General features: G+C 66.4%; 50 protein-coding genes. 30 read left to right on the top strand and 20 right to left on the bottom strand.

Translation table 11 applies throughout. The features are described from left to right. The first annotated feature begins 1 nt into the window (after nucleotide 1). On the top strand, nucleotides 2-1,192 hold the full coding sequence (locus EAO80_RS08725) for a redox-regulated ATPase YchF (RefSeq protein ID WP_122089536.1): 1,191 nt from the start codon (nucleotides 2-4) through the stop codon (nucleotides 1,190-1,192). Nucleotides 1,193-1,399: 207 nt separating this feature from the next. Here EAO80_RS08725 and EAO80_RS08720 read toward each other — a convergent pair whose 3' ends face one another. Then, complete coding sequence (locus EAO80_RS08720; protein ID WP_122089535.1) at nucleotides 1,400-2,926, bottom strand: HVO_0234 family beta-propeller protein; 1,527 nt, start codon at nucleotides 2,924-2,926, stop codon at nucleotides 1,400-1,402. Between the two features lie 88 nt (nucleotides 2,927-3,014). On the opposite strand from EAO80_RS08720, the gene EAO80_RS08715 reads away from it, so the two are divergent. After that, nucleotides 3,015-3,509: a CBS domain-containing protein gene (locus EAO80_RS08715; RefSeq protein ID WP_122089534.1), complete on the top strand. Its 495-nt coding sequence runs from the start codon at nucleotides 3,015-3,017 to the stop codon at nucleotides 3,507-3,509. Nucleotides 3,510-3,564: 55 nt separating this feature from the next. Further along, a complete protein-coding gene (locus EAO80_RS08710; RefSeq protein ID WP_122089533.1) occupies nucleotides 3,565-4,203 on the top strand; it encodes a hypothetical protein in 639 nt (212 codons plus the stop codon). A gap of 6 nt (nucleotides 4,204-4,209) precedes the next feature. Here the strand turns inward: EAO80_RS08710 and EAO80_RS08705 are convergent, their stop codons facing one another. Then, nucleotides 4,210-4,908 carry an SDR family NAD(P)-dependent oxidoreductase gene (locus EAO80_RS08705; RefSeq protein ID WP_122089532.1) on the bottom strand — a complete coding sequence of 233 codons (699 nt, stop codon included), beginning with the start codon at nucleotides 4,906-4,908 and terminating at the stop codon, nucleotides 4,210-4,212. Between the two features lie 96 nt (nucleotides 4,909-5,004). Here EAO80_RS08705 and EAO80_RS08700 point away from each other — a divergent pair, with 96 nt between their 5' ends. Further along, nucleotides 5,005-5,724 (top strand): hypothetical protein, encoded by a 720-nt coding sequence (locus tag EAO80_RS08700; RefSeq protein ID WP_122089531.1) that lies wholly within the window; start codon nucleotides 5,005-5,007, stop codon nucleotides 5,722-5,724. Between the two features lie 281 nt (nucleotides 5,725-6,005). Here EAO80_RS08700 and EAO80_RS08695 read toward each other — a convergent pair whose 3' ends face one another. The 3 genes from EAO80_RS08695 to hpt all read right to left on the bottom strand — a co-directional run bounded on the left by EAO80_RS08695 (nucleotide 6,006) and on the right by hpt (nucleotide 7,969). Next, nucleotides 6,006-6,857 carry an NAD+ synthase gene (locus EAO80_RS08695; RefSeq protein WP_122089530.1) on the bottom strand — a complete coding sequence of 284 codons (852 nt, stop codon included), beginning with the start codon at nucleotides 6,855-6,857 and terminating at the stop codon, nucleotides 6,006-6,008. A gap of 195 nt (nucleotides 6,858-7,052) precedes the next feature. Further along, nucleotides 7,053-7,241, bottom strand: a complete 189-nt coding sequence (locus tag EAO80_RS08690; protein ID WP_122089529.1) for a hypothetical protein — start codon at nucleotides 7,239-7,241, stop codon at nucleotides 7,053-7,055. A gap of 182 nt (nucleotides 7,242-7,423) precedes the next feature. Then, a complete protein-coding gene (hpt, locus tag EAO80_RS08685) occupies nucleotides 7,424-7,969 on the bottom strand; it encodes a hypoxanthine/guanine phosphoribosyltransferase (protein ID WP_122089528.1) in 546 nt (181 codons plus the stop codon). Nucleotides 7,970-8,111: 142 nt separating this feature from the next. Here hpt and EAO80_RS08680 point away from each other — a divergent pair, with 142 nt between their 5' ends. After that, complete coding sequence (locus EAO80_RS08680) at nucleotides 8,112-8,504, top strand: pyridoxamine 5'-phosphate oxidase family protein (RefSeq protein ID WP_122089527.1); 393 nt, start codon at nucleotides 8,112-8,114, stop codon at nucleotides 8,502-8,504. Here the strand turns inward: EAO80_RS08680 and EAO80_RS08675 are convergent. From EAO80_RS08675 to EAO80_RS08660, 4 genes are all read right to left on the bottom strand, one after another. Further along, a complete protein-coding gene (locus tag EAO80_RS08675; protein ID WP_162993932.1) occupies nucleotides 8,495-8,743 on the bottom strand; it encodes a hypothetical protein in 249 nt (82 codons plus the stop codon). The genes EAO80_RS08680 and EAO80_RS08675 overlap by 10 nt on opposite strands. Nucleotides 8,744-8,841: 98 nt before the next feature. Further along, nucleotides 8,842-9,750, bottom strand: a complete 909-nt coding sequence (gene pdxS, locus EAO80_RS08670) for a pyridoxal 5'-phosphate synthase lyase subunit PdxS (protein WP_122089525.1) — start codon at nucleotides 9,748-9,750, stop codon at nucleotides 8,842-8,844. Between the two features lie 61 nt (nucleotides 9,751-9,811). Further along, a complete protein-coding gene (locus tag EAO80_RS08665; RefSeq protein WP_122089537.1) occupies nucleotides 9,812-9,994 on the bottom strand; it encodes a hypothetical protein in 183 nt (60 codons plus the stop codon). Between the two features lie 52 nt (nucleotides 9,995-10,046). Beyond that, complete coding sequence (locus tag EAO80_RS08660) at nucleotides 10,047-11,120, bottom strand: pyridoxal-phosphate-dependent aminotransferase family protein (protein ID WP_122089524.1); 1,074 nt, start codon at nucleotides 11,118-11,120, stop codon at nucleotides 10,047-10,049. A gap of 86 nt (nucleotides 11,121-11,206) precedes the next feature. Here EAO80_RS08660 and EAO80_RS08655 point away from each other — a divergent pair, with 86 nt between their 5' ends. Continuing rightward, nucleotides 11,207-11,872: a DUF1405 domain-containing protein gene (locus EAO80_RS08655; protein WP_122089523.1), complete on the top strand. Its 666-nt coding sequence runs from the start codon at nucleotides 11,207-11,209 to the stop codon at nucleotides 11,870-11,872. Nucleotides 11,873-11,883: 11 nt separating this feature from the next. Here the strand turns inward: EAO80_RS08655 and EAO80_RS08650 are convergent, their stop codons facing one another. Next, complete coding sequence (locus EAO80_RS08650) at nucleotides 11,884-12,774, bottom strand: HFX_2341 family transcriptional regulator (protein ID WP_122089522.1); 891 nt, start codon at nucleotides 12,772-12,774, stop codon at nucleotides 11,884-11,886. 93 nt (nucleotides 12,775-12,867) lie between these two features. Between EAO80_RS08650 and EAO80_RS08645 the strand changes: the two genes are divergently transcribed. After that, nucleotides 12,868-13,122, top strand: a complete 255-nt coding sequence (locus tag EAO80_RS08645; RefSeq protein WP_122089521.1) for a hypothetical protein — start codon at nucleotides 12,868-12,870, stop codon at nucleotides 13,120-13,122. A 153-nt stretch (nucleotides 13,123-13,275) separates the two neighbouring features. Continuing rightward, nucleotides 13,276-14,616, top strand: coding sequence for a DNA primase DnaG (gene dnaG, locus EAO80_RS08640; RefSeq protein WP_122089520.1), 1,341 nt, complete (start codon nucleotides 13,276-13,278; stop codon nucleotides 14,614-14,616). A 7-nt stretch (nucleotides 14,617-14,623) separates the two neighbouring features. On the opposite strand, the gene EAO80_RS08635 is transcribed toward dnaG, so the two are convergent. Then, the gene (locus tag EAO80_RS08635; protein WP_122089519.1) at nucleotides 14,624-15,931 is read right to left on the bottom strand and encodes a DUF92 domain-containing protein; all 1,308 of its coding nucleotides are present in this window, start codon (nucleotides 15,929-15,931) and stop codon (nucleotides 14,624-14,626) included. Between the two features lie 128 nt (nucleotides 15,932-16,059). On the opposite strand from EAO80_RS08635, the gene EAO80_RS08630 reads away from it, so the two are divergent. Beyond that, nucleotides 16,060-16,668, top strand: coding sequence for an undecaprenyl diphosphate synthase family protein (locus tag EAO80_RS08630; protein ID WP_122089518.1), 609 nt, complete (start codon nucleotides 16,060-16,062; stop codon nucleotides 16,666-16,668). A gap of 202 nt (nucleotides 16,669-16,870) precedes the next feature. Here the strand turns inward: EAO80_RS08630 and uppS are convergent, their stop codons facing one another. Continuing rightward, complete coding sequence (gene uppS / locus EAO80_RS08625) at nucleotides 16,871-17,764, bottom strand: polyprenyl diphosphate synthase (RefSeq protein ID WP_122089517.1); 894 nt, start codon at nucleotides 17,762-17,764, stop codon at nucleotides 16,871-16,873. Nucleotides 17,765-17,856: 92 nt separating this feature from the next. Between uppS and EAO80_RS08620 the strand changes: the two genes are divergently transcribed. The 8 genes from EAO80_RS08620 to EAO80_RS08585 all read left to right on the top strand — a co-directional run bounded on the left by EAO80_RS08620 (nucleotide 17,857) and on the right by EAO80_RS08585 (nucleotide 23,095). Then, complete coding sequence (locus tag EAO80_RS08620) at nucleotides 17,857-18,051, top strand: cold-shock protein (protein WP_008414810.1); 195 nt, start codon at nucleotides 17,857-17,859, stop codon at nucleotides 18,049-18,051. 139 nt (nucleotides 18,052-18,190) lie between these two features. Continuing rightward, the gene (locus EAO80_RS08615) at nucleotides 18,191-18,592 is read left to right on the top strand and encodes a DUF5778 family protein (RefSeq protein ID WP_122089516.1); all 402 of its coding nucleotides are present in this window, start codon (nucleotides 18,191-18,193) and stop codon (nucleotides 18,590-18,592) included. Nucleotides 18,593-18,642: 50 nt separating this feature from the next. Further along, complete coding sequence (ahbB, locus tag EAO80_RS08610) at nucleotides 18,643-19,707, top strand: siroheme decarboxylase subunit beta (RefSeq protein WP_122089515.1); 1,065 nt, start codon at nucleotides 18,643-18,645, stop codon at nucleotides 19,705-19,707. Further along, on the top strand, nucleotides 19,704-20,348 hold the full coding sequence (locus tag EAO80_RS08605) for a precorrin-2 dehydrogenase/sirohydrochlorin ferrochelatase family protein (protein WP_122089514.1): 645 nt from the start codon (nucleotides 19,704-19,706) through the stop codon (nucleotides 20,346-20,348). The genes ahbB and EAO80_RS08605 overlap by 4 nt, the downstream gene beginning before the upstream one ends. After that, nucleotides 20,345-21,673 (top strand): glutamyl-tRNA reductase, encoded by a 1,329-nt coding sequence (gene hemA / locus EAO80_RS08600; RefSeq protein WP_122089513.1) that lies wholly within the window; start codon nucleotides 20,345-20,347, stop codon nucleotides 21,671-21,673. The genes EAO80_RS08605 and hemA overlap by 4 nt, the downstream gene beginning before the upstream one ends. Before the next feature lie 63 nt (nucleotides 21,674-21,736). Next, complete coding sequence (locus EAO80_RS08595) at nucleotides 21,737-22,012, top strand: 4a-hydroxytetrahydrobiopterin dehydratase (RefSeq protein ID WP_122089512.1); 276 nt, start codon at nucleotides 21,737-21,739, stop codon at nucleotides 22,010-22,012. A gap of 2 nt (nucleotides 22,013-22,014) precedes the next feature. Further along, nucleotides 22,015-22,386 carry an LWR-salt protein gene (gene lwrS / locus EAO80_RS08590; protein WP_122089511.1) on the top strand — a complete coding sequence of 124 codons (372 nt, stop codon included), beginning with the start codon at nucleotides 22,015-22,017 and terminating at the stop codon, nucleotides 22,384-22,386. A gap of 58 nt (nucleotides 22,387-22,444) precedes the next feature. Next, nucleotides 22,445-23,095, top strand: coding sequence for an HAD family hydrolase (locus tag EAO80_RS08585; protein WP_122089510.1), 651 nt, complete (start codon nucleotides 22,445-22,447; stop codon nucleotides 23,093-23,095). Here the strand turns inward: EAO80_RS08585 and EAO80_RS08580 are convergent. From EAO80_RS08580 to EAO80_RS08570, 3 genes are read right to left on the bottom strand one after another with little or no spacing between them, the layout of a single operon-like run. Further along, the gene (locus tag EAO80_RS08580) at nucleotides 23,075-25,033 is read right to left on the bottom strand and encodes a molybdopterin biosynthesis protein (protein ID WP_122089509.1); all 1,959 of its coding nucleotides are present in this window, start codon (nucleotides 25,031-25,033) and stop codon (nucleotides 23,075-23,077) included. The two genes, EAO80_RS08585 and EAO80_RS08580, sit on opposite strands and share 21 nt — an antisense overlap. Then, a complete protein-coding gene (locus tag EAO80_RS08575) occupies nucleotides 25,030-25,224 on the bottom strand; it encodes a hypothetical protein (protein ID WP_122089508.1) in 195 nt (64 codons plus the stop codon). Before EAO80_RS08575 ends, EAO80_RS08580 begins: the two co-directional genes overlap by 4 nt. Further along, nucleotides 25,221-26,438 carry a molybdopterin molybdotransferase MoeA gene (locus tag EAO80_RS08570; RefSeq protein ID WP_122089507.1) on the bottom strand — a complete coding sequence of 406 codons (1,218 nt, stop codon included), beginning with the start codon at nucleotides 26,436-26,438 and terminating at the stop codon, nucleotides 25,221-25,223. Before EAO80_RS08570 ends, EAO80_RS08575 begins: the two co-directional genes overlap by 4 nt. Before the next feature lie 76 nt (nucleotides 26,439-26,514). Between EAO80_RS08570 and EAO80_RS08565 the strand changes: the two genes are divergently transcribed. The 9 genes from EAO80_RS08565 (at nucleotide 26,515) to EAO80_RS08525 (ending at nucleotide 34,460) form a co-directional block, all read left to right on the top strand. After that, on the top strand, nucleotides 26,515-27,285 hold the full coding sequence (locus EAO80_RS08565; protein ID WP_122089506.1) for a GIDE domain-containing protein: 771 nt from the start codon (nucleotides 26,515-26,517) through the stop codon (nucleotides 27,283-27,285). Between the two features lie 38 nt (nucleotides 27,286-27,323). Continuing rightward, the gene (locus EAO80_RS08560) at nucleotides 27,324-27,680 is read left to right on the top strand and encodes an Hsp20 family protein (protein WP_122089505.1); all 357 of its coding nucleotides are present in this window, start codon (nucleotides 27,324-27,326) and stop codon (nucleotides 27,678-27,680) included. 6 nt (nucleotides 27,681-27,686) lie between these two features. Next, nucleotides 27,687-29,351 (top strand): ABC1 kinase family protein, encoded by a 1,665-nt coding sequence (locus EAO80_RS08555; protein ID WP_122089504.1) that lies wholly within the window; start codon nucleotides 27,687-27,689, stop codon nucleotides 29,349-29,351. 28 nt (nucleotides 29,352-29,379) lie between these two features. Further along, nucleotides 29,380-29,778, top strand: coding sequence for a GNAT family N-acetyltransferase (locus tag EAO80_RS08550; protein WP_122089503.1), 399 nt, complete (start codon nucleotides 29,380-29,382; stop codon nucleotides 29,776-29,778). A gap of 24 nt (nucleotides 29,779-29,802) precedes the next feature. Continuing rightward, complete coding sequence (locus EAO80_RS08545; RefSeq protein ID WP_122089502.1) at nucleotides 29,803-30,873, top strand: aminotransferase class I/II-fold pyridoxal phosphate-dependent enzyme; 1,071 nt, start codon at nucleotides 29,803-29,805, stop codon at nucleotides 30,871-30,873. A gap of 44 nt (nucleotides 30,874-30,917) precedes the next feature. Further along, nucleotides 30,918-31,295, top strand: coding sequence for a translation initiation factor IF-5A (locus tag EAO80_RS08540; protein ID WP_122089501.1), 378 nt, complete (start codon nucleotides 30,918-30,920; stop codon nucleotides 31,293-31,295). Beyond that, nucleotides 31,295-32,131 (top strand): agmatinase, encoded by an 837-nt coding sequence (gene speB / locus EAO80_RS08535; protein ID WP_122089500.1) that lies wholly within the window; start codon nucleotides 31,295-31,297, stop codon nucleotides 32,129-32,131. The genes EAO80_RS08540 and speB overlap by 1 nt, the downstream gene beginning before the upstream one ends. Nucleotides 32,132-32,360: 229 nt before the next feature. Beyond that, entirely contained in the window at nucleotides 32,361-33,122 is a 762-nt protein-coding gene (locus EAO80_RS08530) for a Nif3-like dinuclear metal center hexameric protein (protein WP_122089499.1), read from the top strand. Nucleotides 33,123-33,455: 333 nt separating this feature from the next. Next, the gene (locus EAO80_RS08525) at nucleotides 33,456-34,460 is read left to right on the top strand and encodes a deoxyhypusine synthase (RefSeq protein ID WP_122089498.1); all 1,005 of its coding nucleotides are present in this window, start codon (nucleotides 33,456-33,458) and stop codon (nucleotides 34,458-34,460) included. Nucleotides 34,461-34,625: 165 nt separating this feature from the next. On the opposite strand, the gene EAO80_RS08520 is transcribed toward EAO80_RS08525, so the two are convergent. Continuing rightward, a complete protein-coding gene (locus tag EAO80_RS08520) occupies nucleotides 34,626-35,276 on the bottom strand; it encodes a helix-turn-helix domain-containing protein (protein WP_122089497.1) in 651 nt (216 codons plus the stop codon). A gap of 94 nt (nucleotides 35,277-35,370) precedes the next feature. Beyond that, the gene (locus EAO80_RS08515) at nucleotides 35,371-36,573 is read right to left on the bottom strand and encodes a putative manganese transporter (RefSeq protein WP_122089496.1); all 1,203 of its coding nucleotides are present in this window, start codon (nucleotides 36,571-36,573) and stop codon (nucleotides 35,371-35,373) included. A 176-nt stretch (nucleotides 36,574-36,749) separates the two neighbouring features. Here EAO80_RS08515 and EAO80_RS08510 point away from each other — a divergent pair, with 176 nt between their 5' ends. Continuing rightward, nucleotides 36,750-37,724, top strand: a complete 975-nt coding sequence (locus EAO80_RS08510) for a Gfo/Idh/MocA family protein (RefSeq protein ID WP_122089495.1) — start codon at nucleotides 36,750-36,752, stop codon at nucleotides 37,722-37,724. A gap of 6 nt (nucleotides 37,725-37,730) precedes the next feature. On the opposite strand, the gene EAO80_RS08505 is transcribed toward EAO80_RS08510, so the two are convergent. Together EAO80_RS08505 and EAO80_RS08500 are read right to left on the bottom strand one after the other, a co-directional pair. Then, nucleotides 37,731-38,606 (bottom strand): homoserine kinase, encoded by an 876-nt coding sequence (locus tag EAO80_RS08505; protein WP_122089494.1) that lies wholly within the window; start codon nucleotides 38,604-38,606, stop codon nucleotides 37,731-37,733. A gap of 49 nt (nucleotides 38,607-38,655) precedes the next feature. After that, a complete protein-coding gene (locus tag EAO80_RS08500; RefSeq protein WP_122089493.1) occupies nucleotides 38,656-39,246 on the bottom strand; it encodes a DUF6149 family protein in 591 nt (196 codons plus the stop codon). Between the two features lie 93 nt (nucleotides 39,247-39,339). Here EAO80_RS08500 and EAO80_RS08495 point away from each other — a divergent pair, with 93 nt between their 5' ends. Beyond that, nucleotides 39,340-40,575: an NAD(P)/FAD-dependent oxidoreductase gene (locus EAO80_RS08495; RefSeq protein WP_122089492.1), complete on the top strand. Its 1,236-nt coding sequence runs from the start codon at nucleotides 39,340-39,342 to the stop codon at nucleotides 40,573-40,575. 68 nt (nucleotides 40,576-40,643) lie between these two features. Here the strand turns inward: EAO80_RS08495 and EAO80_RS08490 are convergent, their stop codons facing one another. After that, nucleotides 40,644-40,817, bottom strand: coding sequence for a hypothetical protein (locus tag EAO80_RS08490; RefSeq protein ID WP_162993931.1), 174 nt, complete (start codon nucleotides 40,815-40,817; stop codon nucleotides 40,644-40,646). Between the two features lie 170 nt (nucleotides 40,818-40,987). Between EAO80_RS08490 and EAO80_RS08485 the strand changes: the two genes are divergently transcribed. Then, nucleotides 40,988-41,836 (top strand): aldo/keto reductase, encoded by an 849-nt coding sequence (locus EAO80_RS08485; RefSeq protein WP_122089490.1) that lies wholly within the window; start codon nucleotides 40,988-40,990, stop codon nucleotides 41,834-41,836. Between the two features lie 51 nt (nucleotides 41,837-41,887). Then, on the top strand, nucleotides 41,888-42,108 hold a 221-nt coding region (locus EAO80_RS08480; protein WP_449404319.1), incomplete at its 3' end, for a DUF7124 domain-containing protein.

Below are 42,108 nucleotides of genomic sequence, written 5' to 3'. Positions count from 1 at the left end.
AATGAGCTACCGGATCGGTCTCGTCGGCAAGCCCTCGGTTGGCAAGTCGACCTTCTTCAACGCCGCGACGATGAACGACGTTCCCGAGGGCGCGTACCCCTTTACCACCATCGACCCCAGCGTGGGCGAGGCGTACGTCCGCGTCGAGTGTGCCGCCCCCGAGTTCGACCACGCGTGTACCCCCGAGACGGGCTTCTGCCGCGAGGGAACCCGGTTCGTCCCCACGAAACTCGTCGACGTCGCGGGGCTGATCCCCGGTGCACACGAGGGCAACGGGCTCGGAAACCAGTTCCTGACCGATCTCAACGAGACGGACGTGCTCGTTCACGTCGTCGATTTCTCGGGAACGACTGACGCCGAGGGCGAGCTCACCGAGGGCCACGACCCCCGCGACGACATCGACTTCCTGGAGACCGAACTCGACATGTGGTACCTCGAGATCCTCGAGAAGGGCATCGAGAAGTTCTCGAACCGGTACACGGGCGAGGAGGCAGACATCGAGGTCGAGCTCGCCGAACAGATGAGCGCCTTCGGGATCACCAAGGACGAGATCAAACGTCTGATCCTCCGACTCGACCTCGGCTTCGAGCCCGCCGAGTGGGATTCCGACGAGCGTGCGGCGCTTGCCCGTGAGATCCGTACGGAAACGAAGCCGATGGTGATCGCCGCGAACAAGATGGATACTCCCGAAGCGCAGGCGAACTACGAGGCGATCACGAGCGATCCCGACTACGAGCACCTGACGATCGTTCCCGCGAGCGCCCACGCCGAGAAGGCGCTCAAGCGCGCCGACGAGCAGGGCGCGATCGACTACCGGCCCGGCGACGGCGACTTCGAGATCGTATCGGAGCTCTCGGACGACCAGGAGGCGGGGCTCACCCGGATCGGGGAGTTCGTCCGCGAGTTCGACGGGACGGGCGTCCAGCGAGCTCTGGAGACCGCTCTGTTCGAGGAACTGGACGCGATCGCCGTCTTCCCCGGTTCGGCGAACGGCGAACCCGAGGACGGGAAGTTCATGCGGGACTGTTTCGTCCTGCCCGAGGGGTCGACCACCGAGGACTTCGCGTATTTCCTGCACTCGGACATCGGCGAGGGGCTACTCCACGGGATCGACTGCCGGTCCAACCGCCAGGTCGGCGCGGGCCACGAACTCGACCACCGCGACGTCATCGAGATCGTTTCGACGAACTGAGTCGACCCAACGACTATGCGATCCGGTATCGTACGACAGGATATATCGTACGACAGGATATCGCGAGTTCACGATCCGACTCGTGGTGTCTGAACTGCGGCTTTAGCGCCGTCTCGGGGGTGGGAAGTGGGCTAGAGTGGAGGTACCGAAACTCGGGCGGCTCACGCAGTGTCCCGAGTGCAACAGCACGAACGTCACCAGCGGCCGCTAACGAGCGCGTTCGAGCAGCGTCCCGTCCTCGCCGACGGCCACCGAGCGTTTGCCACTGGCGACCGCAAACAGGTCGGCGTCGGTCGGCGAGTCGACCGCCTCCCAGTCGCCGTCTCGGTTCTCGAAGACCGCGCCGCCGGCGCCGACCGCGAGCCACTCCGCGCCGCCGGCGCCGACCGCGAGCCCCGAAAGCGGGTCCTCGTCGACGCGGACCGGCGTCCAGACGCTCCCGTCGAATCGCTGGACCGTACCGTCGTCGCCCGCGACGACGACGGCGTCCGCCGTCGCTGCGAGCGCGCCGAACCCGCTCGTGTTCTCGATTCCGACCCGTTCGAACTCGCTTCCCTCGATCCGATAGACGCCCGCATTGGTATCACAGCAGTAGCCGAGCGACTCGTCGAGGAAGGTGATCGTGCTCATCGAGGAGCCGCTGCCCGGCTTGACCGGGTCGTCCCACGCGACCTCGCTCCCCTCGTACTCGCCCACCAGGACCTGCCCCGAGCCGTTGACCAGCGCGAGTCGTTCCTCGCCGGCCGTTCCGGCGACCGCGAGATCCGCCCAGTTGTCGGTGATCCCCTCGGGCGCCGAGTGGTCGGTATGACGACCCGCCGCGGGGTCGTAGCGCCCGAGGACGCCGCCGTCGCCGGCGACCCAGACCGCCTCGCCTTCGTCCGTGGCGTCGACCCCGCGGAGGATCGTTGATTCTGCGGCCGGACCGCTTTCGAGGGCGAGTTCCCACTCCTCTCCCGGAGCACGCGCGAGCAAAACGCCGCCCTCCCCGGCCGCGTAGGCGCTCTCGCCGACCGCCGTGGTGTCCAACAGCGCTTCCTCGGTCGGCCCGTCGGCCTCGACCCACTCGGCCGGTTCGGACCCGTCTTCCCGGTCCTCGCCGTCGAGACCGAGGGCGTCGTCGGCCGCGCTCCCGTCGTCCGCGTCGCTCACCCCGCTCGTATCGGGGTTCGACGGCGCCGAGTTCGATTCGGATTCGTGTGCGGTTCCGGCCGCGGGGGCGGGTTCGCTTCGCTCGCCACGAACGTCCGCGGGCTCCGATCCGCCCGATCCCGCGATGTCGTCACCGTCGCCCGAGTTGGTGGCGGCCCCGGATGCCGTTTCGGGAGCCCCCTCGTTCCGACGGCCCGATCCCGTGTCGGTGGTCGAACCCGTGGTCGCCGGTTCCTCCCGATCCGGCCGCCGGTCGCCGTCGCTCACGCTCGCCGCGGGGTCGTCGTCGTCGATTTCGCCATCCACTGGCTCGCTCGTGGCCGGTCGATCCGAGGCATCCGTCGGTTGCGTCTCGCCGTCCCCGTCGACCGGTTTCGGGGCCTCCCCGTTGCGGGTCAGGTAGAGGTAGACCGGGGGGATGACGTAGACGGCGATCGCCAGCACCACGAACCCTCTGTGGACGAACGTCAATAGCCCGAAGGCGGTCAGGGCAGTCGCGGTGATGGTGTGGAGACCGGTGTGGGCGTACTCGCGGTAGAACGTGAGAAATCCGTTCTCGCCACTCTCAGTGGCCGTGCTCATTGGCGGCGGTAGTCGCGGAACGCCGATGAGGCTTTCCGTTGCACTGCCCGACCACAAGACATAGCTCCCCGCCGAACCACCGTCCCACATGGACCTCGTTGCCCGCGATGTCATGACGACCGACGTCGAGACCGCCCACCCCGACGACGAGGTCGGTGACGTCCTCGAACGCCTCGCGAAGGCCCACTTCAACGGCTTTCCGATCGTCGAGGACGACCGAGTAGTGGGGATCGTCACGCAGGGTGACCTCGTGCGCCTGTTTCGCAAGAAGGACCGGTTGGTGTGGATCCCCATCGGCGTGCCGCCCTTCAGCGAGACGCTGCCCTATGCGGTGGACTTCTCGCTTGACGAGTTCGACCTCGGAATCGACTTCGTGAAGAACGCCCGCAAGGACGTCAGCGAGATCATGGTCCGCGACGTCGTGACGGTCGAGGCCGACGCCGGGATCGAGGGGGTGCTCTCGATCCTCGCGGGCGAAGAGCGCGATATCAACCGCGTGCCCGTGCTCGAAAACGGGGCGCTCGTAGGGATCATCACCCGCGAGGACCTCCTTCGTGCGCTGGAGACCGAACTGGGTCACTGAGAGCGTAAGGTTCTCGATGCTGGGTAGCCAATCCGACGGTAGTTAGGAGGGGACTATGTTCGAACTCGGAGGGGTAACAGTCACGCTCGGGACGCTCGTGGCCGTCCTCGCGCTTCTCGTGGGGACCGTCTGGATAGCGTGGCGTCGGTCCTCCGCCATCGTCGCCGCCGGGTTGCTGGTGGGTGGCGTCCACGCCGTCGCGGCGTTCACCGACTACCTCGACCCGGCGACGGTCACGAGCGCCCGAGAAACCCTACTCGAACGGGGCGTTGCAGGGTTTTTCGCCCTCGCGGCCGGCTTCGATACGGTCTTCGCAGCGATCGCCAGCGCGATCTCGTGGGTACTCGACGCCCTCGACGCGACGGGGATGCCCGGCGTCGAGGTCTCGGTGCTCTCGTTCGTTAGTACGCTCCTCGGGCTCGCCGTCGTGAGCGCGCTCGTCTGTGGTGCGCTCGTCTGGATCGGCCGCTGGGCCGACGGGGCGCCGCTCGGCGGGGTCCTCGCTTCCCTCGGCGTCGTCTTCGGCGCGGTCGGAACCCTCTGGACGTGGCTACCGCTCGACCTCGGCGATCTGAGCGCGCTGTACACGCTTTTAGTGGTCGGCGCCGTCGCCGCGGGCTACGTCCTCGGCGTCAGCGCGCTCGGGGTGTCGCCCCGCCCACCGACGCCCGAGCGCCTCCGTCCGGAGCGCTGAGGCCGGTTACCAGTCGATCCGCTCGCGGTCCCGCCAGAACCGGCCGGCCGGACTTCCGGACTCGAAGGTCGCGAGCCAGACCGGCGTGTCCGCTCCCTCTTCGGGGCTTCTGGGTGCCGCCGCCGAGCCGAGGTCCGTCCGGATCCAGCCGGGACAGGCGGCGTTCGCGAGCAGTCCCTCGTCGCCGTATTCGCCGTGGAGGTAGACCGTCAGCCCGTTCAACCCCGCTTTCGACACCCGGTAGGGTGGGTGGCCGCCGCTCATCCCCTCCCCGAGCGCCCCCATTCCCGACGAGACGTTGACGACGCGCCCGCCCGGCCGCTTCAGGAGATGGGGGAGTGCAAACCGGGTGAGGACGACCGGGCCACGCAGGTTCACCCCGAAGGTCGCGTCGATCCCTTCGACCTCGGCCTCGTGCAGCGGGGCCTCGGAGCCTGCAACGCCGGCGTTGTTCACGAGGACGTCGAGACGGCTGGCCTCCTCGTCGATGCGGTCGATCGCCGCCCGCATCGTCCCGTCGTCGGTAACGTCGAGTTCGATCGCCCGCTGGCCCTCGGCGTCCACGTCGTCGATGTTCCGAGCCCCGGCGTACACCGTGGCACCGAGGGATCCGAGCCCGATCGCGATCGACCGGCCGATACCGCGGGTCGCACCGGTCACCAGTGCCACCTGCCCGTCGAGCGAGGCGTGTCTGTCGATGTCCATACGAGTCCTACACCGCGTGAGGGGATAGCTTCGGGCGGTCCAGCCGATTCCGACCGCAGGCACGCCCGTTATGCGTCGTGGGGCCGTAGCTCGGCTATGACGCAGCCGCCGGATCTCGACGCCGATATCGAGGAGATCACCGCTCGACGCGACGAGCTCGTCGGGGCGGTGCGCGACCACGCGGGCCGGATCGCCTACCAGCTCGCCCGACTCCAGGGCGGGGACTACGGCCAGCGGTCCTTTTCGACGGATCGCGGCGAATGGACCCTCAAGTACGAGGCCGGCGACCTCCAGTACCTCCGCTACAGCCCGACATCGGGTTCCGACACCTACGTCGTCTCGACGAAACAGCCCCCCGAACCCGCGGCGCTGGCCGAGGCCCTCGCGGACTACGAGGGGTTCGTCGCCTCGTACAACGAGTACGTCCGCTCGCTCGACGGCGTTCTCGACGGGGTTTCGACCGATTTTCCGGGGATCGAGACGACCGACGAGGTCGTCGCCCAGCGCGACCGCGTCCTCGAGCGGGTTCGAGAGACCTGTGACCTGATCGCGGGCGAACTCCACCGCTACGAGGGCGGCGACTACGGCAGCTTCGCCACCCGCGTCTCGGGCACGCGCTGGGAGCTGAAGTGGGAGGGTGCAACCGCCTCGTATCTCCGCGTCGGCGGCTCGGGCGGCGTCTATCTCCTCTCGCAGTACGAACCGCCCTCGGCCGCCGACATCCGCGAGTACGCGCCCGCGTTCCAGGGGTTCGTCGAGGCGTACAACGATCACGTCGACGACCTCGAAAGCGATCTCCGTCGGGTGACGCCGTGAGTGGCCTTCCCTAATATTAATAATAGGTATCCTAATATATCTGAACAGCTTATAGGGTAGCGTTATATAGTGAGCGCGGGACGATAACGCATGGTATGATAAAGCAACGCGCGGCAGTTACCTGACGCACCGATCCGAACGCCGAACGACATGTGTACTCCTCGAGCCGGCCATCGGACCGGACTCCTTCCGGCCGGTGGCCGCCCTCCCACCGATTCGAAACGCGATCAGCCGTCCGTTTTACCCTCTACCACTGAGTCACATCGAAGCCACAGGACTCGTCAGCGGGTCCGCTCGTCCAGCCCGGGCGTCGGCGGGACCGCACGCTTGTGTGCCGAGGTCACGAACCGCCGTTTGCACTCCTCGACGGTATCGACGTCGATGTCCAGTTCGTCGGCGATCCGTTGTGGGGGTTCCTCCCTGTCGACGAGCCGCAGTAGAACGGCATCGAGCAGGTCGTAGGGTGCGCCGAGGTCCTCGGCGTCGGTCTGTCCGGCCCAGAACCCCGCCGTTGGCTCCTTGCTGATGATCCGCTTTGGCACGCCCACGTGCGGGGCGAGGGCGCGTATTTCCGTTTTGTAGAGATCTCCCACGGGATAGAGGTCCGCGCCGCCGTCGCCGTACTTCGTGAAGTAGCCGAGCAGCAGCTCCGAGCGGTTCGACGTCCCGAGCACGAGCGACGAGCGCGTGTTGGCCGCGTAGTACGCACAGATCATTCGGAAGCGCGCGACGACGTTTCCGAGTATCTCCTCGTCCGCCGACCCGATCGCCGGTGCGACCTGCTCCTCGAAGAGTTCGAGCAGCCCGTGAAGTTGGATCTCCCGGTGTTCGATGCCCAATCCATCAGCGATCGTGCGCGCGTCGGTCGCCCCGAGATACTCGGTCTTGTGACAGGGCAGTCCCAGTGCCAACACCCGGTCGGTATCGAGCGCGTCGGCCGCGATCGCCGCCGTCAGCGTCGAGTCGATACCGCCGCTCATCGGGATTACGACCCCTTCGGCGTCCGCCTCCGCGACTCGCCGGCGGACGAACGAGACGATTTCGTCCCGGGCCCCTTCGAGCGCCGCCGGGTCCGTTAGAAAGGGTTCCTCGTCGTCTCCGGACGAATACCGTACGTTCGTTATTTCTTGCATAATATTTCTATCGGTATAATCGCTCATATCAGTAATGGTAGAATTATCCGAGGCGTATAAGACTATTCCTTAAACAGATGAAGGTCTAACGGGGTGGCCGTGACGAGTTCCGAACTACCTCCTTCTACGTACCCGGACACGGGCCGAATCCGAGGAACAGTGGCGACGGCGTGATTGGGGCGCGACGCCGGACGATCACTCGCGCGCCGCGCTGAAGGCGGGCGAGACCGAGAGGTTCTCGTCGTCCATCAGACAGCCGAGTCGACGCCGACAGCCGGTGTCGAAGGTGGCCGGTGCCCCGGCGGTCGATTCGGCGGTGCGATCGGGAACGGTCGTTGCGGGCGATTCGGTCGCGGTTCGTCGGGACTGTGGGGTGCTACTCATTGGGTGTCGGGTTCCGTGGTTCGAAAGCGATGCTGGCGGGGCGAAAATCAGTCGTGGACACGTACTACCGACATCTGTGTCTCTCTCCAGTGCCCGAATCATAATGAATGTTCGGGTATGATAGGTGGTTAGCGACTCCAGCGGGGCGAAGATCGTGCGGGTGAACGACGAACGTCGCGAGCTTAGTGGACGGTGACCTCGCCGTCCTCGACGGTGATGTCGAGCAGGCTGGTCGCCTCGAACTCGGTGTCGTCGAGTGCGGAGGGACCGACCTTCCGCATCACGACGACGATATCGACGATCTCGGCGCCGATATCCGACAGCGAGCCACAGATCGATGCCAGGGTGCCGCCGGTCGAGAGCATGTCGTCGAGGACGAGCACGCGGTCGCCGGCCTCGATATCGTTGATGTACATTTCGGATTCGGAGTAGCCCGTCCGCTGGTGGAGCGGGACTTCCCCTTCCAGCCCGTAGGCGCGCTTTCGGATGACGACGAGGGGGATGTCCGTCTGCAGCGAGAGGGCGGTCGCCAGGTGAATCCCCATCGCCTCGGGCGTGACGATCTTATCGACGTCCAACTCCGCGGTGCGCATGAGTTCGACGACGACCTCGCGCAACAGGGCCGGATCGAGCATCGGCACGCCGTTGCTGATCGGGTGGACGAGGTACTCGTAACCGTCCTTGTCGATGATCGGCGCGTCGTCGAGCGAGGCGATGAGTTTCTCCATGGGGTGGGTTCGGGTAATCGGGCTAAAAGCGGATCGCTCCGAACGTGCGACTTCGACACCGGCTGGCCTCTCCTCACGCGCCCTGTCCGTCATCGGCCCGCGTTCCATCAAGGCCTATGTCGATCACGCCCCTTCCCGAACCATGAGCCGCGGACTGCCGCGCGAGGCCGAGGAGCTGATCGAGGGCGAGCCGCTGATGGCCCATTTCGCCACCAGCCACGAGGACCGGCCCCACGTCGCGCCGGTCTGGTACCGCTACGAGTCGGGCACCCTCTCGGCGCTGATCACCGGCCGGAAACTGGCGAACGTCCGGCGGAACCCGCGGGTCGCGGCCTCCATCGAGAAATCGAGCGGCGGGAGCGCCGAGTGGATGGTCACGATACGCGGGACCGCCACGGTGGTCGAAGACGAGGGGGCGACACGCGAGGCGCTCCGGGCGATCAACCCCAAGTACGGTGCGGACCCGGACGCCTGGACCGGAAACACGCTCGTCCGCGTCGACGTCGGCTCGGGAACCTACCGAACCTACGACTGAGACCTCACGCCGGACCGGCCGGTCCCATCGGTGGGGTACCCGACCACGTCGGCCGGCTCATCGAGGGCAACGGGGCGGGAATCGACTGCGACTGGGATCGGTGTGTGGATGCCACCCGGTCCGCCCCGGTTCGACTTCTCCGTTCGGCGCTCGGTCTGGAGCTGTTCGGTGATTTCCGAACGGCCCCCACGACTCGGCGAGAAATCCATTGCGGTTCGGAATGTGGCCTCGGCACTCATAGGGCTCCTCATCGCGCGCTGCCTAGACGCGCTCGGTGAGGGTGTTCGTCATCGGCCGGGTCGACGTAGCCGCCGAGCGCACAAAGAGGGTTCCGTCCTCAGACGCCCCGGTTCTGCATCTTCTCCTCGTCGGGCAGATCGACGTTCGCGTCGCCCTTCATGCTCTTTCCGACGTTCGAGGCGATCTCGGCGAGTTTCTCTGGACCGTCCCAGTTGGTCGTCGCAGCGACGATCGCGTCGGCCATCGCCTCGGGGTTCTGGGCGCCGAAGATCCCCGATCCGACGAAGATGCCGTCACAGCCGTGGTGCATCATCAAGGCGGCGTCGGCGGGGGTGGCGATCCCGCCCGCGGCGAAGTTCACGACCGGCAGCCGACCGACCTCGGCGGTCTCGTGGACCAGATGGGCCGGTGCCTCGATTTCGCGGGCGAACGCCTCGCGCTCCTCGTGGCTCATCCCCTCGATCCGCCTGATCGCCCCCTTGATCTGGCGCTGGTGATGCACGGCCTGGTTCACGTCGCCAGTGCCGGCCTCGCCCTTCGTACGGATCATCGCCGCGCCCTCCTCGATCCGCCGAAGGGCCTCGCCCAGATCGCGCGCCCCGCAGACGAACGGCGCGGTGAACTCTCGCTTGTCGATGTGGTAGGCGTCGTCGGCGGGAGTGAGGACTTCGGATTCGTCGATCATGTCGACTCCCACCGCTTCGAGGATCTGGGCCTCCTTCGTGTGGCCGATTCGGGACTTGCCCATCACAGGGACCGAAACCGACTCGACGATCTCCGATACGTCAGCGGGATCGGCCATCCGGGCGACGCCACCTCGTTTGCGGATGTCGGCGGGCACGGCCTCCAGGGCCATCACCGCGACCGCGCCGGCCTCCTCTGCGACGCGGGCCTGTTCGGCGTTGACGACGTCCATGATGACGCCGCCTTTCTGCATCCGTGCAAAGCCGCGTTTGACGAGATCGGTGCCACGCTTCAGCTCCTCGATGTCGGTCTCCTCGGCCATAGTCGGGTCGTAGGACGGACGCTGGTAATACGTGTCGGTGATGCCATGCGTCGCCGCTTCGCTATCGCGTTCCCATGCCCGCTCCGAAGGCGACCCCGAGTGCGACTCCTATCGGAAGCCATAGCGCGAGGTTGTCCGTCGCAACCCCGATTCCGACCCCGAGGGCGACGCCGAGAGCCAGCCCCGTCCCCATGTTCGCGTCCGAATCGAGCTCGTCCGGTTCGGAAGGTGTATCCACTGACATGACGTTCATTCGTCTCGAATCACGATAACTGTCACTGCCGAACCCGACGGGATCAGTCGAGGGCGGCCGCGAGCGCGTCCATCGCCCGATCGACTCGCTCGATCTCGGCGTTGTAGCCCATGTGGCCCACCCGGAGGATCGACTCCGAATACTCGCCCAACCCCGTCGCGAGGACGACGCCCTCCTCGGCGACCTGCCGCTGGAGGTCGCCCGCGTTCTCGACCGCGAAGGCGGTGACGGTCGGGGAAGTCAACTCCGGGGCGAACGGCGCCAGTCCGAGTTCGCGCCCACGCTCCCGACAGTGCTCGGCCGCCCGCTCGTGGCGCTCGAAGACGTCGTTCATACCCTCCTCCAGCAGACGATCGAGCGCCGCGTCCAGTGCGTAGAGGTCCGACACCGAGTGGGTGTACGGAAACCCCGCGGGCGGATCGTCGAACCCGAGGTCGTGCCACGGTTCGAGGTTCAGATAGAAGGAGCGCTGGTCGATCGCCTCGATTCGCTTCCAGGCCGCCTCGCTCACCGACAGTGTCGCGAGCCCGGGCGGCGCGCTGAAACACTTCTGTGAGGCCCCCAGACAGATATCGATGAATTCGGTCGGCACCTCGGTCCCGCCCAGCGACGAGACCGCATCGCAGATCGTCAGCACGCCCGCCTCGTCGAGGACTGTGAGAACGGCGTCGAGGTCGTTCAACACACCCGTCGGAGTCTCGCAGTGAACCATCGTTGCCACCGCGGGGTCGTGTTCTTCGACGGCCTCTTTGACTGATTCGGGGTCGAACCCCTCCGTGGGTGGGATTTCGTGGATCACGGGCTCGCCGCCGTGAAGTTCGACGAGATCAGCGAAACCCGCCCCGTAGATCCCGTTCGCCAGACAGAGGACAGTCTCACCAGGCTCGATCAGGGAGGCGACGCTCGCCTCCAACCCGACCATCCCCTCGCCGGCAAGCACGACGAGGTCATCGTCGGTGCCATAGACCCGCCCGAGTTCGTCGAGGAGATCACGATAGAACTCGGTGAACTCGGGTTCGACGTCGGGGTTCTGTATCGGCCGGGTCATCGCCTCCCGAACGCTCTCGGGTAGTGCGGTCGGCCCCGGTGTCATCACCAGTGTCTCTCTGTCGTCCATACGGCGAGTCTGATCCCTCGGGGTAAATCGGTGTGGGTCGTGGGGAACCGGCAGGTCTTTGGTTCACTCCGCCGCTCCTCGTGATAATGACCGGGCCGACACTCCCCGCGTGGCTCGCTCCCCTCCCCCGTCGGCTGGAGGACCTCGCGCTTCGCTACGCGTGGCTCATCGTCGCGATAAACGTGGCAGGAACGGCCTTCGGTTTCTGGTACTACCGCTTCCAGTTCGCGGGCACGCCAGTATCGATGTGGCCGTGGGTGCCAGACAGCCCGCTCGCGACGCTGTTCATCGCGTTGAGCCTCGCGCTCTGGAAGCTCGACCGCCGGAACGAACTCGTCGACATGCTCGCCTTCTTCGGCAACATCAAGCTCGGGCTCTGGACCCCGTTCGTCCTCCTCTCGTTCAACGACGCCTTCCTCGCCCAGACCCCGCTGCCGATGTACGCCTTCCTCCTTGCGAGCCACCTCGGGATGGTCGCCCAGGCCTTCCTGATCCACCGCTACAGCGACTTCTCGATCCCGGCGATCGCTGCGGCGCTGGCCTGGTACAGCTTCGACCTCGCGGTGGACTACTTCGTCCCGATCCTCGGGGACCCCCACCACACCACCCTTCCCTTCGCCGATCCGATGGCGGTCGAACTCGTCTGGAACACGACCGCGTTTCGGGTCGCCGCGCTCGGGGCGACCATGCTCACGATCTGGATTTCCTTCTTTGCGCTCGCGACGCGGGCTGAAAAGGCACGAGCCGAGTGACGACGGGCGGGTCACTCCGCGCTGGTGTGGGCGCGCACCCACAGCTCGCCGATGCGCGAGAGCCGGGTCCGGTAGGACTTCCCGTGGGGATCGCGCTCGACGTAGCCCTTCCCGTTCGGGCCCAGCCGGTCGACGTTGTAGATCACCTTCGAGCGGAAGCTGTCGGTATACTCCTCGGAGAGTTCGCTCGCGAGCGCCTCGGCGAGTTCGCTGACGCTCTCGAACTCGCCGTCCTCGCCGAGCTTGAAGAGGATCAGCTCCTCGAACGGTTTGACGTTCGAAAAGGAGGCGATCGGGAGTTCGACGATATGCCGGCCGTCGATCTCCTTTGCGCCGATGGTCGTTCCCCGGTCGTCGAACTCCCCGAGCAGCTCGCGGACCGATTCGAGGCGCGCGGCGATGCGTTCGGGATCGACGTCGCCGTCTTCGAGGTCTTCGAGGAGGTCGACCTCCCGGTGGAGTTCCTCCGCGAGTTCGGTTTCGAGGTACTTCTCGGGGGCGGTGTAGTAGGTGTGGACGTTCCGGCGTTCGGCCTCGCGTTCGACCATCAGCGAGTTGGCCGCGGTCGCGATCGCGAAGCTCACCGTACGAGGCATCGCGCTGACGTTGACCCAGACCTCGTTGCCGGCGTCGAGTTCGGCGTCGATCAGTCGGTAGGCCTGCTCGAAGGCCGCGTCGTAGTCGTAGACGTCCCCGAGCGCGAGGCGTTCGGTCTCGGCGCCGAGCAGGTTTCGAAAGTCCGCTTCGAGCTTCTTCGAGAGGTGTTTGGAGTACTCGACGTTCGCCTCGCTCCCGACCGCTCCCTCGATGAGGAGCACGCGATCGACGTCGAGCTGGTCGCGGACCAATGGCGCGATCAGCCGGTCGTAGTCGAAGCCGACCGGGACGATATGCGTCTGCATACCCGTTGGTGCACCCGTAGGAGGTTAAGAGGTATCGGATACGCACTCCCTCGACGGGACCAGAACTATCACCCGCCTCACCCGAACGCTGATATGGCGATCCCGTTCAGCGAGGCGCTCGACGAGGCCCAGTACGTGAGCTTCAGCGACGACCGCCGGGTGATGGCGGTCTGGTACGGGGCCCACAGGGTCACCTTCTTCCTCGTCGAGGACCCCTCACACATCGCCGTCGTGGAGACGGTTTCGATCGGGGAGTACCGCTTCGGCGAAACGAGCCGCGAGGAGGCCGACGAGACCATTCGCTCGGTCTTCGAGGCGTATCACAACGGCTCCCAGCACCGCACCTGAGCCGGGGTTCCTCGCGTCCGGACCGCGGACGGACTTGCTGACCGTTCGTCCCTTCAGTGGCTATATAGCCGTCCTGTCGGGTAGAGACGGCAATTATTTTCCCCGTCGGGCGCGAACGTAACGCTGTCATGGAGACGTTCATGACAGTTACCAATGACACTCAACGATACTGCGAAATACCTCATCCACGCGGACATCACGGCTGCGGGGGTGGTCGAACGGAGTGACGTGGTCGGGGCGATCTTCGGGCAAACCGAGGGACTGCTCGGGGACGACCTCAACCTTCACGACCTCCAGCAGTCCTCGAAGGTCGGCCGGATCGACGTCGAGGTCACGAGCCAGCGCGGCCAATCTGCCGGTACGGTCACCGTCGCGAGCAGCATGGACAAGGTCGAAACCGCCGTACTCGCGGCGGCGCTCGAAACCATCGAGCGCGTTGGCCCCTGCCGGGCGACCCTCGAAATCAGCCGGATCGAGGACACCCGAGCGGCGGCCCGCCGCGAGGTCGTCAGCCGGGCGCGGGACCTGCTCTCGACGGCCTTCGACGAGACGGTCCTGTCGAGCGACGAGCTCCTCGATCAGGTGCGCGAAAGCGTTCGCGTCGAGGACGTCACCGAGTACGAGGGCTATCCCGCCGGCCCCCGCGTTGCCGAGGGCGACGCGGTCATCGTCGTCGAGGGGCGCTCGGACGTGCTCCAACTCCTGAAATACGGCATCAAGAACGCCGTCGCCGTCGAGGGGACGAACGTCCCCGATGCGGTCGCAGAGCTCACCAACGAGCGCACGACGACCGCCTTTCTCGACGGCGATCGCGGGGGCGAGCTCATCATGAAGGAACTCGAACAGGTCGGATCGATCGATTCGGTCGCCTTCGCCCCCGCGGGCCGGTCGGTCGAGGACCTCTCGCGCGAGGAGGTCATGGAGGCGCTCCGCGAGAAGGTCACCTACGAGGCCGTCGCCGATGCGAACGCCCCCCAGGAGTTCGTCGCCGCGACCGACGGCAGTGCCCATCCGGCCCCCGACGGCCCGGCGACGACCGACACGCCCGAGCCCCGTACCCGGACGCCGGTCGAACCGGGCGTCAAAGGCGAGTCCGAATTCGATCCCGAGAGTGGATCCGAACCCCCATCCGAACCGGAACCCGACCCCGAGCCCGAAGCGAGCACCGAGTCGGACGAAGCCCCGTCAGAGCCCGAATCCCTCCGCGAACACGCGGAGGCGGTGCTCGGTGGGGAAACGGGGATGGTTCGGCTGCTCGACGGCGAGTGCCGAGAGGTGTCGAGCGCGCCCGCCGAAGAAGCGTTCGAGGCGATCCGCGAGGCCGAGGCCCCGCCCCACGCGATGGTTCTCGACGGCGAGCTGAGCCAGCGCGTGTTGGATATCGCGGCCCAGCGCGGTCTCTCGCAGGTGATCGTACGCGAACGCGGTCAGTACACGAAACGACCGACCAGTGTTCGGATCCGGACCTTCGAGGAACTGGTCGGACCAGCGTAGCCGTCACTCAAAACAGCCCTGCAAGCGCCGCGAGCCCGACGGCGACGGCTGCGCCGACTAGCGTCGCGAGGAAGTTCACGCCCTGATTGTCGAGCCAGCGGTTCTCGACGGTCGCCCCGAGCAGGCTGTCGGCGGTCATTCCCGCGACCCCGCCGACCGCGATCAGCACCGCGCCAAACACGGAGATCGTCTCGAACAGGACGAGCGCGGGGCCCGCGACCGCGAGCGCACCCGCGAGCCCGGCGAGTTCGCCCTGCCACGTGATCGCGCCGTCGGTGCCCGGAGCGACGCGCTTTCCGGTCGTGATGAGTCGGGGATCGTCGTAGACCCCGCCGATCTCGCTGGAGAGGGTGTCGGCCATCGCGGTGGCGACCGACCCCGCAAAGGCGAAGAAAAAGAGGCCTGCCGGCATCGAGAGGGGATCGGGCGTCGCGGCGTAGCCCAGCACCGCCACGAGGGCGACCGCCGAGTTCCCCAGTACGTTGCCGCTGCCGCGCGCGCCGTCGTTGTCCTCGGCGACCCCGCGGTCGAGTTTTCGGTCGTAGCGGAACTTCGCTGAGAGGCCGCCGATGGCGAAAAACGCGATCAGGAGGACGAACCACGCGTAGCCCCCGAGGACGATGGTGACGAGCGCGAGCAGCATTCCGGTGACCATCCCCGGAACCGAGGCGGTTCCGAGCGCATACGAGACGTAGCCCAACAGTGCCGTCACCGCGATGGCGACGGCGATCTCCGTGGGAGCTGTCTCGATCCCGAGGTCCGCGATCACCCACAGGACGAGCCCCACGCTCAGCAGGACGAGCGGGTCGTCGCGCTGGTAAAGGACGGTTCGCAACAGCGAGCCGATGAGCGCGCCACAGGCCGCGAGGAACGCCGCCGATTCGGGAGCCACGCCGAGCGAGAAGGGCGTAACGAACAGCTGGGCGGCAGTACCCGCGAGGAACCCGCCGGTGACGAAGCCGGCCGTCGGCGCGAGGTCGCGCCCGGAGCGGGTCGCGACCGCCTGCTGGGCGAGGTTGCCCCCGGCAAGCAGGCAGACGGTACCCGCGAACAGTTCGGGGGGAAAGCCGACGATGACGAGCAGGGCGAGGCCGGTGGCGGCCAGCGAGAAGCCTGCGAGCCCGTAGAGGGTACGATCCTCGTGGTCGCCGGGGCGGGCAAAGAGATCGAACAACGGGCCACCGTCGATGACGAGCGCCGCGAGCAGGCCAATGGCCGCAAAGGGGACGAAGGAGGCGGGGCCAAGCAACGGCGCGGCGAGCGAGAGGCTACCCACGAACGCGAACGCGCCCGCCCGTCGAACACCGCCGGTCACACCGATCCGGTTTCGGGGTTGATCACTTATACTATCGCATCTGTTCCGAAACGGGGGCCGGTTTCGACGGGCGGGGCGTGGTTTCCGAAGGCCGTGAGACTTACGGGGGTACCGGCGAGAGGGGTGGTGTGGGTCTGTACGACCGGTATCTCGCTGCCCGCGTCGAGCGCCACGACGGCACGTCGCCGAGCCACGTCGCCATCGTGCTCACCGAGCGTGACCTCCTCGAACGCGGGGCCTACGCAACCCTCGAAGACGTCCTCGAATGGGCCTTCGAGTTCGGCGCCGACCGCGTGACCGTCTACGTCAGCGTACTCGACCCGGCGGCCGCACCCACGCTCGGCGGCGAACTCGCGGAGATCGACGCCCCGCGACCGGTCGCGGTACGCGGTCCCGAGGACACGAAACGGGTCGACACCCCGATCAGTATCGGGATCGGCCTCGGGGGAAAACGCGAGTTCGCCCGCGCGGTCCGCGGACTCGCCCGCGAGGTCGAACGTGGCGAGCGCGACCCTGACGGGATCCGCGACGAGGACATCGAGTCCCAACTGGTCTTTCCCAACGAACCCGACCTGCTGATCAAGACGGGGGCTGAGCGCCTCTCGGACTTCATGATCTGGCAGTCGGTCTACGCCGAACTCTACTTCACGGACGTCAACTGGCGGGACTTCAGGAAACGGGACTACCTTCGGGCCGTCCTCGATTACAAGAAACGCAGCCGGCGGTTCGGACGGTAGCGCAAATCACGTAGACTCGGCGAAGCCCCGACAGTTCGGTCTATCGACCGAATCACGCGACCGGAGCGCCGAGACCGAACTCGGTCCTCAGCACTCGACCGGCGGGACCCACACCGTCGCGGGTCCGCCGGGAACGCCGAAAAAAAGCTCGTACGCCCGTATACCCGTCGTCATCGGTGTTTCTCGCCGAGGGGTACGGGAGTTACTGCTCGGCCGGCACGGTGGCTTCCCGAACCGGGGTGTCCTCACTGTCGATGACGTCCCGTGCCTTGGGGAGGTCGACGTCCGAGAGCGCGCCGACCAGCGCGAGCGCCCGTTGGGTCTTCGTCCGCTGCCAGGAGGCTTCGCGGTGCTGGTAGGTCCGGACAGCTCTGAGAAAGTCGACCTTCGAGAACTCGGGCCAGAACGGCGCACAGAAGAAGACGGCGGCCTCGTTGCCGTTGGCGTGCCACGGCAGGAAGTTCGAGGTGCGCTCGTCCCCGCCGGTGCGGATGATCAGGTCGACGTCCCGAAGCTCGTCGTCGTACAGCCGCCGGTCGATCTCTTCTGCGTCGATCTCTTCTGCATCGATCTCGCCGGTCTCGACCGCCCGGGCGACGTCGCGGGCCACGCCGAGCAGTTCGGCGCGGCCGCCGTAGGCCAGCGCGATGTTGAGGACGAACGTGTCGTACCCCCGGGTACGTTGTTCGGCGTAGCGGGCGGCCTCTCGCACCCGCTCGGGAAGCAACGAGAGGTCCCCGATCGCGCGGATCCGCACGCTACCGTCGTGAACGCGCTCGGCGTCGGCAAACTCCTGAAGCTTCTCGCAGAGGAGGTCGTACAGCGCCTCGCGTTCCTCGGGCGGGCGTTCGAGGTTCTCCGTCGAGAACGCATAGAGGGTGAGCTCCTCGATACCGAGCTCCTCACACCAGTTGAGTACCTGTTCGGTGGTCTGTGCGCCGGCACGGTGGCCGTCGGAGGTCTCGGTACCCTGTTTTCTGGCGTATCGGCGGTTGCCGTCCTGAATGACGGCGACGTGGGTCGGGCCGTCGTCGATCTCGCGCAGGAGGAGGTTCTCGTACACGCGGGACCCGAACGAACGTGCGAGCGATACCATCTATTTACGGCGACGCAATCCGACGCAATGAACTTTGTGTCCGCCACTCTTTGCGCACTTTTTTAAGGGTGGGCGTCGAACGAAGGGTTGCAATGGCGAAAGGTACGGTTGATTTCTTCAACGACACTGGCGGTTACGGCTTTATCGATAGCGAGGATTCCGAGGAGGACGTCTTCTTCCACATGGAGGACGTCGGCGGTCCCGACCTCGAAGAAGGGCAGGAGGTAGAGTTCGACATCGAACAGGCCGATAAGGGGCCGCGAGCAGTCAATCTGGAGCGACTGTAATTCGGTTCCGTTCGATCGTTCGGGGCACCCGGCCCGTGAATCATGGTTCGTTTTATTTCACCGACGCCAGCAGCGGCGCTCGTAACCGGACCCGCGCCGGTAGCGGACAGTATATACGGATCGCCGCCCCAGCGCACGTATGAGCGAGACGCTCGACGACGACCTCTACGAGCGAACCAAGCGCCTCCTCGAACCCGGGGAGATCGAGCTCGTGGGAGCGGTCGTCCACACCGACCTCGGAAGCGCAGACGACATCGAGATGCATCAGGCGACCGTCGATATCGGCGAGATCATCGCCGAGGGTGCGGGATACGACCCGACCGATACCTACGTCTACTCGGGGACGAACGACACGAACTTCTCGTCGAACCAGCACCAGGGACTCGCTCTGGAGGACGACGAGTTCGTCTGGGAGTGCCAACAGCTCCTGCGCGATGGGACCTTCGACGTCGTCTTCTACTACGAGGCCGCGGCGGATCACGAGTCGATCCTGGAGGCGATCCGCGAGGCGGGCTTTCGTGTGACCGGCGTCGAGGAGTAACCGTTCGCGAGAACGCGACGCTTATCCTCCCCGAACCCCGAACATCGCGCATGAATCGGGCCCAGGTCGAGGACCTCGATCGCGTCGACCGCGCCCTGCTCAACGCCTTTCAGGGCGGGTTTCCCGTCTGTAAGCGCCCCTTCGAGCGGGCCGCAGCAGCGCTGTCCGAACGGGGTATCGAGATCACCGGCGAGGAGCTCCTCGAACGCGTCCAGCGGCTGGACGAGGAGGGCGTACTCACGCGCTTCGGCGCGCTCGTCAACGCCCAGGCAATCGGCGGTACCGCGACGCTCGTCGCCATGCACGCCCCCGAAGAGCGCTTCGAGGAAGTCGCCGAGGCGGTCAACGCCCACCGCGAGGTCGCACACAACTACGAGCGCGAACATCCCCACCTGAACATGTGGTTCGTCGTTTCGGTCGCCGACGAGTCGCGCGTCGAGGAGGTGCTTTCCGCGATCGAGGATGAAACGGGCCAGCAAACGTACGACCTCCCCAAACGACAGGAGTTCCGCGTCGAGGCGAAGTTCATGCTCGACGGGCCGATCCCCGAAGGCGACGTCGACTGCTCGGCTCTCGGGCCCGTGGTCGAGCCAGTGGGTCGCGAGTCGATCACGCCCGAGGAACGCGATCTGGTGCTCGCGATCCAGGACGGCTTTCCGATCGTCGCCGACCCGTACGGGGCGATCGCCGAGGAGATCGACGCGGATCCCGAGTGGGTACGCGAGACGATTAAACGGTTCGAGGCGGAGGGGAAGATTCGCCGGGTCGGCGTGATCCCGAACCACTACGCGCTCGGCTATACGGAAAACGGCATGACCGTCTGGAACGTCCCCGACGATCTCGTGAGCGAGGTCGGCCCCGCGATCGCCTCGCTGTCCTTCGTCACCCATTGCTATCAGCGTCCGCGCCACGAGGGCGTCTGGCCGTACAACTTCTTCGCGATGACCCACGGGCGAAGCGAGGAAGAGAGCTGGGATCGTATCGAGCAGGTCCGCGAGCGCATGGACGAGTTCTGGGAGGTCGATGCGGCCGACTGGGACTCCCTGTTCTCGACGCGCATTCTGAAGAAGACCGGCATCAGGCTGGACGAACGCGCGGACGCGAACACAGAATGATCCCGCTGTTGCACGACTTCACCAATCAGACGGTGCTCGTCTTCGGCGGCGGGAGCGTCGGTGCGCGCAAGGCCCGGCGGTTCGCCCGCGAGGCCCGAACGATCGTCGTGAGCCCCGATTTCTCGGGCGAGTTCGGCGACGGCGAGCTGGTCCGGGCCGCGCCGACGTCCGCGGACGTATCCGGCTGGTTCGACCGGGCCGAGCCGACGCTGGTCGTCGCGGCCACCGACGACGGACGGTTGAACGGATCCATCGAGCGCGAGGCACGCGAGCGGGGCGTGCTGGTCAACCGTACCGACACGCACGGCTCGCGCGAACCGGGGAGCGTCGTCGTCCCCGCGACGGTTCGCGAGGACCCGGTAGTCGTCTCGATCTCGACCGGCGGGACGAGCCCGGCGCTGAGCAGGGAGCTCAGAAAACGGATCGAGCCCGAACTCGCCGGGGCGGGCGCGATGGCGTCACTGACCGCCGAACTGCGCGCGGAGCTCTCTGATCTCCCCGCCGGAGAGCGTCGGGAGGCGCTCAGGGCGATCGTCTCGTCGTCGTCGGTTTGGAAGGATTTACGTAGCGGCGACCCAAAGCGATCGCAAGTGGTTGCAGACGTGATCGACAGTGTCGACATCGGGGGTGAGGAGCCGTGAGCGGCGGCGTTATCACGGGCGTTCGGATCACACACCGGACTGCCTCCGTCGACGAGATCGACGCCGCCTGCGAGTTCGATCAGCGCGCGGTCGTCGAGGAGCTGCGTTCCCAGGAAGGGGTCGAGGAGGCCTTTTCGCTTCAGACGTGCAACCGTGCGGAGGCGTACGTCGTCACCGCGGCGCCCTCCACCGGCCGACACGCGCTCGCGGCCTGGTGTGGGGAGCTCCCACCCGAATCGCTGACGTGGTCTGAGCACGAGGAGAGTCTCAGACATCTGCTTCGGGTCGCCACGGGGCTCGAATCGCTCGTGCTCGGCGAGGACCAGATCATCGGACAGGTGAAGACGGCCTACGCCGAGGCCCGCGGCGTCGGCGCGATCGGCCCAGTGCTCGAGGATACCCTGCTGAAGGCGATCCACGTCGGCGAGCGCGCCCGGACCGAGACGACGATCAACGAGGGGGTCGTCTCGCTGGGCAGCGCGGCCGTCTCGCTGATCGGCGACGAGCGCGAGATCGATGGCGCGAGCGCGCTCGTGATCGGCGCGGGCGAGATGGGAACGATCGCCGCGCAGGCGCTCTCGCGACACGACCTCTCGGAGCTCGTCATCGCCAACCGGACGCGCTCGCGCGCCGAACGGGTCGCGACGGCGCTGCCCCGCGAGGCGAAGGCCCGCGCGCTGTCGGCCCTGCCGGAGTTCATCGACGGGATCGACGTCGTGATCGCCGCGACCGGTAGCGACGAGCCGATACTGGACGCGGATTTACTCGCTTCGGGAACCGACCGCGTCGTCGTCGATCTCGCGAAACCGCGGGACGTCGACCCCGACGCCCGAGAACTCGACTCGGTGTCGGTTCACGACCTGGACGATCTCGAAAGCGTCACCGAGCGCACGAAGGCGAAGCGCTCGGCGGCTGCCGCCCAGGTCGAGGCGATGATCGACCGCGAACTCGAGCAGCTCCTCGGACAGTTCAAGCGCAAGCAGGCCGACGACGTGATCAGCGGAATGTACGAGGGCGCCGAGCGCACGAAACGCGCGGAAGTCACAACCGCCCTCTCGAAGCTCGAATCACAGGGCGGGCTGACCGACCAACAGCGCGAGACCGTCGAGGCGATGGCCGACGCACTGGTCGGCCAGCTCCTTTCGGCACCCACCAAAAGCCTGCGGGAGGCCGCCGCCGAGGACGACTGGGAGACGATCAACACCGCGATCCAGCTGTTCGATCCGACCGACGGGGGCGAGGAAACCGACCCCTCCGGGACGGCTCACCCCGAATCGGCGGACGGGATACCCGCCGAGATCGCCGCCCGGATCGAGGACGACTGACCCCGGGTTCGACTCGGAGATCGCAGGGCTGGCTTTTATCGGCCCGCATGCCTTCCTCCCGGTATGGCAGAACTACTCGACGACGAGGAGATCCAGTCTCAACTCCCCGAGGGCTGGGAGCGCGACGGCGAGGAGATCACCCGGACCTTCGAGTTCGACGACTACCTCCGAGGGATCGATTTCGCCCGCGAAGTCGGCGAACTCGCCGAAGAGGAGGTTCACCACCCCGAGATGATCGTCGGCTACGAGGAGGTCGAGGTTCGCTTTACGAGCCACGAGGAGGGCGGCATCACCGACCAGGACGTCGAGATGGCGGAACGGGTCACCGACGAGTTCTGAGGGTGAGCCGGTACGTCTTTCACGTTCGGTTTCGCCCCGACCCCGACCGGGGGTTTCGCATCGAACCGGCGACCTTCGAGACGAGCCTCTCGAAGGCGGCCGCCCCGCCGGGCGAGGAGGGATGGCTGTTCTTCCGGAACAACCTCTGGCGCGGCGAGGTGAACGCGCCGGGACACATGCGATCGCTCGCCGAGGGGGCGCTCGGCGTTCCCGTCGAGGCCGTCGAGTACCGCCGGTTCGAGACCACCGAAGGGGAGTACGCCGCGCTCAAGGAGGCGATCGCGGCGAACCTCGATCGCTTCAACGCCGAGACCGGAAGCGAGGTCCTGAACAAGTACTTCGGGAGTTCGATCGAGGTCGAACCGGACGGATGAGTGTAAGGACTGCAGGCGATACGCTGATATGGTCGCGAGGTCGTAGGTACTCCTCCCGATGACCGGCAGCGCGACCGATTACGATTTCTGGCTGCTCGACCTGGACGGCACACTCGTCGACGTCGAATGGCCCTACGTCCGCGAGACGTTCGACCGTGTGGGCGACCGCCTCGGCCGGGAGTTCTCGGACCGTGAGGCCAAGGGACTCTGGTACGGCCTCGGGGTCGACCGGGAGACACAGATCACCGCGCTCGGCCTCGACCGCGAGCCCTTTTGGGCGGCCTTCGACGCGGTCGAGAGTCCGCAAGAGCGCGTCGCGGCGACGACCCTCTACGAGGACACGGCGTTCGTCGCCGATATCGAGGGGCCCGTCGGACTCGTTACGCACTGTCGACCCTATCTCACCGAACCCGTCCTCGATCGTCTCGATATCACCGACTGGTTCGACACCGTCGTCTGCTGTTCGGACGAGCTGGGCTGGAAACCCGACCCGACGCCCGTCGAACGGGCGATGGCGGACCTCGGTGCCGAGGGCCGAGGCGTGCTCGCGGGTGACGGTGCGAACGACGTGGGCGCGGCATGGAACGCCGGCCTCGACGCCATCCACGTCGAACGCCACGGTGCCGACAGCCGCGGCGTTTGCGTACTGGGCGACCACCGCGTGCGGAGCTTTTCGGAACTCGAGGTCTCAGCGCCCGACGCCCGGTAGCTCTGTCGGAGCGTTCCCGACCGCCTCCCGGAGCGCCTCGATACCCGGTTTTTCGAGTCGCTCGGGGTTCGCGAGTACCCGCACCCGTTCTTCACCGAGGGGGACGAACCCCAAACCGAGTTTCTCGGCCGTCGAGCGCAGTCCGAGACCGGCGTCCGCGCTTCCGGACGCGACCTTTCGTGCGGGGCTCTCCAGTGCGCGGGCGGCGAGTTCGAACCCGTCGATCCGTTCGACCAGTTCGTTACGCGACTCTCCGCGCGAATCGGCGAGGTCCTCGACCGTGCCGTCGAGAGTACCCCTGAGTCCCGAATCCGTGGGCCGGTTGACGAACCGCAGTTCCCGGTCGACGAGGTCCGCGAGCCCGTCGACCCCCCCGGGGTTGTCCGGAGCGACGATCAGCCCCCAATCGCGGGTCCAGCCACCGAGTTCGCGCGCCTCGATGTCATCAGTTGCCCCGGTGACGACGGCGAAATCGGGGACGCCCTGTTCGAGGCGCCGAAGCCCCTGTCGGCTCCCGATCGTGAGATACCGCGGCCGGTCGAGGTCGTCGAGCACGCTCGTGAGGAGGGGATCGTCCTCGCCGACGCCGAAGACGGTCGGCGGGCGGACGTCCGGCGAGAACAGATCGACCGAGACGGCCTCGCCGGCGTCGAGATACGCGGTGTCGGGGCCGACCTCGACGATCCCGTCGGCCTCGACGAGGCTGGTGGTCGCACCCGAACCCTTGTCGACCGGATACGCGAGGGTTCGGCCCCCGTTACTGGCGTCCCGGGCCGTCTCTGACGGCCCGCTCCCTATCAGGCCGACCGGCATCAGTCGGGTCCGGCCCTCCCCGTAGCGCTCCTCGACGGCCATTTCGGCCTCGACGGATGCGGTTCGCGGCTCGGGACGGCCCGCCGCCCGGCGGATCGCCGGCGCGACGAAGTGCCTGAAGATCATGAGCGCCGAGACCGGATAGCCGGGAAGGCCGACGTACGCGGAATCGGGGAACTCGCCGACCAGCATGGGTTTGCCGGGTTTGATCGCCACGCCGTGCAGCAGGAGTTCTCCCTGGTCTTCGATCACGCGGTAGATCACGTCGACGGCGCTCGCGGAGGTAGAACCCGAGGAGAGCACCAGATCGCACTCCGCCGCGGCCTCCGTGAGAACGCGCTCCATCTCCCCGTAGTCGTCGCCCGCATGGGGGTAGAGAGCCGCCTCGCCGCCCGCTTCCTCGACTGCGGTCGCGATCGTGTAGCTGTTGACGTCGTAGATCTGCCCGCGCTCGCTCGCGACCGCCTCGCCCGGGCGGACGAGCTCGTCGCCCGTCGAGACGATCCCCACACGCGGTTTCGAACGCACGAGCACCTCGTCGACGCCGAGCGCCGACAGTAGGCCGATTTCTCTGGGAGTCAGTCGGGTGCCGGGCCCGAGCGCGCGCTCGCCGGCGGCGACGTCGGCCCCGGCGAGCATGACGTGATCGCCCGGCGCGAGCGAGGTGCGGAGCTCGACTGCGTCGCCGCCTTCACCCGCACCGTTCACGGCTTCGCCGTTCTCGCGTTCCGTCGAGCTACGCTCGACGCGGTCGGTTCGCTCGACCATCACCACCGCGTCCGCACCCTCGGGCATCACGGCACCCGTCGAGATCTCGGCGGCGGTACCCGCCTCGACCGTCACGTCGGGTTCCGCGCCGGCGTGGACCGCGCCGGCCAGTTCGAGAACGGCGGGGTCGGCCTCGCCCGCGCCGAAGGTGTCGCGGGCCCGCACCGCGTAGCCGTCCATGCTCGCGCGGTCGAACCCCGGCACGTCGAGCCCAGCGTCGACCCGCTCGGCCAGCACCCGCCCGCGGGCCTCGCGCAGGGGGACCTCCTCGGTGCCCCCGTCCAGATCGAGCGATTCGATCGCCTCGTGGGCCTCCTCGGGTGGGACGAGCTCTCGAAACTCCTTTCGAGAGCTCATGCGAGCACCTCCGATGTGAGTGTGAGGTTCACGCGAGCAACGCTCTCGTGAGCACGCTGGAACTCGTCTCCAGCGGTGTCGTCGGTCGCCGCCTCGCGAACGTAGTCGTTCGAAAGACGCTTCGCGTCTTTCGTGATGACGGGAGAGTTTTGCTCTCTCGAACCATGATCGAGTCGTCCGACGGGACTCATGCCGACCACTCCCAGTCCTCGACCGCGACGGTTTCACCCTCGGCGATTCCCTCGCGATCCTCCGGGACGACGACCCAGCCGTCCGCGAGCGCCACGCTGGAGAGAACGCCCGAGCCGCTAACCCGGGTGGGGAGGGCGGTCGGTTTCCCATCGCTCCGGTCGAGCTTCACCCGCGCGAACGTCCGAACGCCGGGTTCGCTTCGGATCTTGCGTTCGAGGGTCGCCTCGGTCGTCGGGTGGTCCTCGCAGGGCATCCCGCCGGCGCGTTTGAGTGCGGGCCTGAGGAACTGCACCGCGTTGACGATGCAGGCGACCGGGTAGCCCGGCAACATTAGTACGGGCGTGTCCTCGACGATTCCGAGCGCGACGGGATGGCCCGGTTTGAGCGCGACGCCGTGGACGAGCACCTCGCCGATGTCGTCGACGACCTCGGGGATCAGATCGCGTTCGCCCACCGAGGAGCCCCCTGTCGTGACGATCAGGTCCTTCGTCAGATCGCGCTGGATCGCCGCCCGAAGCGCCTCGTGGTCGTCGGTGACGACGTCGCGATAGGTGGGCCGAGCGCCCCAGCGATCCGCGAGCCGCGAGACCGTCAGACCGTTGGTCTCGATCACTTCCCCGGGGGCGGGATCGGACTGGACGAGCTCCTCGCCGGTCGGTATCACCGCGACCGTGGGGCGCTCTGTGACCGCTACCTCGGTCAGGCCGACCGATTTCAGCAAGCCGAGATCCGAGGGTCGGACCCGGTGGCCCGGCTCGTAGAGCACCTGTCCCTCCGCGACGTCCTCGCCCTCGGGCCCGACGTTCTCGCCCTCCGCGACCGCGTCGTCGACCTCCAGCTCGCCGCCCCGTTCGGCGACTCGCTCGATCATCACGACGGCGTCGGCACCTTCGGGGAGCTCGCTGCCCGTGTGGACGCGAATCGCGGTGTCGGGACCGACCGTCTCACCCTCGCGCAGGAGGTTCGGCGAGCGGTCGCTCGCGCCGAAGGTGTCCTCGGCACGCACCGCATAGCCGTCCATCGCCGCCCGGTCATAGCCCGGTACGGGGTTCGGGGCGCTCACTGAGGTGGCGAGCGTCCGGCCGTCGGCGCGCGCAAGCGAGACTCGCTCGGTTCGCTCGTGGGGTGCGACTCGGTCGAGCAGTCGCTCGCGGGCCTCGTCGATCCGCGTGCGCTCTTTGAACCCCGAGCGCTGGAGGTCGTCCTGGCTCATACTGATGCGTTACGGGGCCGGGAGTAAAAGCCTGCGTCGCCGACAGTGTTATCTCACAAACTTGTGACGTTCGACTATGGTTCTCGCCTTCCCCGTTTCCCTCCTCGTGCTCGCGGTCTGCGGCCTCGTCGTCTTCGGCTCGCTGCTGGTCGCCGGCGGAGAGTTCCGGACCGCCTACCGGGTGTTTTCTACCCCCACTGGACGGGTGAGTGACCTGTTGACCGACTCGAACCGAACGATCGAACTCCAGGGTACCGCTCGAATCGCCGAGCGGATCCTGTCGGGTCCGTTCACCGGCGCGGACTGCCTGCTCTGCGGGACCGTCGTCGAGGAGTACGAATCGAGCCAACACGGCGGCTCGTGGACCGAAGTCGATTCGGTGACTCAGTCGGTCCCGTTCGTGCTCGCGGACGACTCGGGGAGCGTCCTCGTCGATCCCCGCATGGCCGACGTGCGTCTGAGCCGCGACTCGGAAGCCGTCCGCGTCGATGGCGGGACCGCCCCGCCCGGACGGATTCGGAGGTATATCGAGGACAACGACGACGTCTCGTGTGAGAACTCTCGGCTGGACCTGCGGCTGTTCTCGCTCCCGACGGGCTCGGATAGGCGCTACACCGAGCGGCGGCTCCGGCCCGGTAGCGAGGTCTACGTCCTCGGACAGGCGCGACCCGAGACCGGGCGGGCCGGAAGCGCCAACGCCGTCGTCGGTTTCGGGGACGAGGTCGGCCTGCTGATCTCGGATCGCTCGCCGCGCTCGACGGGGCTTCGCGCGCTCGGGCGCGGCGGGCTGTATCTCCTCCCGGGGCTGATCGCCGGAGTCGTCTGCCCGTTCGTTTTCGTCGTCTGACCGCGGGCTTTTTCGCCCTCGCCTCCCTACCCATCGGTATGTCAGCGCTGCGCGAGGCACTGCGGGAGTTGCCCGAAGCCGTTTTCGCCGACCTGCTCGAAGGTGACGAGGCGTATCTGGTGGTGATCGACCTGCCCGGCGCGACGGGCGAGACGACGGAGATCACGACCGAGAACCGCCGGATCCGAATCGAGACGCGCCGCGAGAAGTCGGTTCCCGCGGGCTTCGAGTACCGCCGCGAGGACCGCTCGCTCTTTTTGGACCTCGAACTCCCCCTGCCCCCGGACGCGATCGGCGAGGACGCCCACGCCACCATCGATCGCGGCGTCCTCGAACTGGAGGTTCCCCGCCGCCCGCCGACCGAGGAGACGACCATTCCGATCGAGGACGCATAGGCCCGGATGGTACGGCTCCGTGCGTACCGCCGGTTCTTCGTCGTCGCATGGCAGTTCCTGCCGTTGTTGTGGGCATACACGCGTGATCGTCGTCGGTTCGTCCTCTTCGGACGGGGACGACAGGTCGACGTCGAAACCCAGCGCGAGCGCGCACAGCGACTGCTCGATTCGCTGTTGACGCTGGGCCCGACGTTCATCAAGCTCGGCCAGTTGCTCTCGACGCGCCCGGACATCCTCCCGCCGGCGTACATCGACGAGCTCTCGAAGCTTCAGGACGAGGTGCCCCCCGCCGAGTGGGAGGAGGCGAAACGCGTCTTGGAGGAGGACCTCGGACCAGTTGATGACCGTTTCGAGGAGTTCAAGCGCGACGCGATCAGCGGCGCGAGCCTCGGACAGGTCTACCGGGCGTACGTCGACGACCGACTGGTTGCAGTCAAGGTCCGTAGACCCGATATCGAGTCGCTGATCGAGGCCGACCTCCGGGTCATCAAGTTCTCGCTGCCCGTCCTGTTGCGGTTCGTCAAGGACGCCCAGTCGTTCTCGCTCGAGAACCTCGCCGACGAGTTCGCAAAGACGATCCGCGAGGAGATGGACTACGAGCGCGAGGCGGACATGCTCCGGGAGATCCGGGGCAACTTCGAGGGCGACGACCGGATCGCCATCCCCGAGATCGTCGAGTCGCACTCGACGGGTCGGGTCCTCACGATGGAGTACATCGGCGGGACGAAGATCAGCAACGTCCGCGAGCTCGACGAGCTGGATATCGACCGGACGGCGGTCGCCGAAACCCTCCAGCGGACCTACCTCCAGATGATCATCGAGGACGGGGTCTTTCACGCCGACCCCCACCCGGGCAACCTCGCGGTCCAGGAGGACGGCTCGATCGTCTTCTATGACTTCGGGATGAGCGGACGAGTTGACCCGTTCGTCCAGGAGAAGATCGTCGAGTTCTACATCGCGGTCGCGAACCAGGACATCGACGGCATTCTCGACACCCTGATCGAGATGGGAACGCTTAGCCCGGAGGCGGATCGGCAGGTGATGGGCGACGTGATGGAACTGGCCATCGCGGACGTCCGCGGCGAGCAGATCGAGCAGTACCGCGTCAACCAGATCATCAATCAGGTCGAAAACACCATCTACGAGTTCCCGCTCAGACTGCCCTCGAACCTCGCGTTGATCCTCCGGGTCGCGACGGTCGTCGAGGGCGTCTGCGTGACGCTCGACCCCGAGTTCGACTTCATCGAGACGGCCACGGAGTACCTCTCGGAGGAGGGCTATCGAGAGGAAACGGCAAAACAGATCGCCGAGGACACCGGCCGGGAGCTGTGGGACTCGACGCGGGCGTCGATCCGCCTGCCCCAGATCGCGGACGACACGCTCACGAAGCTCGGCCGCGGCGACGTCACGGTCAACGTCGACATCGAGGACCCGAACAACGTCTTCGACCGATTCGCGAAACGGCTGATCTACGGCCTCCTGCTCTCGGTGACGCTGATCTCGACGTCGATCATCTACTCGTTCCGGGCGTGGCAACCCGCGGTCGTCCCCGCGCTGATCTCCGTGGTCATCGTCTATATCCTCTACCGGTCGTTCAAAAAGCGCCGCACGGGGATCCGCACCCGGCCACAGTTCACCCGACAGAGCATGCGCCGACGGCGCGAGGAATGACCGTCATGTTTACCCCCCACATCAGACCATGAGTTACGAGATCGAAACCGAACCGCCGACACCAGCGGAGTTCGTTTCCCTTCGCCGGGCCGCGGGACTGAACCCCCACACCGAGGCGGCCGCCAGCCGTGGATTGGGAAACGAACTGTTCGCGGTGACGATCCGCGACGGCGAGCGGGCAGTCGCGATGGGCCGGATCGTCGGCGACGGCGCGACCGTCTACCACGTCGTCGACATCGCCGCCCATCCCGATCACCAGGGCGAGGGCCTCGGCCGACGACTGATGGAGGCGCTGCTCGCGTATCTCGACGAGAACGCCCCCGAGACGGCCTACGTCAACCTCATCGCGAACGTTCCGGAGTTCTACGAACAGTTCGGGTTCGAGGCGTGTGCGCCCGAACTGGTCGGGATGGATCGGCAGAGTTGAGGTGGCTTCGGGCGTCATGTGGGTATGGAGATCGTCCCCTTCGGACTCGAACGCTGGTTCGACGAATACGAACACGACGCCGAGGTCATGCTCGCCGAGAGCGGGATCCGCAGTCTGGATGCGGACCGCTTCGACACCGATCCCGGCGAACTCGGCTACGTGATCCCTACGGACGGCGACCCCGAGTTCCGCGCGGAAGTCGGCGAGCGCTACGGCCGTTCGGCCGAGGAGGTCTGTTTTACGTGTGGCACACAGGAGGCGAACTACCTCGTCTTTCGGTCGCTGCTCGATTCCGGGGACCATGCGGTCGTCGTCACACCCACCTATCAGGCGCTTTCGGCGGTCCCCGAGTCGATCTGTGAGGTCTCGACGGTGAGCCTTTCTGCACCCGACTGGGAACTCGACCTCGATGCCGTCGCGGAGGCGATCCGCCCCGAGACCCGACTGCTCGTGTTGAACAACCCGAACAACCCCACGGGGAAGTACCACTCCCGAGACGTGGTTGAGGCGCTCTACGATTTGGCCGAAGAAAACGACGCCTACCTGCTGTGTGACGAGGTCTACCGACTGCTCTGTGAGGAGCCCCTTCCTCCCGTCGCGTCGATGGGGGAGCAGGGAATTAGCACCGCGAGCCTGACGAAGGCCTACGGGCTGGCGGGGCTTCGCTTCGGCTGGATCGCCGGGCCCGAGGAGGTGATCGAGGGCGCAGTGGGCTGGAAGGACTACACGACGATCTCGCCGTCCATTTTCGGTCAACACGTCGCCCGACAGGCGCTGGGCGAACAGGAAGAATCGATCCTCACGGCAAACCGCGAGTTGGCGCGCGAACACCACGACATGGTCACTGAATGGATCACAGAGCACGACCTGTCGTGGCACGACCCGGTCGGCGTCAACGGGTTCGTGAGCGTTCCCGAGGGGTTCGACTCCGGGAAGGACTTCTGTCGGGCGGTCGTCGAGGACGAAAGCGTCGTACTCGCGCCGGGGGAGTTCTTCGGATTCGAGGGGTATTTCCGACTCGGGTTCGGTCTCGAAACCGAGGCCCTAACCGAGGGTCTCGACCGGGTCGGGCGTGTGATCGAGGACCACGAGTAGCGTGTTCCAAACCACTTATACAGCTACCGTGGATACCGAAGTCCATGGTAACGCAGCAAAAGCAGGTCCGCGATCTGCAGGAGGGCGGCTACGTCATGATGGACGGCGCCGCATGCAAGATCACTCACTACAGCACTGCGAAACCCGGTAAACACGGTAGCGCGAAGGCCCGCGTCGAGGGCAAAGGCGTCTTCGACGACAAGAAGCGAAGCTTCTCCCAGCCCGTCGACGCCAAAATCAGAGTCCCGATAATCGAGCGAAAACAGGGCCAGGTCATCAGCGTCGAGAGCGATTCGGTCGCGCAGGTGATGGATCTGGACACCTACGAGACCATCACGATCAGCACCCCTTCGGACGCGGACCTCTCGCCCGAGGACAGCATCGAGTACCTCGAGATGGAAGGCCAGCGGAAGATCATCTGATGTTTCCCGGCGCGTCGGCGCCACGCGAGGACGCCGAGTACGTGGTCGTCGGCGCGCCGCTCGACGTTTCGACCAGTTTCCAGCCCGGCACCCGTTTCGGCCCCGACCGGATCAGGACGTTCGCCGAGACGTTCGACGATTACGACGGGCGGACGGATCTGCATTTCTCGGACCTCGCCGTTCACGATCAGGGCGATATCCACACCTGGAACGACGTTCCGGACTACATCAAGCATCTCTCGGGCGTGCTTCGCGACGTCGCCTGGGACGACGCCGTCCCACTGCTTTTGGGGGGTGAACACACCGTTAGCGCCGCGGGCGTCCGGGCGACCGATCCCGACCTGTTCGTCACGATCGACGCCCACCTCGACCTGCGCGAGGCCTACGACGGCGACGAGTGGTCCCACGCCTGCGTGACCCGGCGCGTCCTCGAAACGGCCGAGGAGGCGATCGTCGTCGGCGCACGGACCGGTAGCGAGGCCGAGTGGGAGCGCGCCGCGGCCGGCGACGTGACCGTCGTCCCGCCCGAGGAGGTCGGCGGATGGCTCCGGGCGATAGCCGACGGGGAGCGCGATCCGTTTTCGAGGAAGTCGACATATCTGAGCGTCGACATCGACGGGGCCGACCCGGCGTTCGCACCCGGAACGGGCACGATGGAGCCGTTCGGCCTGACCTCCCGCGAGATGTGCGGGGTCGTGCGCGCGGTCGCTCCCCATAGTATCGGCTGTGACGTCGTCGAGGTCAACGACCGCGACGACGGGCAGGCCGCGGCGCTCGGCGGAAAACTGCTCAGGGCGTTCGTGTACGAGCGCGCGGCTGCCCAGCAGGATCGATAAAAGAACGCCGCCGATCGCCCGAGATCACTTCGAGGAGCCGTTTCGTCGGACGAGTTGCCGTGCTTTGCTCGTGATACGTCGTCTGACGCTGCGCGGCAGTCGTCGCCATGTCCGCATGGCTTTTCTAACCTTGCCCATCTGTCATCACCTCGTTGGATCGAGCGCGCTCGCGAACCGCACTGTGGGTTCACGGACACACGTTCTTAACGATAGCGATGAAATCACCGCCATGCGACTGACCGAACTCTGTGATCGCTACGACGACCGGCTTCGAACCGATGACTTCGCCGATATCGATGCGAGCGCGAACGGGTTGCAGGTCGGCCGCGAAGGGAAAGTCGAACACGCCGCCTTCGCGGTCGATGCCGCCGTCGAGACGATCGACCGGGCTGCCGAGGCGGGCGCGGACGTCCTCTGTGTCCACCACGGACTCGTCTGGGGCGGGCTCGAACGGGTCACCGGACGGACGCACGATCGGATCGGCGCGCTGATCGAGAACGATCTGGCGCTGTACGTCTCACACCTCCCGCTCGACTCCCATCCCGAACTCGGGAACGCCGCCGGCGTCGCCGACCACCTCGGAGTAGAGAGCACTACTCCATTTGGTTCGCTCGGCGGCGAGACGATCGGACTGGCCGGATACGCCCCCTCGACGTTTCGTGTCGACGACCTCGTCGACCGACTCTCGGAGCTCGATACGAGTGGCCGGGACGTTCGGGCGCTCGACTTCGGCCCCGAGGAACTCTCCGAGGTGGCGATCGTCACCGGGAGCGGGGCCGACTGGCTCGGGGAGGCCGCAGAGGCGGGCGTGGACGCGTTCGTGACCGGCGAGGGGAAACAGCAGGTCTACCACGAAGCACGGGAGGCGGGCGTCACCGTCGTTCTCGCGGGTCACTACGCGACCGAGACGTCCGGGGTCCGCTCGCTTCGGACGCTTGCCGACGAGTGGGGCCTCGAAACGACGTGGATCGACGCGCCAACCGGCCTGTAGACGGCTCGCGCCTCGTCCCGTGAGCCATAAATGAGACGCTAATCCTATCGATCAATACATCGACAGTACCGTTCGAGGAATTAAGCAGTGAATAGTAATACTGTATCCACCGGTAGTGGCTCGCGTATTCCCACACGGGCACACCCCGTCACGGAGTACGATCGGTCGACACGGTTTCGTCCCGATGGTCGGTTCTCCTGGCAGAAGCCGGCCCAAGCGGGCGGATCGAGGTCGCACGTACCATCCGAACCGACGCGACCCGTCGACACCTCTTCCCCTTCGTTCGATGGGCGGTACCGAACGGTTGAAACCGCCGCCGGTCGCAGGTCCGGTATGACCGACGAAACTCCACCGAGAGAGGAGTTTTCCCACGATCCGATCGATCACGTGCGCGTTCACGACGACATGACCGTTGGTGAACTCGCCACGCAGTACGGAAACGCGGGTATCGGCGCGAACGACCTCCACGACGCGATCGGGATCACCGAGCGGATGTTCGACGAGGACGACGTGAGCGTCTTCTTCGGGCTCGCAGGCGCGATGGTTCCGACGGGCATGCGCCAGCTCATCGTCGATCTGATCCGTGACGGCTACATCGACGCGCTCGTGACGACGGGGGCGAACCTCACCCACGACGCGATCGAGGGGATCGGCGGCAAACACCACCACGGGGCGGTTCACGGTGACGGTGAGAAAACCGAACGTGAACACGACGAGGCGCTCCGCGACGAGTGGGTCGACCGGATCTACAACGTCTACCTGCCCCAGGAGCACTTCACGCTGTTCGAGACCCACCTGCGCGAGGAGGTCTTCTCAGCGGTCGACGGGACGGTTTCGATCCGCGAGCTCACCGCCGAACTCGGGCGGGCGAACGCGGCGGTGAACGAACGGGAAGGGATCGAGGAGGACGCGGGGATCGCCGCCGCCGCCTACGAGGCGGACGTTCCGATCTACTGTCCGGCGATCCAGGACTCGGTGCTCGGCCTGCAGGCGTGGATGTACTCCCAGACCTCGGAGTTCTCGCTCGACGCCCTCGCGGACATGACCCACCTGAACGACCTCGCTTATCACTCCGAGCGGGCGGGCGCGTTCGTCGTCGGCGGGGGCGTCCCGAAGAACTACGTCCTTCAGACCATGCTCGTGACGCCGACTGCCTACGATTACGCGGTCCAGCTCACGATGGACTCCCCGCAGACGGGCGGGCTCTCGGGGGCGACGCTGGACGAGGCGCGCTCGTGGGGCAAGATCGAGAAGGCCGGCGAGAACGCCTCAGTGTACGCGGACGCGACGATCACGCTCCCCCTCGTGATCGCGGCGGCTCGCGAACGGATCGAATAGAAGGTGGATGGGCCCGGAATGGGAGCGCCTCTGACACGGACTGGGCCATAGACGGCAGCGTGCGGGCGACGCGCCGCGGTCCAACGGCACGTGGCTCGTGTGACTGCGTTCGGGTGGACGCGACCAGCGAGCTTTTGTCTGTGTGTTCAGTACTGAAGCGGTTTATTACCCTTCCGACGGGGTGAGCAGCCCCGTGTGTTCGAGTAACGTCGCCTGTCCGCGCCTGAGTCGCCCCGCGACGGCCCGCGGCGAGATGCCGATGGCGTCGGCGATGTCCTCGAGGGTCGCACCGCGCGGCTCGGCGAAGTAGCCCCGCTCGTAGGCGGTCGCGAGCGCTTCTCGCTGTTCGGCCGTGAGCCCGTAGTCGTCGTCCCTCGGCGAGGCGGTCGCGACGCGCTCGATCGAGAGGGAAACGTCCCGGTCCGCACAGAACTGCCGGAACGCCGCGGTCGCCGCCGCGTCGGCGAAGCGGACCTCGAAGCGCCACGTCCTGTTCGTCACGCGAGCGTCGAGCAACGCCCCCTCACTGCGGGCGATCGCGAACAGCGTTCCGGCCTCCTCGCGGTTCCAGTGCGCCGAGAGGAGCGCGCCCCCGTCGACCTGCTCGACGACGGAGACCGCCTCGATGGCGGGTTCGTCGCTCGCGGTGGCGAGAAACGCCTCGGGATCGCGGTTCCACACCCAGAAGAAGGGCATGACGGTGTCGTCGGTCGGGACGATGCGGTCGAGTTCGAGGCTGGCCGACGGATCATCGCCCAGCGCCCGCCCGAGCGCGCAGTCCTCGGCGGGAACGGTGAACTCGATGACGGTACTCATACCCGGTATCTGGTGCGCCGTCGGAGATACAGTTGTCGCCCGTCGGCAGTCGAGGGTCGAGGCAGTCGATGCGCCCCGATCGTGTTGGATGGTATCAGAGAACGCCGAAGACGAACATCGGCCCGAAGACCGCGTGAATGGCGATCCCGACTACGAGCGCTGGGATCGTGGTGTAGATCGAGGCGACGATCGCCGCGGTCTTGTCCATCGCGATCAGGGGAAACAGCGCGTCGCCGTCCTGACTGATCGCGTTTGCCGTGAGCGCCGAGAAGGGGATCGCACCCTCGGCGTAGACGCCCGCGAGGACGATCTGGGGGCCACAGCCCGGGATCAACCCGAGAAGAGCGCCGCCGACCGGCGCGAGCAGTCCCGCCGCCGCGGCGAGCGCCGCGACGTCGACGTTGCCGAACAGGACGACGTACTCGTAGAGCAAGTAGCCCGCGATCACCCAGACCGTGACGAAACTCGTCTCCATGGCCGCGTGCTGGAAGGTGTCGTAAGTGCTCCTGAACGACTCTCGAACGTGGCCGACCCCACCCTCGCCGATGTAGTGCCGGCCGACCACGTAGAGATAGACCGAGAGCACCGACCCGACGATCCCGGCAACTGTGAAGACCCCCTCGAAGGTGGGTGCAACGGCCATCGCCACGTCGGGCGCACCCCGCAGGAGGTAGACGGTTCCGGCGACGAGCGCCACGAGCGCGGTGGCCCACCACGCGACGTGGACGACGTGGCTGAGCCACGTCATGAGTTCCGTTTCCCGATCGGTCTCGTGATCGTGGCCACAGTCGATGCCGTCGTACTCGTGGCTCGGGTTCGCCGTGGGGGTTGCACGGGCCATTGTCCCGCCGTCGGTGGCCGCCGGTCGCAGGCGGGCGACCGCGCGGTCGACACGGGCAACGCCGAGACCGAAGCGGTCGATCGCGTACCCCGAGACGACCGCCGTGAGAAAGGAGATTCCATACGCGTATAACGCGGCCTCGGGCGCGAGCACGAGGATGACGAACGCCGAATCGCCCGCGGTGGCGATCAGCGTCGCGACGACGGTCCCGAAGCTGACGCTCCCCCGGACGTACAGCGGCATCATCACGATCGCGCCGCCACAGCCCGGTGTCAGTCCGAACAGCGCGCCGATCAGCGGCTGGGCGCGCTCGTTTCGTTCGAGGCGCTCGACGAGCCGCCCGCCGGTCCGGTACTGGACGTAGCTGAAGACGACGACCGTGATCGCGACGAACGCGCTCACCTGGACGAACCCGTCTCGGACCGAGCCGACGAGGATTTCGAGCAGTTCAGACATACGGCCCACGCTCCGCGAACGATACCCCACGAACTGAATTAGACATGTCTAAATCTCTATTTAGTGGAGGAGAATTTATACTTTGCGTAGCCACTCGCGTTTCGGGACGGCCGGCCGATGGGACGGATGCGCGGCATCGTCTCGGGGTTTTTATACCGACCGTACGACCGTCCGGTATGGAGTTCGGAGTCCTGAGTACGGCGGGTATCGCACGGAAGGCGTTCCTCCCGGCGGTGGAGGCAAGCGACCACGCGGTCGGGGCGATCGCCTCGCGCGACGGCGAGCGCGCGCGAAGCGTCGCCGAAGAGTACGCGATCCCGCGCCACTACGGGAGCTACGAGGCGCTGCTCGAGGACGAGGGGATAGATGCGGTCTACGTCCCGCTTCCCAACGGGTTGCACGCCGAGTGGACGCGAGCGGCGGCCGACGCCGGGCTCGACGTGCTCTGTGAGAAGCCCCTCGCCGCGGACGCCGCGGAGGCCCGCGCGGTCGTCGAACACTGTCGCGACCGGGACGTGACGCTGATGGAGGGATTCATGTATCGGTACCATCCCCGCACCGAGCGCGCGGTCGAACTCGCACGTGAGGAGCTGGAGGGGGTTCATTCGATGTCGGCGACGTTCAAGTTCCCGCTGGACGATCCCGGGGACGTGCGCCTCTCGCCGGAGCTGGCCGGCGGGAGCCTGATGGACGTGGGCTGTTATCCCGTCTCCGTGGCGCGGCTCTTCCTCGGCGAACCTGAGAGGGCCTTCGCGAGTGCCCACGACTCGCGGAACGCCGGCGTGGACACCGATCTTGCAGGAGTACTGGAGTTCGGCGACGGTGCCTCGGCCCGGATCGCCTCGGGCTTCGACTCGCAATTGGTCCAGCGCTACCGCGTCGAGGGGGAAAACGGCTGGATCGAGGTCGAGGACGCCTTCGACGCGCCGACCGAGAAGGAGACGAAACTCACGTATCGAGTCGACGGCCGTGAGGGCACGGAGACCTTCGACCCGGTCGACCAGTTCCGCCTCGAAGTCGAACAGTTCGCCTCGGCCGCCGAATCCGGCGATCCGCCCCGGACGGGCGGCGAGGAAGCGGTCGCAAACATGGAGGCCATCGACGCGCTCGCCGAGAGCGCCGAGCGAGGCGAAGTCCTCACCCTCGACTGACCGGCTTCAGAACAGTTCCGCACCGCGACCGACCTCCGTCTGGTAGGCGCGGGCCTCGATCCCCTCCTCATCGAAGCGATCGAGCATCGCGCTGGCGATGGGCTTTCGCCGGTTCTCCCCACAGGCCGCGACGATCGCCGGACCCGCGCCGCTGACCGTGACTCCGGTCGCGCCCGCTTCGAGGGCGGTCTCGCGGACATCGGCGTAGCCGTCGATCAATTCCGCGCGAGCAGGCGTGACGATCCCGTCCTCCATGCCCCGTCCGACGAGTTCGGGATCGTCCCGGAACATCCCCGCGACGAGCGTGGCGGCCCGACCGACACACTCGACGACCTGTGAGACCTGCGCCGAGCGGGGGACGACCCGCCGGGCGTCCCGCGTCGAGATCACGATCTCGGGCAGACAGACCACCAACGGGATCGAGGCGTCGACCTGCGTAACGCCGTCGGGCGTCGCGATCGTAAAGCCGCCCATGATTGCGGGCGCGACGTTGTCGGCGTGGGCCTCGCCCGAGACTAGCGCCTCGCCCTCGGCGGCGTAGGGGACCAGCTCCTCGCGGGAGTGGCCGAGATCGTACGCCTCGTTGATCCCGACGGCGACCGCCGCCGCGCTGGCCGCGGAGGAGCCGAGTCCCGACGAGGGACGTACCCCCTTGTCGATCCGGATCTTCGCCGGACCGTCCATCGCCTCGGCGACCGCGCCGGCGACGTTCTTCTCGGGGTCCTCGGGAATGAACTCGCTTCCGGCGCCGCGCATCTCGATGGTCGTCTCGTCGGCGGGCTCGACCCTGACGACGTCGGCGGGCTTCGAGAGCGCCGCACCGAAGACGTCGAAGCCGCTGCCGAGGTTCGCGCTCGTCGCGGGGGCCCGCACGGTAACCATGCCCGTCCTTTCCGGAGGGTGGGCAAAAAGGTAGCGTCTCCCGGTGCCGTCAGGCGTCGCCTTCCTCACGAACACCGGGCGCGCTGCTCACGTCGACGTCCTCCGGTTCCTCCCCGCCGCCGACACCGACCTCGCCGCGTTCGTCCTCGACGTAGAGGTCGTCGGCGAACCCGCCCTCCGCGTGGGGATGCTCGGGGGCGTCGAGCTTTTCGAGGGTCGCGGGCGCCTCGGCGATCCCGTCGGCGGGGCGGAAGGTCCCGAGGGGATCATCGATCGTGATGTCGTAGCGCTCGAAGAAGTTCGCGTAGCGCTCGTAGTGGTCCTCGAGCTCGTCGACGGGGACCTCCATCATCTCGGTCCATCCGTGGTTGTAGAAGTCGAAGTTGGCTTGGACGTGGGTGATCTCGCGGGCACCCGCCTCGTCGAAGTCCTCTTCGAGCGCGCGCAGGTAGGTGTCCATCGTCGCGTCGAAGAAGGCGTCGAGATGCGCCCGGCGCTCCTCCTGGCGGCTCTCGTCGGCCTTCCCGAGGAAGATCCGCGTGTGCATCTTGACCAATCCGTAGTTCGTGACCTCGCGGATGCCGGGCGTCGACAGCGCCTTTTTGGCGGCCCAGTGGCGCGGGTTCTGTCGGATCTTCATGTGTGCGACTTGGAACGCCACACCCTTGAACGTCCCGACGCGATCGCTCTCGGAATAGCAACCGACTTTACCCCTCGTGTCGAACCCCCCGCCATGACCCAGTCGTACGTGATCATCGGCGATGGGATCTCGGGCAGTTCCGCCGCCGAAACCCTCCGGGAGAAGGACCCCGACGCGGATATCACGGTCGTAACCGACGAGGGTGAACCGCTCTATAACCGCATCCTCATCAAGGAGTTCGCGAAGGGGAAACTCCCCGAAGCGCCGATCTCCATCCACGACGAGGACTGGTACGAGGAGCGCGACATCACCCTCTCGCTCGACACCCACGTCACTCACATCGACCCCGAGGCCCACGTCGTCCACACCCACGAGGGCGACGATCTGGCGTACGACAAGCTGCTGATCGCGACCGGTGGTACCCCCACGCAACTGCCCGTCGAGAACAGCGACGCCGATGGGGTCCACCACTTCTGGACGTTCCAAGACGCTCGAAAGATCGAGGAGGACGCAAGCGAGGCCGAGAAGGGCGTCGCCGTCGGCGCGGGACTGCTGGGAATCGACCTGGCGGCGATCTGTGGTGCACAGGGCGTCGACGGGAAGTACCTCATGCGGGGCAATCGCTGGTGGCGGTACGCCCTCTCGCTCGATGGCGCGGAAATCATCCACGACGGCCTGCGCGAGAAGGGCGTCGAGCCGGTCTTCGACAGCGGCGTCGACCACTTCGAGACCGACGACTCGGGGCACGTGACAGCCGCGATCGATCCCAACGGCGAGCGCTTCGAGGCCGACTTCGTCGGCATCGCCATCGGGCTGGACTTCAACACCGAGTACCTGCGAGGGTCGGGCATCGAGCAGGACGAGGGCGTCGTCGTCGACGAGTACATGCAGACCGACGTCGACGACATCTACGCCGCTGGTGACCTCACCCGCTTTTACGATACCATCCTCGGCGAGTACGCCCAGAACGGCTCGTGGGGCTCAGCCAAAGAACAGGGGAAGATCGCTGGCGTCAACATGACCGCCGACGAGGAGAGCGAAGCGTTTCGCTGGGTGTCCTCCTACTCGATTACCCATTTCGACTTCCCGTTCCTCTCGTTTGGCCACCCCACCCTCGGCGATCAGCACGTCGAGCGCAAGTACTCCGACACCGAGTGGCGCCGCATCGCGATCAAGGACGGCAAGGTCGTCGGCGGCGTACTGATCGGCGATCTCGCTCCCCAGACCCGCCTGAAAAAGCTCATGCGCGAGGAGATCGACGTTTCGGGCCAGACGGACGTCTTGCTCGAAGAGGAGCTCGATCTGGACCAGCTCGCAGTCTCGCAGTAGGTCGCTCATCGTTCGCGATACGGTTTTCTATTTCGGAGGGTTCGTGAAGCGGTATAGAGACGGTCGATTCATGCATCGCTTGAGAGGAAGAGAACCACTGCCCCGAGAACGAATACGACAAGAGCAGCGTAGAACGCGATTTCAGGGGCAAAGACTACAAACAGAAGTAAAACTAGTCCGATAACGATATATATTAAGATTGTTTTCCAGTCACGTACGATGGTGCTGACCGAGTGATCCACTGGTTTCTGATCAGCACGATTATATTTATTCATTCCGGTCATATCGATCCGAGAGACACGCGACTGATTCCTTCCTCCGTCGAAACCGGATGACGAACTCACGTTCCGACTACTGGTAAGGCCCGCTCCGAGGCACACACCGAAGGTACTGGAGCCCGTTTTCCGAACCGATGGTAGAAAACGAGAGCGACACGTTCGACATCGGCGGCGAGTTGACCGTTCATCGACTCGGCTTCGGCGGAATGCGGATCACCGGCGAGGAGATCATCGGCCCGCCCGAGGACGAGGAGGAAGCGAAGGAAGTCCTCGAACGCGCCCGCGAGATCGGCGTCGACTTCGTCGATACCGCGGACTCGTACGGCCCCTGCGTGAGCGAGCGCCTGATCGGCGAAACGTTTGGCCCCGACTACGAGGACGTGGTCGTCGCGACCAAGGGCGGCCTGTGGCGGACCCTCGACGGCAGTTGGCCCCCGTGTGGCGACCCCGAGTACCTCCAGGACGCGCTGATGGGCAGTCTGGATCGCCTCGGCGTCGACTCGATCGACCTCTATCAGTTCCACCGACCGGATCCCGATACGCCCTTCGAGGACTCCGTCCAGCAGATGGCCGAGTTCAAGGACGAGGGCTACGTCGATCACGTCGGCGTGAGCAACGTCTCGGTCGAGCAGTTGGAGACTGCGCGCGACATCGTCGAGGTCGCGACCGTCCAGAACGAGTTCAACGTCGGCGATCGCTCCGACGAGGACGTTCTCGAAGCGTGTGAGGACGCCGATATCGGCTTCATCCCGTGGTCGCCCATCGGCTCGGGCGACGACGACCTCGGTGGGAAGGCCGACGCCGTCTCGGAGATCGCCGAGGCTCACGACGCCAGCGACTCCCAGATCGCGCTGGCGTGGTTGCTCCAGCGATCGCCCGTCACGCTGCCGATTCCGGGGACGTCGAGCGTCGAGCACGTAGAGGAGAACGTTGCGGCGTCGGGGATCGAACTCTCCGACGAGGAGATGGCGCGATTGGAGTAGCCCGAAGCGGTACCGTTTTCGGGCGGCCCGGCCGAGTACGGGTATATGAGCATGGACGGAAGCGGCGACATGACGCTGGCGTTCGACCTGGCGGCGCTCCAGGAACTCGCCGAGCCCGACCGGGTGTTCACCGACGCGCGCCAGTGGACCGAGTACGTCGGCGTCGTTAGCGAGAAGCCCACCTACGTCGTGACGAACTTCACGCGCAAACACCGGATCCGCCAGGACTTCTTCTCCGGCCCGCGCGGGCGCGAGGAGAGCTTAGAGAGCGT

Origin of the sequence: Halalkalicoccus subterraneus (assembly GCF_003697815.1) — an archaeon.
GTDB classification, from domain to species: domain Archaea; phylum Halobacteriota; class Halobacteria; order Halobacteriales; family Halalkalicoccaceae; genus Halalkalicoccus; species Halalkalicoccus subterraneus.
The sequence above is the reverse complement of the archived record's forward strand: the minus strand, read 5'-3'. Positions and strand labels throughout refer to the sequence as shown.

Bases quoted from the DNA above. Each gene is read 5' to 3' on its own strand.
- EAO80_RS08710 (WP_122089533.1), top strand. From the start codon at position 3,565: ATGTTCGAACTCGGAGGGGTAACAGTCACGCTCGGGACGCTCGTGGCC.
- EAO80_RS08525 (WP_122089498.1), top strand. From the start codon at position 33,456: ATGACCGACGAAACTCCACCGAGAGAGGAGTTTTCCCACGATCCGATC.
- EAO80_RS08615 (WP_122089516.1), top strand. From the start codon at position 18,191: ATGAGCGAGACGCTCGACGACGACCTCTACGAGCGAACCAAGCGCCTC.
- EAO80_RS08725 (WP_122089536.1), top strand. From the start codon at position 2: ATGAGCTACCGGATCGGTCTCGTCGGCAAGCCCTCGGTTGGCAAGTCG.
- EAO80_RS08715 (WP_122089534.1), top strand. From the start codon at position 3,015: ATGGACCTCGTTGCCCGCGATGTCATGACGACCGACGTCGAGACCGCC.
- dnaG (WP_122089520.1), top strand. From the start codon at position 13,276: ATGACACTCAACGATACTGCGAAATACCTCATCCACGCGGACATCACG.
- EAO80_RS08495 (WP_122089492.1), top strand. From the start codon at position 39,340: ATGACCCAGTCGTACGTGATCATCGGCGATGGGATCTCGGGCAGTTCC.
- EAO80_RS08565 (WP_122089506.1), top strand. From the start codon at position 26,515: ATGGTTCTCGCCTTCCCCGTTTCCCTCCTCGTGCTCGCGGTCTGCGGC.
- EAO80_RS08580 (WP_122089509.1), bottom strand. From the start codon at position 25,033: ATGAGCTCTCGAAAGGAGTTTCGAGAGCTCGTCCCACCCGAGGAGGCC.
- EAO80_RS08700 (WP_122089531.1), top strand. From the start codon at position 5,005: ATGACGCAGCCGCCGGATCTCGACGCCGATATCGAGGAGATCACCGCT.
- pdxS (WP_122089525.1), bottom strand. From the start codon at position 9,750: ATGGCCGAGGAGACCGACATCGAGGAGCTGAAGCGTGGCACCGATCTC.
- EAO80_RS08550 (WP_122089503.1), top strand. From the start codon at position 29,380: ATGAGTTACGAGATCGAAACCGAACCGCCGACACCAGCGGAGTTCGTT.
- EAO80_RS08620 (WP_008414810.1), top strand. From the start codon at position 17,857: ATGGCGAAAGGTACGGTTGATTTCTTCAACGACACTGGCGGTTACGGC.
- EAO80_RS08680 (WP_122089527.1), top strand. From the start codon at position 8,112: ATGAGCCGCGGACTGCCGCGCGAGGCCGAGGAGCTGATCGAGGGCGAG.
- EAO80_RS08530 (WP_122089499.1), top strand. From the start codon at position 32,361: ATGCGACTGACCGAACTCTGTGATCGCTACGACGACCGGCTTCGAACC.
- EAO80_RS08560 (WP_122089505.1), top strand. From the start codon at position 27,324: ATGTCAGCGCTGCGCGAGGCACTGCGGGAGTTGCCCGAAGCCGTTTTC.
- EAO80_RS08505 (WP_122089494.1), bottom strand. From the start codon at position 38,606: ATGGTTACCGTGCGGGCCCCCGCGACGAGCGCGAACCTCGGCAGCGGC.
- EAO80_RS08720 (WP_122089535.1), bottom strand. From the start codon at position 2,926: ATGAGCACGGCCACTGAGAGTGGCGAGAACGGATTTCTCACGTTCTAC.
- hpt (WP_122089528.1), bottom strand. From the start codon at position 7,969: ATGGAGAAACTCATCGCCTCGCTCGACGACGCGCCGATCATCGACAAG.
- EAO80_RS08660 (WP_122089524.1), bottom strand. From the start codon at position 11,120: ATGGACGACAGAGAGACACTGGTGATGACACCGGGGCCGACCGCACTA.
- EAO80_RS08705 (WP_122089532.1), bottom strand. From the start codon at position 4,908: ATGGACATCGACAGACACGCCTCGCTCGACGGGCAGGTGGCACTGGTG.
- EAO80_RS08645 (WP_122089521.1), top strand. From the start codon at position 12,868: ATGGCGATCCCGTTCAGCGAGGCGCTCGACGAGGCCCAGTACGTGAGC.
- ahbB (WP_122089515.1), top strand. From the start codon at position 18,643: ATGAATCGGGCCCAGGTCGAGGACCTCGATCGCGTCGACCGCGCCCTG.
- EAO80_RS08545 (WP_122089502.1), top strand. From the start codon at position 29,803: ATGGAGATCGTCCCCTTCGGACTCGAACGCTGGTTCGACGAATACGAA.
- EAO80_RS08510 (WP_122089495.1), top strand. From the start codon at position 36,750: ATGGAGTTCGGAGTCCTGAGTACGGCGGGTATCGCACGGAAGGCGTTC.
- EAO80_RS08695 (WP_122089530.1), bottom strand. From the start codon at position 6,857: ATGCAAGAAATAACGAACGTACGGTATTCGTCCGGAGACGACGAGGAA.
- EAO80_RS08520 (WP_122089497.1), bottom strand. From the start codon at position 35,276: ATGAGTACCGTCATCGAGTTCACCGTTCCCGCCGAGGACTGCGCGCTC.
- EAO80_RS08585 (WP_122089510.1), top strand. From the start codon at position 22,445: ATGACCGGCAGCGCGACCGATTACGATTTCTGGCTGCTCGACCTGGAC.
- EAO80_RS08570 (WP_122089507.1), bottom strand. From the start codon at position 26,438: ATGAGCCAGGACGACCTCCAGCGCTCGGGGTTCAAAGAGCGCACGCGG.
- uppS (WP_122089517.1), bottom strand. From the start codon at position 17,764: ATGGTATCGCTCGCACGTTCGTTCGGGTCCCGCGTGTACGAGAACCTC.
- EAO80_RS08650 (WP_122089522.1), bottom strand. From the start codon at position 12,774: ATGCAGACGCATATCGTCCCGGTCGGCTTCGACTACGACCGGCTGATC.
- EAO80_RS08665 (WP_122089537.1), bottom strand. From the start codon at position 9,994: ATGTCAGTGGATACACCTTCCGAACCGGACGAGCTCGATTCGGACGCG.
- EAO80_RS08675 (WP_162993932.1), bottom strand. From the start codon at position 8,743: ATGAGTGCCGAGGCCACATTCCGAACCGCAATGGATTTCTCGCCGAGT.
- EAO80_RS08690 (WP_122089529.1), bottom strand. From the start codon at position 7,241: ATGAGTAGCACCCCACAGTCCCGACGAACCGCGACCGAATCGCCCGCA.
- EAO80_RS08515 (WP_122089496.1), bottom strand. From the start codon at position 36,573: ATGTCTGAACTGCTCGAAATCCTCGTCGGCTCGGTCCGAGACGGGTTC.
- EAO80_RS08555 (WP_122089504.1), top strand. From the start codon at position 27,687: ATGGTACGGCTCCGTGCGTACCGCCGGTTCTTCGTCGTCGCATGGCAG.
- EAO80_RS08595 (WP_122089512.1), top strand. From the start codon at position 21,737: ATGGCAGAACTACTCGACGACGAGGAGATCCAGTCTCAACTCCCCGAG.
- EAO80_RS08575 (WP_122089508.1), bottom strand. From the start codon at position 25,224: ATGAGTCCCGTCGGACGACTCGATCATGGTTCGAGAGAGCAAAACTCT.
- EAO80_RS08500 (WP_122089493.1), bottom strand. From the start codon at position 39,246: ATGAAGATCCGACAGAACCCGCGCCACTGGGCCGCCAAAAAGGCGCTG.
- EAO80_RS08540 (WP_122089501.1), top strand. From the start codon at position 30,918: ATGGTAACGCAGCAAAAGCAGGTCCGCGATCTGCAGGAGGGCGGCTAC.
- EAO80_RS08485 (WP_122089490.1), top strand. From the start codon at position 40,988: ATGGTAGAAAACGAGAGCGACACGTTCGACATCGGCGGCGAGTTGACC.
- EAO80_RS08655 (WP_122089523.1), top strand. From the start codon at position 11,207: ATGACCGGGCCGACACTCCCCGCGTGGCTCGCTCCCCTCCCCCGTCGG.
- EAO80_RS08605 (WP_122089514.1), top strand. From the start codon at position 19,704: ATGATCCCGCTGTTGCACGACTTCACCAATCAGACGGTGCTCGTCTTC.
- speB (WP_122089500.1), top strand. From the start codon at position 31,295: ATGTTTCCCGGCGCGTCGGCGCCACGCGAGGACGCCGAGTACGTGGTC.